Origin of the sequence: Streptomyces sp. NBC_00344 (genome assembly GCF_036088315.1) — a bacterium.
GTDB lineage: Bacteria > Actinomycetota > Actinomycetes > Streptomycetales > Streptomycetaceae > Streptomyces.
This window is the reverse complement of sequence record NZ_CP107996.1, coordinates 1,198,137-1,254,311: the sequence shown is the minus strand read 5'-3', so window position 1 is coordinate 1,254,311 and position 56,175 is coordinate 1,198,137. Positions and strand designations below refer to the sequence as shown.

The following is a 56,175-nucleotide window of genomic DNA, read 5'->3' as shown; positions in this document are numbered from 1 at the left end:
CTTCCCTGGACGTGCGCATCATCCGTGACCAGAACGAGTTGATGAGCTTTCAGCGGCAGGGGTTCGCCAGCGCGGACCGGTACGAGGCCGAGGAATTCATCGCGGGCCGCCAGTTCCACATCGACAGCGTCGTCAACAACGGTGTGCCGGTCGCCGCCTCCGTCTCGCGGTATCTGGACTCGCACGAATCGTTTCCGTTGAATGGCCAGGTACGGTCGCACACCCTCGACGACGGCCCGGACCTCGAACTCTTGCTGGAGTTCAACCGCGCGGTACTCGGGTGCATCACCTGGTTCAGTGGCGCCTCACACCTCGAAGTGTTCCTCGATGACCGAGGCAGGCCGGTGTTCTGCGAGTTGGGCGGCCGCCCCGGCGGCGCCGGGATAGACACCACATTTCGGTATCGTCATGGCGTCTCGCTGCTGTGGGCCAGCATCCTGCCGCAGGTCGGACAGGCTGTCCCGGACAGCGGTACCCAGGCGCGTATGGACCAGCCGGCGACCGGTTGGTCCATGATCTACCCGCCGGAGCTGGGGCGCTTTCGTGGGTTCGACACGCTTCCGCAGGCCGAGTGGCTGCTTCAGCTCACGGCGCCCTACCGTCCGGGTGAACTCGTCAGGCGACCCAGGCAGGCAAAGGACGCGATCGCGGTCGCGTCCGTCTGCGGCAGGGATTCACACGAAGTCGTCGGCCGGCTCGCCGAGGTCAAGAGCGAGATCATCGTGTCCATCACCCCGGAGTGACCGGTACCGAAAGCGGCCGGGGCGGCGACAGCCACACAGACTCCTCGGCGGTGTGAAGGTGCGCGTCGTCACGGACCGACCGGGAGCCTCCTGCGCATCTCCGGGTCCGTGATCCCCGATCAGCATCCCACCGAGGGGAATGACGGCTCTCCACACCGATGACGGCGGCAGCAGGAGGAAGGGCCGAGGCAGTTTTCCCGCTTCCTGTGGAGTCGCTGCCCAACAGGCCCTTACGCTCAATGACCAGCCGGCAGGAGAAGGGGGAGATCCGCCATCGCCGGATGGCTCATGGTTTCCGCTCAGTTCCGCACGACAACAGGTACCAGTTGGTCACCGTCTCCGATCAGGCGTGTGGTCGCTGTGCGAGCACCCCCTGTCGCCCTTTCGGTGCTCGACCACCATGTCCCACTGACCCACCCGCGGCCTGCTAGGCCTGTCCGGGTTCGCCGCACCGCCCACCTGCCGAGCGGGTGCCGTCCCGATTGAAGGACGCGTTTCCCTGTCCGGAACTCAGCATGCTGCCTCTGAGCCCGGTGAGCTCGGCGATCGAGCTCGAACCCGAGCTGCACGACGGCCCGGTCGTCTCCCGCCTGTTCGACCGACCGGACAAGGGCGGCCTCGCGACGTTGCCCCTCGATTTCCTTTGGCTGGTCCTGACCACCTGGCGCCGGCACGAACGACTGACGCCGGCTTGGAGCCCCTTCGCCAGGTGTCCCCGATCTAGGAGCGAGATCCATGCACCCTCCCTCTCCCCCCGCACTCTTCTGGCTGCGCTCGGAACGCGACTGCACCGCAGTCGCGACGGCCGACGGTGCGCGTGTAGCGGGCCTGACCGCGGCGGCGGCGGACCTCGGTCTCGACTTGCGCACGGCCACGGTTGACGACGTGGTCGTGACCCAGGTGGGAGAGGCCGCCATCGTGCATGTGCGGGGCGAGCGCGTGGACCCGCGCGACACCTTCTTCCACACCGACTCGCTCGGCAGTCCCGCACAGGCACCCGACTCCTGGCGTGTGCTGAGCACCATCGGGATTCTTGAAGCTGCCGGGTTCATGGTCACCGTGCCTGCCGTTCACTCGATCACCTGGGCCGACGCGATCGTGCCGCTCCTTCGGTTCGACCTCGGCGAGGTGCGCACTCTGCCATCGGTGCGGCTGTGCACCCGCGAGATCGAGGTCCATCGCGACCGGCTGCGCGTCGCCGACTGGGGGCTGGAGTTCCCGGTGGCGGTGCGCCCGGCGGTCCGCCGGCCCGGCGACCGGGTCTTCATCGCGGAGAGCGAACGCAGGCTGACCACCCTCCTTCAGTTGGTGGGTGCATCCGAACTGACCGTCCTCGTACAGCCATGGCTCGGCGAGCACGTCGTCGAGCACATCGTGGTGTGTGTCGATGGAGAGCCGACCGGTCTGGAAGGGGCGCTCGCCGAGCGGCTGTCCCGCCCCGCGAGTGCGGTCGCGACCGCACTCGGGCTCGCCTACGTCCGGGTCGGTTTCGTCCAGGATGGCGATCAGTTCTGGCTGTCACACGTGGTCTGCGCGGGCTTTTCACCTGACCTCGACGCCGATGCCGTCCGAGTCCAGCTTGTCGCCTACCGCGAAGCGTTCTATCGGTTCCGTGCCGCGGGCGACGCGGTTTCGGCACCTGGAGGAGAGGCGTGACAACAATGCGTGACAGCGATTCGGTCCGGTACCGGACCAGTGCCGGCGAAGGGGTCGTCTGCCGGGATGCGGGCGGCCCCGAGGAGCACGTACGCGGTGAACACCTGGATCCCACCAGGTCGTTCATCCACTCACGGCGCACGTCGTCGCCGGACCGGATCGGCGCCCGGCGGCATCTGACGACCTGTGTCCCGCTCGAAGCGGCGGGAGCGGACACCGGCGGCTGCGAACCCGAACCGCCATCGGCCCGGCGCCGGTTCGGCTCCGGTCGCAGGCAGTTTGACTGCCTCGCCGCGTCCTCCCGGGGCGGGGAGGCGGGCCGTGACCGCTGACCTCGTCACGATGTTCTGGATTCGCTCGGAGCGCGAGAGCAAGTCACCGAATCCCTTTGACGCCGAGATCAACTCACGGTACGACGCCGCCGCGCGTGCGGCCGGCGTGCAGCTGTCCCGGGTCAGCGTCGACGACGTCGTCGTGGGCACCACGGAGGGGGGCGCCTCGGTCCGCGTGCGCGGCGAGCTCGTTGCACGGGACACGGCCTTCTTCCACACGAAGCTGGTCACCTGGCCCGTCGACCGGTTCGACTACTGGCGGCACCTGACGACCTACTCCGCCCTGTCGGCGGCCGGGTTCTTCACCACGGTCCCCGTCGGACTCAGCCTGATCAACAACGAAAAGCTGCTCACCGCGCTGCAGCGCTTCGGCAGTGCGGTGCCGCAGCTGCCGACGGTCCGCCTGAGTACCCGCGGGCACGGCCCGGACCATCTCGACTGGTGTACCGCCGCGATGCGCGCGAGTGACATCGCATTCCCGGTGGTCGTCAAACCCTCCAGCTGGGGCGGCGGGAACAGCGTGTTCGTCGCCTCCACCGCCGGGGAACTCGACACCGTGCTCACCTGGGCGGCCGCGGCTGAGATGACGGTTGTGGTTCAGCCGTGGCTGGGACGGGACGTGGTCGACTACCGCGTGTTCTACGTCGACGGTGAGCCGTACCGCGTGCTGACGCGTAAACCGCGCGGTGACGCACTCGCGGGCAACGTGGGCCAAGGCGGCGTGGCGGGGTGGACTGCCATGCCCGATGAGCTGGTGGAACCGGCCCGGGCGGTGGCCGGCGACATCGGGCTGCCGTACCTCTGCATCGACTTCCTCTGTGCCGACGGGCAATGGTGGTTCTCCGAGATCGAAGTGGACGGCGGCACCACCCAGGGTGACCACCACATGACCGAGGTGCGCTTCGGCTCCTACCGCTCCCGCTTCGACACGTTTGTCCGCGATCTCCGATCGGGAGGCGCACGGTAGGGGCGCGGACCTCCCGTGGCCGGCCGTGTCGAGTCGGGGGAGGAACACAGGGGAGTGTTCAGGACCTGCCCGGACCACACCTTCGACCACAAGCACCTCGACGAAGTCCCCGGCCTTCTCCAACCTGACGGTGACATTGGGTAGTTGGGCAGTCAGATGAGTGAAGCCCCTGGCGGACGGTTTTCGACCAGGAGAACCGCCTCCACCAGGGGCTTCGCCGGCGCAACAGCCGCACCTGCGCCCAACTCGCCGCCGGATTAGGCATCGGGACCACCACCGCTTACCGGGACGTCCGGCCGCGCAGCTCGTCCCCAACGGGAAGATCATCGATGCGGGTCACCCCGGGGAGCCTTCCGGTCGAGGAATTCGAGGACGAGCGGGCCGGCCAGGTCGCGGCGCTCCTCGAAGTAGGCGTGACGGGCGTCCTGGATCAGCTCCAGCCGGGAGCCCGGGATGCGGGCTGCCAGCAGCGGTGCGTTGGCGGTGGGATTGAGCAGGTCGTCGGTGCCGTGCAGCACAAGAGTCGGGGCGACGATGCCGGGCAGCGCGTCCCACACGTCGTGCCCGTCGCTCGCGCCCAGGTGCCCGCGCCGGGCATGCGCCGGCATGCTCCGGTCGCCGAGCGTGTGGTACGGACCCGGGTGCGTCGCGAGCCAGTCCGGCGTGTACATCAGCTCGAGCAGAGCCTGTCGCGCCTCGACCGGACTGGGCCGTATCAGGGATCTGCGGACGTCGACACTGCGTTCGATGCCGTGCCGGCCGCCGGCCGAGGTGCAGCCGAGTACCAGGGCACGCACTCGGCGGGAGTGACGGACGGCCAGACACTGGGCGACCCGCCCGCCCATGGACGTGCCGTACACGTCCGCCCGGTCCACGGCCAGTTCGTCGAGGACCGCGATCACGTCGTCGGCGAACCGCCCGGTGGAGTAGGGCAGGTGAGGCTTGTCGCTCTCGCCCGTGCCGCGGTAGTCGATCGTGATGGTGCTCCGGGAGCCGGCGAAGTCGTCGCGGACGCCGTCCCACCAGTGGTGGTCGTTCGCCTGGCCGGCGAGCAACACGAGCGGGGGACCGTCGCCGCGGACCTGGTAGGCGATGCGGACTCCGTCCGAGGCCTTGGCGTGCGGCACGGTGATTCCCTTCGGAGGTGACATGGCGAGCGGCCGCCGCGCGTCGGCCGGCCGCCCGAGACCACGGTAGGCGGCGTGATCACCTCAGCACGCCGGGGTGACGCCTTGTGGGGCCGGAACAGGACTCGATGCATGCAACGGCCGGGGGTGAACGCGACCGCCCGGTGGCCGAGCGGATCGCCACAGGGGGGCCTTCGTCTGCGGCGGCCACGACCCGCTGCGTCCGGCGGAGGGGCGGCGGAGCCCGGTTCCCGCCGGAGCTGAGTAGGCTCGCCCGTATGGACGAGTCCTACTGCGAGACCCCATCCACGTCCGCGCCCGCCCCGGGCGGCCCGCCGTACGCCGAGTGCGTGCTGTGCCGCAAGCCGACCGAGTACCCGGAATCCACCCGCGGAGCGACGCTCTGCCCGGTCTGCGAATGGCAGGAGGCCGGCCGCACCGCCTGTTCCGGCTAGATCCTGTGCGCTCCTCCGGCCTCCCCGTCTGCCGTACGGCGACAGGCAGCCGGGGCCGGTAAGGGTTTGAATGGGGGCATGCCCGGCCGGCAGCACAGGAATGAGTCTCAATGAGCGGCAACGGGTCACCCCGGTGGATGCCCGCAGCCAAGAGCCCAGCGGAGCTGCTGCTCGGCGCTGACGGCACGGTGCTGAGCTGCACACGCTCCGCGCTCGAACTGCTGGACACCACGGCGGAGGAAGTCTGCGGCCGGAAATTCGGCGGCATGTTCAAGGATTCCGACGACTGGGCCCTCTTCACGTCCGGATCCATGGGGGGCCACCAGCGCTACGGACGGACGACGCTGCTGCGCCCCGGCGGCGGCGTCCTGGACACCCTGGTGGGGGTTTCGCCGCTCATGTCGCGCACCCCGGCGGACAACCGTCTGCTGGTCAGACTGACGCCGCTGCAGTCCGCGGACGCGCCGGAGCCCCGGCCCGCCGTGCTGCCGCCCGCCATGGCGGATCCGCGCGCCCAGGAACGCATGGTGCTCATCAACGAGGCCGCGTCACGGATCGGTGCCTCACTCGACATCACCCGTAACGCCCAGGAACTCGTCGACATCCTGGTCCCGGCGCTCGCGGACCTGGCGGCGGTGGACATCACCGAAGCGGTACTGGTCGGGGACGAACCAGGGGACTTCTCGGTGGACGTACCGATGCGCCGGGTGGCGGTCGCCTCCGCGGAAGGACCCTGGCCCGACGAGATCCACTCACTCGGTGACACCTTCCGCGTCACGAGCATCACCAGGGGCCAGCTGCTCAAAGGCCCCGCGGGCTTCCTGCCCGATCTCACCGACGTCCGGGCGGTCCTGGCCGGCAACGAGGAGATGTCCCGGCTGACCCTGCCGGATGCTGCGACCTCGCTGCTGTTCGCTCCGGTCCGTGCCCGCGGCCTGGTGCTGGGCGCGGTCGGCCTGTGGCGAACGGGGGAGCGGGTTCCGTTCGGCCAGGCAGACGCCGTACTCGCCGAGGAGATCAGCTCCCGCGCCGCGCTCAGCATCGACAACGCGCGGCGCTACACCAAGGAGCGGCGCACCGCCGAGGCGCTCCAGCGGAGCCTGCTGCCGCGCCCCGCCGTGACCAGCACCGCTGCCGAGACCTCCGGCATCTACGTGCCCGCGAGTACTCCGGCGGGCATCGGCGGCTGCTGGTACGACGTGATCGAGCTGTCGTCGACCCAGGTGGCCTTCGTGGTGGGTACGGTTCCGGGGCACGGCCTCAATGCGACCGCGGCGATGGGACGGCTGCGCTCGGCGGTGGAGACGCTGGCCGACCTGGACCCCGCGCCCGACGAGCTGCTGAGCCATCTCAACGATCTGGTCACACGCTTCGGACTCGGCGAGAAGCCCGGTGAATCCGGTCTGCCGGACGATGCGGGGGCACTGCGCGGAGCCTCCTGTGTCTATGCGACCTACGACCCCGTCACCCGCCTCTGTCTGGTGGCCTGTGCGGGGCATCCGGCCCCGATCCTTGCCCGCACCGGACAGCAGACCGCCGAGGTCGTCCAGGTGACACGCGGGCCGGCGCTGGGAACGGGCGGCGAGCCGTTCGAGGTCACCACCCTCGAACTGGCGCCCGGGGACGTGCTGGCCTTCCACAGCGGCTCGCTCACCAAGGATCCGCGCCGCGCCGAGGAGCGGCTGGAGACCCTGCGGGTGGGGACGCGCTCGGCGGCCGCCGACGGGCAGCCGCTCGCCGCCGCGGGACAGCGGATCCTCTCCCGGCTGCTCGAAAGGCCGCCCGACCACGACATCGCGCTGCTGCTGACCAGGACACGGGAGCTTCCCGCGACACGGACCGCTGCCTGGCAACTGGCGGCCGATCCGCAGGAGGCGGCCCGGGCGCGCTCCCTGGTAGCCGATCAGCTCGGCGACTGGGACCTGGACGACCTGGTCTTCGCTTCCGAGCTCATCGTCAGCGAGCTGGTCACCAATGCGATCCGCTACACCGGAGCCCCGATCGGACTGCGTCTGATCAAGGACCAGCGGCTCATCTGCGAGGTGTCGGACCCCAGTCAGACCCAGCCGCACCTGCGACGCGCCAGGCTCACCGACGAGGGCGGCCGGGGACTTTTCCTCATCGCCCAGCTGACGCACCGCTGGGGGAGCCGGTACACCGCATCCGGAAAGACGATCTGGACGGAACAGCTGCTGGAGGGTGGGTGAGGCGGCCGCCGGCGAACCGGACGACCACCCCTGCCCACCGTGATGCCGGGCACCCCGCCGAACGGCCGCGGGCGCCCCGCCGAGCGGCCGCGGGCACCGGATCACGGACCGCACCACCGGCAGGGCTGTCCGGTGGTGTTACTCGATCGCGTGGTGTCCCTCGATGCTTGGGAGCGCTCCCACAGTCCAGGGGCGTGAACCTGTCAAGAGTCCGGGCCGGACCGGGTTCGCCGCGCCGGGGGGCGCCGGACCGTCGCGGGGCGCTGTGCGGGGTCAGTCCCCCTCCAGCAGGTGCCTGCGGCACGCCGAAACATCGAAGTCCGCTTCCGGGTACTGCGGGTCCAGTGCCGTCAGGTGCTCGAGGAGCAGTGTGCTGATCGCCCAGTTCCGGTACCACTTGCGGTCGGAAGGCACCACGTACCAGGGCGCCGTGCGCGTCGAACAGCGCTCCAGTGCCAGCTCGTAAGCCTCCTGGTAGGCGGGCCACAGCGCCCGTTCCTCGATGTCGCCGGTGTTGAACTTCCAGTGCTTGTGCGGGTTGTCGAGCCGTTTGAGCAGCCGCCGCCGCTGTTGCTCGTGGCTGATGTGCAGAAAGATCTTCACGACGGTCGTGCCGTCATCGGCCAGGATCTGTTCGAAGCAGTTGATCTGTGCGTACCGGCGGTCGACCACACTGCGCGGCGCCAGCTCGCGCACCCGAGCGATCAGCACGTCCTCGTAGTGCGAGCGGTCGAAGATCCCGATCTCGCCCGGCTTCGGCAGTGCCCGGGTGATCCGCCAGAGGAACGGCTGGCCGCGCTCCTCCTCGGTGGGTGCCTTGAAGGACCGGATCCGGCAGCCGGCCGGGTTGAGGGCGCCGATGACATGCTTGACGACCCCGCCCTTGCCGCTGGTGTCCATGCCCTGGAGCACCAGCAGCAGGCGTCTGCGGTCTCCGCCCGCGCTCGCCGCGTACAACCGCTCCTGGAGATCTGCCAGGTGTTCGCCCATCCGGGCGATGTCCGCCAGGCCGTCCTTCTTGTTCCGCGGGCCCGCCGGGGCGCCCGCGGGGTCGCAGGAGGCGAGGTCGACATCGCTGCCCGGGGGGATACGCAACAACTCTCGCAGGCCCGGCGGCTGGGCCTGCTTCTTCTGCGTGCCCTTCGCGGCCACTGCGCACCCCTTCCGGCGGAATCCCCCGGCCTCCTCGATCCTGCACCGGATCCGCGGGGGCCGCGAGCGCTGGGCGGGTCAGCCCAGTGTGGCGGTCAGGGTGATCTTCGTACCCGAAAGGGCCTGGCTGACCGGGCAGTTGGCCTTGGCGTCCTCGGCGGCCGCGGTGAAACCGTCCGCGTCGAGCCCGGGAACTTCGCCCGCCACCGTGAGGTGGATACCGGTGATGCCCTCACCCGGCTGGAAGGTGACCTCGGCCTGGGTCGTCAGGCGGGTCGGCGGATTGCCCGCACCGTTCAGACCGTTGGAGAGCGCCATCGAGAAGCAGCTGGAGTGGGCGGCCGCGATGAGCTCCTCCGGGCTGGTTCTACCGTTGGCCTGTTCGGCACGGGAGGCCCAGGTGACCGGGAATTCGCCGATGCCCGAGGTGTCGAAGGTGATGGTGCCCGAGCCCTTGAAGAGCTCGCCTTCCCAGACCGTATGAGCGACACGCGTGGTGGCCATGATGATCCCTTCTGGTGACGTGCCCCCAACCTACTGGGCCACCAGCCCCTTGGCGTCGCGTGCCAGCGCCGTGAGACGGGAGATCGCCCGGAAATACTTCTTCCGGTATCCGCCGTTCAGCATCTCGTCACTGAACAGCCGGTCGAAGGGGAGCCCGGAGGCGAGGACCGGGACCTCGCGGTCGTAGAGCCGGTCGGCGAGCACCACCAGACGCAGCGCCGTCGACTGGTCGGCCACCGGCTGCACTTCGGTGAGGCAGACCGCGTCGAGGTCTTCGGTGAGCGCGCCGTACCTGCTGGGGTGGATCCGGGCGAGGTGGTCCAGGAGCGCGGGGAAGGCGTCGAGGGAGGCGTTCCGCGTCGCGTACGCCGCCTTGGTCACCTGCTCGTCGTCGTAGGGAGCGGGGGCCTCGGGCAGGCCGCGGTGACGGTAGTCGTCGCCGTCGATGCGCAGCGGACGGAAGTGCGCCGACAGGCCCTGGATCTCGCGCAGGAAGTCGGCCGCGGCGAACCGGCCCTCGCCCAGCTTGCCGGGCAGGGTGTTGGAGGTGGCGGCCAGTGCCACACCCGCTTCGACCAGCCGGGTGAGCAGGGAGGAGACGAGGACCGTGTCCCCGGGGTCGTCCAGTTCGAACTCGTCGATGCACAGGAGCCGATGGCAGCTGAGCGTCTGCACGGTCTGCTGGAAACCGAGAGCACCGACCAGGTTGGTGAGCTCGACGAAGGTGCCGAAGGCCTTCTGCTCGGGCGCGGCCGGGGTGGCGTGCCACAGGGAGGCGAGCAGGTGGGTCTTGCCGACACCGTATCCGCCGTCGAGGTAGACCCCACGCGGACCGGTGGGCTGCGCGGGCTTGCGGCCGCCGAACCAGCGCTTGCGGCCGGTGCCGGTGGCCGTGGCCCCGCCGAGTCCGGCGGCGAACGCACTGAGGACGTCCACCGCCTCGGTCTGGCTCGGCCGGCCGGGGTCCGGCTCGTACGTATCGAAGCGGACCGAGTCGAACCGCGGCGGCGGCACCATCTCGGCGACCAGGCGGTCGACGGGAACGCGCGGCTCACGGGCGCACAGGGACTGGGGAACCACTTCGGCTATGGGCGACGACACAGTTCCCCAGCTTAAACGCCATGCCACACTGCCTGACATGCGACGCCTGCTCCCTGTGACCGACCAGACAGTCCCCGTGCCCGCCGAGGCGGGCCCACGCGAGTGGAGTCTGGACGAACTGGCCGACGCCTACGCGTACCCCACGGCGCCGGGCGGAGGCGGCCCCTGGCTGCGGGCCAACATGGTCTCGTCGCTCGACGGGGCCGCGCAGCACGAAGGGCGTTCCCAGCCGATCTCCACCGAGACGGACATGCGCATCTTCGGCACTCTGCGAGGACTCGCCGACGTGGTCGTGGCCGGAGCGGAAACCGTACGTCTGGAGGGCTACCGCCCGGCCCGCGCCCGGGAGGCCTTCGCGGCGCGCAGAGCGGCCGCGGGGCAGGGCCCGGCGCCGGCGATCGCGGTGGTGAGCGCCAGTCTGGACCTGGACTTCTCGCTGCCGCTGTTCACCGCTCCGCTGGTACCGACCCTGGTGGTGACGGGGGCCGGCGCGCCGCAGGACCGGGTCAGTGCCGCGCGGCAGGCCGGGGCCGAGATCGTGATCGCGGGGGACGGGGCGGGGGTGGACCCGGCCAGGGCGGTTCAGGAGCTGGCCGAGCGGGGGTTCCGGCGGCTGCTGACCGAGGGCGGGCCGCGGATGCTCGGTCAGTTCGTGGCGGCCGGGGTACTCGACGAACTGTGTCTGACACTTTCCCCGGTACTCACATCGGGCGATGCTCAACGGATCGTGGGCGGCCCGGGGCTCGCCGTGCCGGAACGCTTCGCACTGGCCTCACTGCTGGAGGAGGCCGGGTTCCTTTTTGCCCGATACGTTCGGAACTGACACGAACGGAATCTTCTGTTCCGCTTTCCGCTCACTGGGCACACTTATATTCGCAGACCCCGTGCGGGCACGGGGAAGGATGGTTTCGGCAGAAGGGCTCAACGTGGTGTTCACGAGCGTACTGATGATCGAGAAGCCTCTGACCTCCGAGGACGTGGATTTCGTCACCACGCTGCACGGGGACGACGCCGTCTCCTTCTTCGTGCTCATGCAGCCCCGCGGCGACCAGGCCGATGTCCTGCTGCGGGCCATCGACGACGTGGCGCTGGGTGAGCTGGACGAGGTGCCGCGCGAGGGCACCGTCCCGGAGGGCGCGGCGGCGAGGCTGCCTGCCGAGGCGGCACTGAAGCAGTCGCTGGAAGCGCTGCGGGCCGCGGGCAGCGCGGCGACCGGCCAGGTCGTGGAGAAGCATCCCCTCGACGCCCTGAAGACCGTCGTGGGTGAGGAAGGGGCGGACGAAGTGATCGTGATGACCGCGCCGCACTACGTCGAGGAGTTCTTCCACCGGGACTGGGCATCGCGGGCCCGTCACAAGGTCGGCGTACCGGTGCTCAAGCTCTTCGCACACAGCGAATAGGCTGGGCCTCTCTTTTCGTACAGCTTGGGGAGACATCCGTATGGCACCCGGTAGGCCGACCGCCATGGACCGACCGCACTTCATCGGCATCGGCGGCGCCGGGATGTCGGGCATCGCGAAGATCCTCGCCCAGCGCGGCGCCGAGGTGGCGGGCAGCGACAGCCGTGAGTCCCCGACAGCCGAGGCGCTGCGGGCTCTCGGGGCCACCGTGCACATCGGCCACGCGGCCGGGCATCTGGCGGATGACGCCAGCTGCGTGGTGGTCTCCAGCGCGATCCGCGAGGACAATCCGGAGCTGGCCCGGGCCGCGGAGCTGTCCATCCCGGTGGTGCACCGTTCGGACGCGCTGGCCTCGCTGATGCACGGTCTGCGCTCCATCGCCGTGGCCGGCACGCACGGCAAGACGACCACCACTTCGATGCTGGCCGTGGCACTGACGGAGCTGGGCCTCGACCCGTCGTACGCGATCGGCGGCGACCTGGCCGGGCCGGGGACCAACGCCCGGCACGGCCGGGGCGACATCTTCGTCGCCGAGGCCGACGAGAGCGACCGCAGCTTCCAGAAGTACGACCCCGAGGTCGCCATCGTCCTCAACGTCGAGCTCGATCACCACGCGAACTACGCCTCGATGGACGAGATCTACGACTCCTTCGAGACCTTCGTCGGCAAGGTGGTGCCCGGCGGCACGCTGGTGATCGCCGCCGACCAGGCCGGCGCGGCCGAGCTCACCGCACGGGTGCGTGACCTCTCCGCGCTGAAGGTCGTGACCTACGGTGAGTCCGCCGACGCCGACGTACGCGTGCACAAGGTCACCCCGCGCGGTCTGTCCAGCGAGGTGACCGTTGTCCTCAACGGCAAGTACCTCACTTTCACGGTGTCCGTCCCCGGCCGGCACTACGCCCACAACGCTGTCGCCGCACTGGCGGCCGGTGTGGCCCTCGGCGTACCGGCCCACAATCTTGCGTCGGCGCTCGGCAAGTACACCGGGGTCAAGCGCCGCCTCCAGCTCAAGGGCGAAGCCGCGGGGGTCCAGGTCATCGACTCCTACGCCCACCATCCGACCGAGATGACCGCCGACCTCGAGGCCATGCGGGGCGCGGTCGGCGATGCCCGGATCCTGGTCGTCTTCCAGCCCCACCTCTTCTCCCGCACCCAGGAGCTCGGCAGCGAGATGGGCCAGGCTCTGGGGCTCGCCGACGGTTCGGTGGTGCTGGACATCTATCCGGCCCGCGAGGACCCGATCCCCGGCGTCACCAGCGAACTGATCATCGAAGCGGCCCGGGCGGCCGGCGCCGATGTCACCGCCGTGCACGACAGGACGCGGGTACCCGGGGTCGTCGCGGGAATGGCCAAGCCCGGCGATCTCGTTCTCACCATGGGAGCGGGCGACGTCACCGACCTCGGCCCGCAGATCCTGGAACACCTGTCGAGCTGAGGGAGCGCCATGTCGTACGACATCGAGAAGCCGGACGAGCAGTGGCGGGCGGAGCTGTCCGACGCGGAGTACGCCGTGCTGCGCCAGGCCGGCACCGAGCCCGCGTTCGTCGGCGAGTACACCGACACCAAGACCACCGGCGTCTACTCGTGCCGGGCCTGTAACGCGGAGCTCTTCCGCTCGGACACGAAGTTCGAGTCGCACTGCGGCTGGCCGTCCTTCTACGACCCGAAGGACACCGAAGCGGTCGAGCTCATCGAGGACCGCTCGCACGGGATGCGGCGGGTCGAGGTGCGCTGTGCGAAGTGCGGCTCGCACCTCGGGCACGTCTTCGAGGGCGAGGGCTACGCGACACCGACCGATCAGCGGTACTGCATCAACTCCATCTCACTGAAGCTGACGCCGGAAGGCCCCGCCTCCTGAGCACGGGCGCCCCTGCGACGGATACCGGCGGGTAGGCCCGTGCCCGCCGGGCGGCCGGACGCCCGGCGCGACAGTCGTCCCGGGACGCAGACGGGCGGTCACAACCGGGTGGCCGGCCAGGTCGTGTGCTGAGCGGCCCGTCTCGGGACAGGCCGCGCGGGCCTTCCCGCGGAAATGGCCCAGTCACACGGCGGCTCATTGGCCTGCACGCGGGAGCCGGCACCTGCGTACCGTCAACGCCATGCCGAACATGCTGCCGCCCTCGAGGCCCCAACGCACGCTCGCCGTGGCCCAGTTGAGCAACTCCCTGGGCGACGGCGCGTACTACGTCACCTCGGCCCTCTACTTCACTCACGTGGTCGGCCTCGCCCCCGCCAGGATCGGCCTCGGCCTCACCGTGGCCTGGGCGGTCGGCTCGGTCGTCGGGGTGCCGCTCGGCCGGATCGCGGACCGCCGGGGCCCGCGAGGAACGGCGGTGCTGCTCGCCCTCGCGACCGGCGCCGCGGTCGCGTCTTTCCTGGTCGTACGGGACTTCCTGCCGTTCCTCGTGGCCGCCTGCCTCTATGCCACCGCGCAGTCGGGTCTGGCCGCCGCCCGGCAGGCGCTGCTCGCCGGTCTGGTCGCGGAGGAGGAGCGCACCGCCGTGCTCGCTCACCTGCAGTCGACACTCAACGCGGGCCTTGCCGTGGGCGCCGCGCTCGGTGGGCTCGCCCTGTCCGCCGGCTCCAGGCCCGCCTACCTCGGTGTCTTCGCGATCGACGCTCTGAGCTTTCTGCTCTGCGCGCTCGTCCTGCTGCGGGTGCCTGCCGTCGCACCGGCGCCGGCCGTCCGGGGCGCGAGGCTCGAAGTCCTGCGGGACCGGCCGTACGCCGTCATCACCCTGCTCAACACCGTGCTGCTCCTGCGGATGCCACTGCTCAGCCTCGGCCTGCCTCTGTGGATCACCGAGTGCACCGACGCACCGGAGTGGCTGGTCTCCGCGCTCTTCATGCTCAACACCGGGGCCGTCATGCTCTTCCAGGTCCGTACGGCCCGTTCCGTCACCGGGCTCGCCACCGCCGCCCGGGCCATCCGCCGGTCCGGCGCGTTCGCGCTCACGGCCTGCGGGGTCTTCGCCCTTTCGGCCGGGAGCCCGCCACGGGTCGCGGTCACCGCCCTGGTCGGGGGCTCGGTCCTCCTGGCCGCCGCCGAGATGCTGCAGTCCGCCGGTTCCTGGCAACTTGGCTTCGGTCTGGCGCCTGCCGGGCGTATCGGCGAGTACCAGGGCTTCTTCGGCAGCGGCGTCACCGTCGCCCGCACGCTCGGGCCGCTGTTGCTCACCGCCCTGCTGGTCGGTATGGGCGCGCTGGGCTGGCTGCTGCTCGGCGGGCTGTTCCTGGTGGCGTCGTACGCCCTGGGGCCGGTGGCGCGGTGGGCGGCGGGGACCCGCCAGGAGCCGGCCCCCGTATCCGTCGTGTGACCCACCGGCGTGTGACGGCCGGTGGAGCGGAGCCTGCTGAGGCTGGGGCAGGCGTCGGCCAGGAGGGTCATGGGTGCGTGTGCTTGTCTGAATCCCTGAGCCGCTGGGTGCCGGATCGGCCCCGATGGCCACGCCGGTGTGCGCACGCGGAGAATCGCAGGTATGAGTGCGACGGAGACCTCGACCGCAGCCGCCGGGCCCATGCCCGGGCTGCGCGAGCGCAAGAAGGTGAAGACCCGGCAGAACATCCGGCGTGCCGCATACCGCCTGTTCGCCGAGCAGGGCTATCCGGCGACTACCGTCGAGCGGATAGCTGAAGCGGCCGACGTGTCCCCGAGTACGTTCTTCCGGTATTTCCCCACGAAGGAGGACGTGGTCATCCATGACGAGTACGAAGCGATGCTCGTCGCGGCGCTCGGGGGCAGGCCCAGCGACGAACCGGTCGTGGATGCCATCCGGCACACTCTGACCGAATCGCTGGCGCGGCTCCTCGAGACGGACCGGGACGAGTTGCTGTTCAGGATGCGTCTCGGCTTCACCGTGCCGGCCGTCCGGGCTCGTTGCTCGGACGAGCGACAGCGCAGCCAGGACGCGATCGCCGCCGTGATCGTCGAACGCACCGGGCGTGCGGCGGACGACCTCGCGGCGCACTGTGCCGCCGCGGCGATCATCGCGGTGTTCACCGCCGTGCTGCGGCACTGGGTCGAGCGTGGCGGTGTGCAGGACGTCGTGGGGCTCTGTGACGGCCAACTCGCCCTTTTCGCCTGTGGGTTGCGGCTCTGAGGAGAGATCGCCCCGAGGGGCGGAGGCGGGCCGGTACCGCATGGTCCGGTCGTGACGGCCGAGTCCGCCGGCGATCGGGGAGCCGGCCGCGGCTGTTCCCCGGAGCGGCCGTCGTCCGGCGGCTACCGACGGGCCACGATCATGCTCGAATGATGCACGGAAGGTGCTCGTAACTGCAATAAGAAAGGACTTTACGAGCACCTCTTGTCATTTTCGAGGTCGCGGTGCAGGATCAAGGCACCTCGCAGACCTCGAGCCCCGGATCGGTCCCGTTCCGTGGGTTCAGCAGGTCTGCATCCCCTGATCCCCCTCTATGCGGAGGTGACCGTGTCGGCCGCCGTGCCCACCTCGCCCCGTCCGGTCACACCGCGGTCAGAAGCTCCCGGCGATACGACGGCCTCCCGGGCCGCGGTCACCACGGGACGCCCCCCGGGGCGAAAGCCCTTGCGTCAGCGCTTCCGGCGTGACCGCACGCTTCTTCTGCTGTGCGTTCCGGGCATCCTCTACTTCGCGGTGTTCTTCTACCTGCCGCTGGCAGGGAACGTGGTCGCCTTCCAGGACTACCAGCCATTCCTCGGCTTCAAGGGCAGTCCGTTCGTCGGCCTCAGGAACTTCACCGACCTGCTGGCCCAGCCGGACTTCTGGATCGCGGTGCGCAACACGCTGGAGATCACCGTGCTCCAGCTCGTTCTCTACTTCCCGGCGCCCGTCGCCCTCGCGCTGCTCCTCAACTCCCTGGTGGGCGAAACGATCCGGCGCTTCGTCCAGACCGTCGTCTACCTGCCCCACTTCCTCTCGTGGGTCGTTGTGGTGGCGATGTTCCAGCAGGTCTTCGGCGGCACCGGAACGGTCACCAGCCTGCTCCAGAACCACGGGCTCGCGGTCGGCAACATCATGAGCAATCCGGACACCTTCAAGGTGCTCGTCACCTCGGAGATGATCTGGAAGGACTGCGGTTACGGCGCCATCATCTTCCTCGCCGCGATGGCGTCCATCGACATGACGCAGTACGAGTCGGCCGCGATGGATGGCGCGGGAGCCGTGCGCCGCATGTGGCATGTGACCCTGCCCGGCATCCGGCCGGTGATCATCATGATGCTCATCCTGCGGCTGGGGGACATTCTCTCGGTCGGCTTCGAGCAGATGCTGCTGCAACGCGACGCGGTCGGAGCGGACGCCTCCGAAGTCCTCGACACCTATGTCTACTACCACGGCGTCATCGACGGCGACTGGGGCATGAGCACGGCCGCCGGCCTGATGAAGGGCGTGATCGGTCTCGGACTGATCATCGCAGCCAACAAACTGGCCCATCGCTTCGGTGAGCAGGGGGTCTACCGATGACCGCATCGATCGCCCCACGCCGCGAGAACATGCTCGCCCGTATGCGGTCCGGAGGGCAGCGGCCGCCCTGGATGGAGCGACCCGGCTGGTTCGGTCAGGGCGCGAAGGCCCTGGCGCTCACCCTGATCGTCATCATGGTGACCTATCCCTTCCTGCTGGCACTCGGTACCAGCCTGGCCGGCCAGAGGGAACTCGAGGCACGCGGCGGGTACGTCCTCATACCGCACCACCCGACGTTCCAGGCCTACAACGTGCTGCTGCAGGGCGGTGTGGTGACCCGGGCGGTGCTGGTCAGCATCGCCGTCACGGCCATCGGCACCGCGCTCAGTCTGCTCTGCACGGTCACGCTCGCCTACGGACTCTCGCGGTCCGGCATGATGTTCGGCAAGACGCTGCTGATGCTGGTGCTCGGCACCTTCCTCTTCGCTCCGGGCATCATCCCCACCTATCTCGTGGTCCAGCAGCTCGGCCTGCTGGACAGCTATGCGTCGCTGATCCTTCCGGTACTGCTCAACGTCTTCAACGTGATCGTGGTCCGGGCGTTCTTCCAGGGCATCCCCAGCGAGCTGTACGAAGCCGCCCGGCTCGACGGCGCGGGTGAACTCACCATTCTGTGGCGCCTGGTGCTGCCGCTCTCCAAGGCCGTGATCGCCGTTGCGGGTCTCTTCTACGCGGTCAGCTACTGGAACAGCTTCTTCAACGCCCTGCTGTTCCTGAACGATTCGAGCAAGTACCCGCTCCAGGTCGTTCTCCGCTCGTACGTCGTCCAGGGCGAGACCATCAACGCCCATGCCCTCGGCGTGAACGTGCTGCCGCCGTCGATCTCGCTCCAGATGGCCGTACTGATCATCGCTCTCGTACCGATCCTGTGCGTGTACCCGTTCCTGCAGAAGCACTTCGCCAAGGGCGTCCTGACCGGCGCCGTCAAAGGCTGAAATCCGTCCGATCCTGCTCCCCGGGAGAACCATGTCTTCCCAGCACATCAACAGGCGTACGTTCATCGGCGCCGCCGGCGTTGTCGGGCTCACTGCCACCGGAGTGACGGCTCTCAGCGGCTGTTCCACCGGAACTGCCACAACCGGCAAGGGGGCGGAGGCGTTCAGCAAGGTCGAACTGCCGGCCTTCGTTCCCGCCGACGTGGCGGCACCGGACCTCGCGGGCAGCGCTGAGGGGCTGGACGCGGCCTACCTCCGCTACCCGAAGAACCTGACCAGGTCCGTGGCCGCACCACCCGGGGACGGTTCGGTGATCACCGCGCTGACGGAGACGTTCACCACACCCGCCCCCGCCATGGGGAGGAACACCTACTGGAAGGAGCTCAACAAGCGGTTGGGCTCGGAATTCAAGATGAACATCGTCGTCGAGACGACCGACGACAGCTACTCGTCCAAGTTCAACGCGGCAGTGGCCGGTGGCGAGATCCCCGACCTGGTATGGATTCCACCGAACCAGGGACTGCGCAGGATTCCCGATCTGCTCGAGGCGAAGTTCCAGGATCTCACCCCGCACCTCGGCGGCGATGCGGTCAAGAAGTACCCGAATCTCGCGAACCTCCCTGAATTCGCCTGGAAGACCGCCGTCATCAACGGCAAGATATTCGGCGTTCCGGTGGCCTACGGCCGCATGGGGCAGGTCTACGTCATCAACGAGGACTTCTGGAAGCCGGTCGGAGGCGCTTCCTTCACGAGTGCCGAGGACTTCCTGGCCAAGGGAAAGGAGCTGCTCGACGTCAAGCGCAAGAAATATGTGCTGGAACCCGCCTACGTGAACCATGTGGGTATGTACGCCCAGTGGTTCGGCGCCCCTTCCGGATGGGCGGAGCGGAACGGCAAGCTGGTCCACCAGTTCGAGACCGACGAATTCCGGGAGGCGCTGGAGTTCGGCGTCAAGGTGAGCAGGGCAGGTCTGTTCTGGCCCGACCCCAATCTCACCACTACACGCGAGAAGATGGCACAGGGGGCGCTGGGTGCCTATGTCCAGTCCTTCCCCTCGTTTCTGGTGGATGTGAAGACCTACCGCTTCCCCTTCGGGATCATCCCCCCGTTCGCCGCCAGGAAGGGCGCAACCCCGCACTTCTACTTCGGACTTGGATCCGTCGGATTCACCGCGGTCAACAAGGAGGCGGACAAGAAGCGGCTCGAGATGCTGCTGCGGGTCCTCGACTACCTCGCCGCACCCTTCGGCACACAGGAGCGGCTGTTCCTGGACAACGGAGTCGAGGGGACGCATTTCCGCCGGACGGCGAAGGGGGACGTCGAGCTCACCGACAAGGGGAACGCGGAGGCCGTGACCACCGCTATGCCGGTGTCGTTCCTGGCCAACGCCCCTGAGTACCTCTACCTGCCGGGCCAGCCGGACCTGACGCGCCGCATCCACGACTGGCAGAAGAAGCTCATCGCCATGGCCGTGATCAATCCGACCGTCGGCCACTACTCCGACACCAACGCCGGACGTGGCGCATCTCTGACGATGGAGGTGAACGACGGGATCAAGGACATCGTCGCCGGCCGCAAGTCTCTTTCCGACTTCGACGGGATGGTGCGCACCTGGCGCTCCGGCGGCGGGGACAGGATCCGTGCCGAGTTCGAGGAATCCATCGCGAAGACCGGCAAGTGAGCGTCCCTCCGAATTCACTGCAAGGAGCATCATGCAAGACCTCCGTATCGGAGTGATCGGCCTCGGCCTGCGCGCCAACCTCGCGGACGCCGCGCACCGGCCCGGCGCCGGCTCGGTCGTGGCGGCCGTCGCCGACACCGATCCGGCCGTACGGGCCACGGTGCCCGAGCGGTACGCGGGCGCGATCGCGGTAACGGACCACCGGCGGCTGCTCGACGACGCCTCTATCGATGCGGTCATCGTGGCCACCCCCGACGACACCCACGAGGCCGTCGCCTGCGACGCGCTGCGGGCAGGGAAGCCGGTGTACGTCGAGAAGCCCCTCGGCATCACCGTCGCGCAGTGCGACACCATCCTGCGCACCGCCCACGAGAGCGGCACCCGGCTGTACGTCGGTCACAACATGCGGCACATGGGCGTGGTGCGGCTGATGCGCGACCTCATCGTCCGCGGCGACATCGGTGAGCCGAAGACCGTGTGGGTACGGCACTTCGTGTCGTACGGCGGCGACTACTACTTCAAGGACTGGCACGCCGACCGCCGCCGCACCACGGGGCTGCTCCTCCAGAAGGCCGCTCACGACATCGACGTCGTGCACTGGCTGGCCGGCGGTTACACGTCGCGGGTGAACGCCATGGGCGAGCTCATGATGTACGGCGACCTGCCCCGCAGGGCGCCGGGAACGCCGCGCCCGGACGGCTGGCTGCGGGAATTCGACTGGCCTCCGTCGGCGCGCAGGGACCTGAACCACGTGGTGGACGTCGAGGACGTCTCCATGATGAACATGCGGCTCGACAACGGAGTGCTCGCCGCATACCAGCAGTGCCACTTCAGCCCCGACTACTTCCGCAACTACACGGTGATCGGGACCGAGGGGCGGCTGGAGAACTTCGGGGACCGGCCGGGCGACGAGGTCAGGGTCTGGAACACCGGGCCCTCCGGCTACCGTTCGGACGCCGACGCCGTGCACCGCGTACCGGACTCGAAGGGCTCGCACGGCGGGGCGGACCAGCGGATCGTCGCGGAGTTCTGCCGCTTCGCCAGACAGGGCGGTGCTACCGACACCTCCCCCGTGGCGGCCAGGATGAGTGTGGCCGCCGGTGTCATGGCGACCCGGTCGCTGCGCGAGAGCGGTGTGCCGTACGACGTGCCGCCGCTCGACCCGGTCCTGGTCGACTACTTCGCCTCCGGCCAGCGGCGTGACGGGGCACTCACACCGCGATGACCTCGATGCCGGCGTCGGTGAAGAGAGCGGTCATGTCCTCACCGATGCCGGTGTCCGTGACCAGGATGTCGACCTGGTCCGTGGTGCAGATCCTGGCGAAGGCGCGCGTGCCGAGCTTGCTGGAGTCCGCGGCGACGACCACCCGCTCGGCGCGTTCGCACAGCAGCCGGTTGATGCCCGCCTCGTCCTCATGGTGGGCTGCCGCCCCATGGGCCACGTCGAATGCGTTCACACCGAGGACAGCGGTGTCCATGGTGATCTGGCCGAGGACGCCGTCCGCCAGGGGGCCGGTGAGCTCGTACGACTGGGGACGGGCCACTCCGCCGGTGATCACGATTTTGAACTGCGGCCGGATGGCCAGCTCGTTGGCGATGTTCAGCGCATTGGTCACGATCGTGAGGGCAGGGGTGCCCGACGCCAGGTCGGGACGGACGGCAAGGGCTCGGGCGACCTCCGTCGTGGTGGTTCCGCCGGTCAGGCCGACCGCCTCGCCGGTCGTGATCAGCCCGGCGACGGCCTGGGCGATGCGCTGCTTCTCGGAGGCGTGCCGGGCCGTCTTGTAGCGGAGCGGCAGCTCGTAACTGACGCCGTGTACGACGGCGCCGCCCCGGGTGCGCACGAGCATCTGCTGCTGTGCGAGCTGGTCGAAGTCGCGGCGGATGGTGGCGGCGGAGACATCGAGTGCCGCCGCGGCTTCCTCGACGTCGAGGCGGCCCTGCTCGACGAGCAGTTCCAGAAGGTCCTTCCAGCGTGCGTCGCGGGACTGGGACATCTCTCGCACTCTCCTCTTCGGCCGAACGTTGTGACCTTAACCCAGAAATGTCTGAATGCTTGATTGTGCTTGAAAGAACGCAGTATCTTGCAGAAATAAGCATTTACTTGAGGAGTGGAATCGAGCATGAGCCATGTCCAGAACGAGCTGACCAGTCAGCCCGAGTGCTGGGAACGCGCAGCCGGTCTGGCCGCACGTCAGTCGGCGGCCCTGCCGTCGCCGGGGGAGCGGGTGGCCGTCGTCGGCTGCGGGACCTCGTGGTTCATGGCCCAGGCCGTGGCTGCCCTGCGTGAGGGAGCGGGGCTCGGTGAGACGGATGCCTTCGCGGCGTCGGAGTTCCCCTTCGGACGGGACTACGACCGGGTGATCGCGCTGAGCCGGTCGGGAACCACGACCGAGGTGCTCGAACTCCTCTCCGCGGTACGGGGGAAGGCACGTACGACTGCCATCACCGGCGACCCCAGGACACCCGTCATGGACGCCGCCGACGACGTCGTGGTGCTCGACTTCGCCGATGAACAGTCCGTCGTGCAGACCCGGTTCGCCACCACCGCCCTCACCCTGCTGCGCGCCCACCTCGGCCTGCACACCGATGCCGTGGTGGCGGACGCGCGGACGGCGCTCGCCGGGCCGCTGCCCGAAGGGCTGGTCGACTGCTCGCAGTTCACCTTCCTGGGCCGCGGCTGGAGCGTCGGTCTCGCGCAGGAGGCCGCGCTGAAGATGCGTGAGGCATCGCTGTCCTGGACCGAGGCATATCCGGCCATGGAGTACCGGCACGGCCCGATCAGCATCACGACCCGTGGCACGGCCACCTGGATGTTCGGCGAGTCGCCCGACGGTCTTCGGAAGCAGGTCGAGGCCACCGGCGGTATGTGGGTGGCCGGCGGCCTCGACCCGCTCGCCGAACTCGTGCGGGCGCAGCGCCTCGCGGTCGCCATCGCGGCGGCCCGTGGCCTGGACCCGGACGCGCCGCGCCACCTCACCCGCTCCGTCATCCTCGACGAGGGCTGAGCGATGCCCCTTGCCGAGAGCGGAGCGCTGGTTGCCGACGCCGCCGCCCGGGGCGGCGCGGTGGCCGCGTTCAACATCATCACCCTGGAGCACGCGGAGGCCGTGATCGCGGGAGCCGAGGCTGCCGGTGCCCCGGTCATCCTGCAGATCAGCGAGAACGCGGTGAAGTACCGCCACGGCCAGCTGCTCCCGCTGGCCCGCGCCGCCGCGGAGGCGGCGCGTCTCGCCGGCGTGCCGGTCGGACTGCACCTGGACCATGTGAAGAGCGATGCCCTGCTGTGGCAGGCGGCCGACGCCGGGTTCAGTTCGGTGATGTACGACGCGTCGCATCTGCCCTATGCGCAGAATCTGGCAGCCACCCGGAAGGCGGCCGACTGGGCGCACACCCGGGGGTTGTGGATCGAGGCGGAGTTGGGCGAGGTGGGCGGCAAGAACGGTGCGGCGCCGCTGGACGCGCATGCCCCCGGTGCCCGTACCGGGCCGGAAGAGGCGCGTGCGTTCGTGGCCGATTCCGGGGTGGACGCGCTGGCCGTCGCGATAGGCAGCTCGCACGCCATGACCTCCCGGACCGCCGTTCTCGACCATCAACTGCTCGGCCGGCTGCGGGCGGGTCTGGACATCCCGCTGGTGCTGCACGGTTCATCGGGTGTGCCGGATGCCGAGCTGTCGGCGGCCGTCGGCGGCGGCATCGCCAAGGTCAACATCGGCACAGCGCTGAACATCGCCATGACCGGAGCGATCCGGGAGGTGCTGACCGCCCAGCCGGAGGCGGTCGACTCCCGGAAGTATCTCGAGGCCGGGCGTCTGGCGATGGCCGCCACGGCCGGCGAACTGATCGCGTTGCTCGGATCCGCCGCGGCCGCGTAGATCCGCGGCGAGCGGTGGGCGGGGCGCGCCGGCCGTCCCGGCGGGGGGAGCTGTTTCCGGCGCGGTGTGGGCGGCCGGGCCAGGTCCGGGAAGCAGCGCCGGCCGCAGGGCGGCCGGGACTTCTCGAACACCCACAGGGCGCTCCGACAGCCCTGGCGGGTGCACGATGAGCTCAGGCGAGGCCTGCCACGGCCCACTTGGCCTCCTGGGACAGCATGCCCAGGCTGCGCTGCGCCGGCTTCCCCATCCCCGACCGGAGATCCGTGCCGGCGCTGAGTGACTCACGGGCGATGCGGGTGAGCTTCGACCTGGCCGCCGCGAGGGCGAGTTCGAAGTGCTCGGCGGCGATCAGCCGGCCGAGCCCGAGGCGGCGCCACGGCCGGCCCGTGGCATCCGCGTCCAGCATGCCGGGGATCTGCCCCAGGGTCTGCCAGGCGGTCTGCAGATCTCCCGTCAGCCGTTGCAGCTCGGCGAGTTTCCGCCAGGCCGAAGCCCGGTCCCAGGGTGTCTCCTGCAGACAGGCGTGTCCGTACTGGGCGCGCGCTGCCTGGAAGTGGTCGCCCAGCGCCTCGAGTTCGAGACTCAGCACCCGCAGGGGCCCGGCGTGCGGGCCTGTGGTGTCGAGGGTCCTCAGCAGTGCCACCCGGGCATGCTCGGTACGCCCCTGCCGTCTGGCGAGGCGAATCCAGGTCAGCGCCGGTTCGCGCGCGGGGTCCGCACCGAACAGCGCCTCGTCCGTCGCACGCGCCCATCCGGCGAGCCGCTCGGGTTCTTCCGTGATCCCGGAGAGTCCCCAACCCCACCCTCCGGCGGACTTCGACGCACCGATCTCACGCAGCAGCGGGAGGTCGTCGGCGCTGCCGTGCAGCCCGACCAGAACAACGGCCAGCCGCAGTTCCTCGCCCGCTGCCGGTTCCGCAGCCTCGCACGCCAGCAGACGGCGGAGCAGGGGAAGATCACCTTGCTGCCGGTCGAACTGCGCCGCGCGCAGTACGGTCGCACGCCGGGCGCCCTCCCCGGCGACCGCGTCGGGACTCGAAGGGTCCGCACGCAGACGAGCCAGATCCGCCCGGCCCGGCGCCAGTACCGTCTCCCGCAGCGGCGCCCGGGGGTGCGGGTCGAGCAGCGAGTGGGCCAGCCCCTCGGCCGAGTCGAGCAACACATGATCCGGCTCGGTCCGCAGCAGTGCGGAGTGCATCCGGCTGATCAGCTCGACGGGGGAGCGGTCCGGGAAACCGAGAGCGGCACGCAACCGCGCCCGATCGGTGTCGAGTTCGGGTACGTCCGCCCGTCTCTCCTGCTCCACGCCGGCTGTTTCGGCCAGCAGCCGTCGCTCTCCTGACGCGGGGGAGAGGTGCAGCAGATCGTGCCAGCACGGCAGCCCGACCAGCAGTTCGAGCGCCTCGTCCGGACTGTCGCCGATCACCCCGGCCCGGCCCTCGCGGTCGGCGTACAGCACGGCGCCTCCACCGCACACGAAGTACGTGCCGCCGGTGTCGTCCCCGGCTATCGGCTCCAGCGGGGCACCGGACGCCAGCCGTACCGCCCCGCCGTGTCCGGCGCGGCGGAGGTCGAAACCGAAGGAACGGGCCGCCAGTCCGGCGAGGGCGGGCTGCGCCGCGAGCAGACCGAACGCACGTCCGTGAACCGTCATAGAGGAAACGTAACAGCCATGTCCGACATACCTCTCACGCCGGTTGCAGCAGATCCCAGCGGTTGCCGTAGAGGTCCTCGAAGACGGCGACCGAGCCGTACGGCTCGTGGCGCGGCTCCTCGAGGAAGCGGACGCCGGCGCTCACCATCCTGGCGTGATCACGGGTGAAGTCATCGGTGTGCAGAAAGAAGCCGACCCGGCCGCCGGTCTGGCCGCCGACCGCGGTGCGCTCCGCATCGTTCTTCGCCCGGGCCAGCAGCAGGCCGGGCCCGGCCTGTCTGCCGGGCGGTGCTACCACCACCCAGCGACTGCCGTCGCCCCGGTCGGTGTCCTCGACCAGGGCGAAGCCGAGCGAACCGGAGTAGAAGGTGATCGCCTCGTCGTAGTCACGGACGAGCAGGGTGATCAGTGCGATGCGGGACATGACCCAGAGGTTATACGTATCACGGCCCGGATCCGGCACAGCCGGGCGGACAGACACGACCACCGCTCGCGGGCCGCCGGGAGCAGAGTCGGGCCGATGGTGTCGCATACCGGCAACGGGCCCGGCAGGATGGGGCCATGTCTCTCGAACCCGCCCCGTTCACCGCTGACGACTACCGGGCCCGGATGGCCCGCGCCGCGCAGAGCGCCGCCGACGCCGGACTGGACGGAGTGCTGGTCGCGCCAGGGCCCGACATGGTCCACCTCACCGGGTACCGGCCGACCGCCGCCACCGAGCGGCTGACCCTGCTGGTCGTCGCAGCGGACCGCGACCCGGTGCTCGTGGTACCCGCGTTGGAGGCAGCCGACGCCGAGCATGCCGCAGGGGCACCCGCGCTCACCCTGCTGGACTGGACCGACGGCACGGATCCCTACGGGATCACCGCCCCGCTGCTCGGCGTCGGCCGCCGCTTCGCGGTCAGCGACAACACCTGGGCACTGCATCTCCTGGGCCTGCAGAGAGCCCGCCCCGACAGCATGTACACCGCGCTGACCGAAGCGCTGCCGATGCTGCGCGCGGTGAAGGACCCGGCCGAGCTGGCCCGGCTCGAGGCGGCGGGTGCGGCGGCCGACGCGGTGTACGAGGAGATTCTCAAGGTCCGCTTCGCCGGCCGCAGGGAGTCGGATGTGGCGGGTGATCTGGCCGCGCTGCTGCTGGAGTCAGGTCACTCCCAGGTGGATTTCACGGTCGTCGGATCGGGCCCCAACGGAGCCAATCCGCACCATGAGGCGGGTGAACGGGTCATCGCCCCCCACGACATGGTGGTTCTCGACTTCGGTGGCCTCAAGCACGGCTACGGCTCCGACACCTCCCGTACCGTGCACGTCGGCGAGCCGGACGCCGACGAGCAGCGTGTGCACGACGTCGTACGGGAGGCCCAGCAGGCCGGGTGCGAAGCCGTGCGGCCCGGTGCGGCGTGCCAGGACGTCGACCGGGCGGCGCGGGCGGTCATCACCGATGCCGGTTACGGCGAGCAGTTCATCCACCGCACCGGCCACGGTATCGGCGTCACCACCCATGAACCGCCGTACATGATCGAGGGCGAGGAACGGCCCCTGGTCCCCGGGATGTGCTTCTCCGTCGAGCCGGGGATCTATCTGCCCGGCCGTTTCGGTGTCCGGATCGAGGACATCGTCACGGTCACCGCGAACGGTGGCCGGCGGCTGAACACCACCTCACGCGAGCTGGCGGTCGTCGAGTAGCGAAGGGGGCACACTCACGAGTCGGCCAGTACGACACAGGACTCGGGCGGCAACAGCAGCAGACCGTCGTCCCCCGGCGGGCGGACCGCGTCCCAGGCGGCCAGAATCCGGCTGCCGCGTCCGTTCAGCGGGATCTCCGCCGAGCTCTTGCCGAGATTGACCGCGATCCGCAGATCACCCCTGCGGAACGCCAGCCAGCGAGCCTCCTCGTCGTAGGCCACCTTGACCGCGGCGAGGTCCTCGTCGACGAGGTCGGACTGGGTGCGCCGCAGTGCGAGCAGTTCCCGGTACCAGCCGAGCAGCCTCGCGTGCGGGCCCTGTTCCGGCTCGGTCCAGTCCAGGCAGGAACGCTCCCGGGTCGCCGGGGACTGCGGATCAGGGATGTCCGCCTCCGACCACCCGTGCTGCCCGAACTCACGTCGCCTGCCGTCCCGTACGGCCTGGGCGAGCTCCGGGTCCGTGTGATCGGTGAAGAACTGCCAGGGGGTCCGCGCGCCCCACTCCTCACCCATGAAAAGCATCGGGGTGAAGGGACTCGTCAGCACCAGCGCTGCGGCACAGGCCAGCAGCCCGGGAGCCAGGTCTTCCGAGAGCCGGTCGCCGAGCGCACGGTTGCCGACCTGGTCGTGGGTCTGCGCGTAGCCGAGGAACCGGTGCGCCGGCGTCGCAGTACGGTGCACCTGACGGCCGTGCGTCCGGCCCCGGAAGCTGGAGTACGTACCGTCGTGGAAGAACACCCGGGTGAGCGTCTTGGCGAGCGAGCGGAGCGGCGCCTTCGCGAAGTCGGCGTAGTACCCCTGGGATTCACCGGTCAACGCGGTATGCAGGGCGTGGTGGAAGTCGTCGTTCCACTGGGCGTGCAGCCCGAGCCCGCCCGACGTGCGCGGGGTCGTGGTGCGCGGATCGCCGAGATCGGACTCGGCGATCAGGAACAGCGGCCTGCCCAGCTCCACGGCCAGTGCGTCGGTGGCAGCGGACAGTTCCTCCAGGAAGGTCAGCGCCCGGGTGTCGGCCAGCGCGTGGACGGCGTCTAGGCGCAGTCCGTCGAGCCGGTAGTCGCGCAGCCAGGCCAGCGCACTCCCGAGCAGATACGCGCGGACCTCGTCGGAGCCGGGTGCGTCGAGGTTGACGGCCGAGCCCCAGGGCGTCTGATGGGTGTCCGTGAAATACGGTCCGTAGGCGGGGAGATAATTCCCGGAAGGACCCAGGTGGTTGTGCACCACATCGAGCACCACGCCGATGCCGTGCGCATGGGCGGCGTCGACGAAGCGCTTCAGCCCCTCGGGCCCGCCGTACGGCTCGTGCACGGCCCACAGCGACACCCCCTCGTACCCCCAGCCGTGCCGGCCGGGAAACGGACAGACCGGCATCAGCTCGATGTGGGTGACGCCGAGAGCCGCGAGATGGTCCAGCCGTCCCGCGGCCGCGTCGAAGGTGCCCTCCGTGGTGTACGTGCCGATGTGGAGTTCGTAGATGACCGCGCCGGGCAGCGCCCGCCCCTGCCACTCGGTGCGCCATTCGTAGGCGTCGTGGCCGACGACCGCGCTGAGCCCGTCGGGCCCGGACGGCTGCCGGCGGGAGCGCGGGTCGGGCAGCACGGGCCCGCCGTCGAGCGAGAAGCCGTAGTGGTTCCCTTCGGCGGCGTCCGTGCCGACCGTCCACCAGCCCTCCCGTGACGGGTCGCGCTCCATGCCGAGCACCCTGTCCGCCACATGCAGCGTGACCAGGTTCTTCTCCGGCGCCCATACCTCGAACAGCACGCGGTCCCCCTCGTGATGGCCCTTTTGACGGTCCGTCCGGTCTCATCTTGGCAAGACCGGGGGCTGGAGCGAGCGAACTCCGGCCATTAGGGTCGCGAGCCATGACCTTGCCGCCGCTGCCCGGATCGCTGCCCGCCTTCCCGCCCGGCTTTCTCTGGGGTGCCTCGGCATCCGCATTCCAGACCGAGGGAGCTGCGGGAACCGACGGCAAGGGGCCTTCCGGCTGGGACGAGTTCGCCGGGCGGCCCGGACGGATCAAGGACGGCAGCGACGGCTCGCTCGGCACCGGCTTCTACGACAGATACCGCGAGGATGTCGCGTTGCTCGCCGCTCTGGGCGCCGGGGCCTTCCGGTTCTCCGTCAGCTGGCCGCGCGTCGTTCCCGGCGGGACCGGGCCGGTCAACCCGGCCGGTCTCGACTTCTACGACCGGCTGGTCGACGAACTGTGCGCGCACGGCATCACCCCCGTGCCGACGCTCTACCACTGGGACACCCCGCTGCCCCTGGAGCAGGCGGGCGGCTGGCTGAACCGGGACACCGCCCACCGGTTCGCCGAATACGCGAGCACGGTCGCCGGGCGGCTCGCCGACCGGGTCCCGATGTGGATCACCATCAACGAGCCCGCAGAGGTGACCCTCCTCGGCTATGCGCTGGGCGAGCACGCCCCCGGCAGGAAGCTGCTCTTCGACGCCCTGCCCGCCGCTCATCACCAGCTGCTCGCCCACGGTCTGGCCGTCGCTGCGCTGCGGGCGGCCGGCGCGGCGGACATCGGGATCGCCGTCTCGCACACCCCCGTCCTGGCAGCCTCCGACAGCGAGCAGGACCGGTTCGGCGCCGAGCTGTACGACACGATCTCCAACTGGCTGTTCGCCGACCCGCTGCTCACCGGCGCCTACCCGGACGAGAACTTCGCCGCCCTGATGCCCGGCCCGGTCGCCGACGACCTGGACATCATCTCGGCCCCGCTCGACTGGTACGGGGTGAACTACTACAACCCCACCCTCGTCGGCGCCCCCGCGCCTCAGGCCCTCGACTCCTTCTCCGGGTTCGAGATGCCGGGTGAACTGCCCTTCGGCATACGGAAGATCGAGGGCTACGAGACGACTGATTTCGGCTGGCCGGTGGTACCCGACGGGCTGCGGGACATGCTCGTCGGGCTCAAGAGGCGCTACGGGGACCGGCTGCCGCCGCTCTGCATCACGGAGAACGGGTGCAGCTACGACGGCATCGAGGACGCCCGCAGAATCACGTTCCTGGACGGCCATCTGCGGTCCCTGCACGCGGCGATGGCCGAAGGGCTGGATGTCCGCGGCTACTTCACCTGGTCGCTCACCGACAACTTCGAGTGGATCGAGGGCTACGCACAGCGTTTCGGCCTGGTCCATGTCGACTACCCGACCATGCGGCGCACCCCCAAGGACTCGTACCACTGGTACCGGGAAGTGATCCGCGCCCAGAGGGATCTCAGGCGTCCCCTGCCAGGGTGACCGCCCGCACCCGGCCGGAGCACCCGGTCCGTCCGAACGCGATTGCGGCGGTCGGGCCTGCTCCCGGGCCGTGTGATGTCCGCGGACCGTAACAATCGCCGTCCGGGCTGGTCACACGACTGGCGGAAAGGAGGGCCCATCTGGACACCTCTGCCCGCCCGGCCCGACAATCACCTGTGTGACGTCCTCTTCCGAGTCCCCCGCGTACGAGCCCCACACGGCTTCCGCCCGGCTTTCCGACGCCGAGCGCGACCGTGTCCTCGGCGTACTCAGGGAGGGTGCCGCGCAGGGCAGACTGTCGCCCGACACCTTCATGCGGCGGATGGAACTGGCGCTGGCGGCCCGCAGGTCCGACGAACTGGTCGTCCTCACGGCGGACCTGGGGAGCACGCGCGGCTGGTCACAGCGGCTCTTCGGCGCGGTCGGCCGGATGTCCGCCTTCTCGGAGCGGCTGCGCGGGGCCTGGACATCGGAGAGGCTGCCGAAACTGCTGCTGCCGGCCCCCGGACCGTATCCGCTGCGTATCGGCCGCGATCCGGTCAACGGACTGCGGCTGAACCACGAGACGGTCTCCCGCATCCACGCCGAACTCGGGGTGCAGGCCGGGGTGTGGGTGCTGCGCGACCTCGGATCGACCAACGGCACCACGGTGAACGGCCGCCGGGTGACGGGAGCGGTGGTGGTCCGGGACGGGGACTCGGTGAGCTTCGGACGGATGGGCTTCCGCTTGTCGTCCGGCTGAGCGTGCTGCCCGGCCGGCATCGGGATGAACGGGCGACCCGGGGCGGCGGCCGGCGTGGGTGTCGCCGTATGCCGTACGCGACACGGTCGGCGGGGACTGGGTGGCGCTGCGGGCCGATCCGGCCCGGCGTCGGGGGCCGGCGGCCTTTTCCGTGTCGAGCTGACCGGCCCGGCCGCGGCCTTCGCCGGACGTCCGCAGCCGGCGTTGCGCCGTCACCCGGACGGCCCTGCGCCGGCTGCGGGCCCGGGCCTTCGGTGGTCGGCTGGGAGCACCAGCGCCGCACGGCGGCGTACCGAGACACGGGCGGTGACACGATGGCCGCTGACCCGGCCGCGGGGATACAGACCGGCGTTCCGGATCTTCCCCATGTTCTGGGCCTGGGCAGCGATCCGTACCACTTCTACCGCACCCTGCGCGAGTACCGCCCATTGGCCTACGACCCCCATCTGGGCGCCTACCTGGTGAGCCGGTACACCGATGTCGCCGCGGCGCTCGCCGACGTCAGGCTCGCCCGCCCGCGCTCCACCGACTGCTGCGAGCCGGGTGACAGCCGGTGTGCGTCCCCTCTCGCGGGTGCGCCCCGAGCGGTCCGTGAGTCCATGACGCTCGTCTTCGGGCAGATCGTGGAAAGAACCGCCTTCGTCCTGGCCAGCAGGCTTGCCAGGCGGCGCGAGGCCGATCTGGTGGCCGAGTTCTGCAGCTGGCTGCCCGCCGGAGTGGTCGCTACCGCCGCCGGTCTGCCCTATGACGCGATCGCCCGCGTCGACCGTGCCACCCTGCACGCGCGCGTCGGACCGGTCCGGGAACGGGAGGGGGAGGGCACCGCCTGGCTGGCCGGGCTGCTCGCCGACCGGGTCGGCGTCACCGAGAGGGCGCTCGCCTCGCTCGTCGCGAGCCTTCTCGACCATCCCGATCAGCTGGCCGCGGTACGCGCGGACCCGGCACTGATCCCGCGTGCCTGGCAGGAGTCGCTGCGCCGCAATCCGCCGGTCCATGTCCTGGTCCGCAGGGCGGTGCAGGACATGGAGCTGGCCGGCGGGACCGTGCCCGCCGGCGCCGCCGTGGCCTGCCTGATCGGGTCTGCCGGCCGGGACCCGGCACGCTTCGCGGGCCCCGACCGCTTCGATCTGTTCCGTGCCGACCCCGGACAGCTCACCTTCGGCCCGCCGGGTTGCCCGGTGGCGCGGCTTGCCGCACTTCAGGCGCAGTACGGGCTGCGGGCCTTGTTCGACGCCATGCCCGGGATGCGCTGGGCCGAAGGCTTCAGGCCGGTCGAGACCGGGGTGCTCACCCGCGCGCCCCGGTCTCTGCTGGTGCGGCCCGCTTGAGCAGCGCGACCGGCCGCCCGGCGAAGAGATCCCGCACGGCCACCGTGCCCGTGAACTCCCGCTCCGGATGCAGCAGATCGCTCCACACACCGGCCGGCAGCGGCAGCGCGGTGTCCCGCCACCCGCCCGCGTCCGCCAGCCGCAGCGACAGTCTGGTGACCGCCGTGACGACCTCTCCCGAGCGGCAGAACGCCAGGCAGTGGTCGCCGGCCGGTCCTTCGGCGGTCAGTGGCGCATAGCTGCCCGACTCTCCGAAGACCTCGGGATACTCGCGGCGCAGCAGCAGCGCCGTCCGAGTCATCGCGCACTTCTCCGCCGAGAGATCCGGGCGGTCGGCCGTGTCGGACGGGCCGGGAGGGCCCACCGGGCGCATCGGCCGGCGATTGTCGGGATCCATCAGCGCGAGGTAGACATCCTCGGTTCCCTGGTAGAGGTCGGGCACCCCGGGCATCGTCAGATGGACCAGTGCGGCACCGAGCACATTCGCCCGCGCGTGCGGATCGAGCCCTCGGGAGAACCGGGCGACCGCGACATACGCGGGCCCGGCCGGTCCTGCGGCCACGAAATCGGCGACCGCCTGCTCGTACTCCGGATTCTGCTCGGTCCAGCTGGTGCGCAGACCGGCCTCCCGGACGGATTTCAGCAGGGCGGGCCCGAGCCGTTCCTGATCGGGTGCTCCGAACCCGAGGGCGGTCTGCCAGGCCGCCCAGGCCACCTGTGGGTCGGGCGCGGGCGTGGTCAGCCGGCCCAGCAGCTCCGCCCACCGTGCCGGACACTCGGTCAGAACCGCGATCCGCGCCCGGACGTCGGCGCTGCGCTTGGTGTCGTGGGTGGTGAGGACGGTTCCGCCGGCCGGCCAGTCCCGGGCACGGCGGGCGCAGAACGCATGGAACTGCGCCGGGCTCGTCGCGGGGGAGCCCGGATCACCGCCGACCTCCCCGGCCGGGATCAGCGGGGTGTACCGGTAGAAGGCGGTGTCCTCCACCGACTTGGCGCGCAGCGCCGAAGCGGTCTGCGCGAAACGGGCACAGAAGGTGGCCCTGTCCTGTCCGCCGCCCAGTCTGCCCAGCGCCAGACCCCGTACGACACCGACGGCCGACGACTCCTCGTCGACGGAGAAGGAGGCGACGGCCTGCCGCACCGTCTCCTCGTCCAGCGTGGCATCCGCCGTGCCGGGGGTCGGGCCGCCGGCGGTCACATACGGCCGGTAGACGGTGAGGCGCACCAGCAGTTCGCGCAGCGCCAGCCGCAGCGCCCACGGCGCATGGTCGCGCAGCGCGGGGTCCGCCTCGCAGATCCGCGCCGCCGTACGGACCAGGAACGCCGTCTCCGCGGCCAGCTCATGGGTGATCACCTCGTACGCCGCCCGGCGCACCGTCGCTTCCCAGTGACCGCCCCGGTCCGCCGGCAACCCGGTGAAGTCCCGGTAGCGGCGGGCCAGCTCGTCCGCGCCTGCCGGGTCGGTGAACAGTCCGTCGATCCGGTGCAGGGCTTCATAGCCGGTCGTCCCGGCGACCGGCCAGTCGGCAGGCAGCTGTTCGTCACCGGTGAGGATCTTCTCGACCACCGTCCAGCGGCCGCCGGTCGCCTCGTCCAGCCGGCCGAGGTATCCGCCCGGATCCGCGAGGCCGTCCGGGTGGTCGACGCGCAGCCCGTCGACCACGCCGTCGTGCATCAGCTCCAGGATCTTGGCATGGGTCGCGGCGAAGACCTCGGGATCCTCGACGCGCAGGCCGATCAGGTCGGAGATGGTGAAGAAACGCCGGTAGTTGAGCTCGGTACGGGCGAGCCGCCACCAGGCCAGCCGGTACCACTGCGCATCCAGCAGTGCGGGCAGCGGCAGATTCGCGGTGCCCTCGCGCAGCGGAAAGGCGTGACCGTAGTAGCGCAGCACATCTCCGTCGACGGACAGCCTTCCCAGTTCGTCGCCGATGCGGTGCCCCAGCACCGGCAGCAGCACCTTGCCGCCGCCGGCTTCCCAGTCGATGTCGAACCAGCGCGCGTACGGCGACGCGGGCCCTTCGCGGAGCACTTCCCACAGCTGCCGGTTGAAACGGGGGGCCGCCGCCATGTGGTTCGGCACGATGTCCACGACCAGGCCGAGCCCGTGTGTCCGTGCGGCCCTGGCCAGGGACCGCAGGCCCTTCTCGCCGCCGAGCTCTTCGCGTACGAGGGTGTGGTCGACCACGTCATAGCCGTGGGTGGAGCCGGGCACCGCGTCCAGGACCGGCGACAGATGGAGATGCGACACGCCGAGGGCAGCGAGATACGGCACTGCTTTCTCGGCGGCCGAGAAGGGGAACTCCGGCTGGATCTGGAGCCGGTACGTCGCAGTGGGCGTCATAAGAACCTACGTACCCCGTTTTGCGGCTCCCTGTCACCGCGCGCCCACCGACCGTCAGGCCGGCCGTTTCAGCACGGTCAGGCTCCTCCCGATCAGCGTGATCCGGTCACCGGCGTCGACTTTCGGCCCCTGCCCCGGCGGGACACCCTCCGTACGGGCCGTGTCGACGACGACCTCCCACTGCCGGCCGTGATTCACCGGTACCAGGAATTCGATCTCCTCCGCGCTCGCGTTGAACATCATCAGAAACGAGTCGTCCGCGATCCGCTCGCCGCGGGTGCCTGGCTCCGAAATGGCGTTGCCGTTGAGGAAGACGGTCAGGGCCTTGGCGTGGGCCGCCTGCCAGTCGCGCTGCACCATCTCGCCGCCTTCGGGGGTGAACCAGGCGATGTCGGAGAGCTCGTCATGGGTGCCCTCCACCGGGCGGCCGTGAAAGAAGCGCCGCCGTCTGAAGACCGGGTGTTCCCTGCGCAGGGCCACCATCGCACGGGTGAAGTCGAGCAGTGTGCCCTCGGCGCCGTCGCCGGAGGCAGGCTGTGCCGGGTCCGGCCAGGCGACCCAGGCCAGCTCGCTGTCCTGGCAGTAGGCGTTGTTGTTGCCCTGCTGGGTACGGGCGAACTCGTCGCCGTGGCTCAGCATCGGCACGCCCTGCGAGAGCAGCAGTGTGGCCATGAAGTTACGCATCTGACGGTCGCGCAGTTCCCGTACGGCCGGGTCGTCCGTCCCGCCCTCGGTCCCGCAGTTCCAGGACCGGTTGTGGCTCTCGCCGTCCCGGTTGTTCTCGCCGTTCGCCTCGTTGTGCTTGTCGTTGTAGGCGACCAGGTCATGCAGGGTGAAGCCGTCGTGGCAGGTGGTGAAGTTGATGGAGGCGAGCGGACGCCGTCCGTCGTCCTGATACAGGTCGGAGGAGCCGGTCAGCCGTCCGGCGAACTCCGCGAGGGTCCGTGGTTCGCCGCGCCACAGGTCCCGGACCGTATCGCGGTACTTGCCGTTCCACTCGGTCCACAACGGCGGGAAGTTGCCCACCTGGTAGCCGCCCTCGCCGACGTCCCAGGGCTCGGCGATCAGCTTCACCTGGGAGACCACCGGGTCCTGCTGCACGAGATCGAAGAACGAGGAGAGACGGTCCACCTCGTGGAACTGGCGGGCCAGGGTCGCCGCGAGGTCGAAGCGGAAGCCGTCGACGTGCATCTCGGTGACCCAGTACCGCAGCGAATCCATGATCATCTGGAGTACGTGCGGGGAGCGCATCAGCAGACTGTTGCCGGTGCCCGTGGTGTCCATGTAGTAGCGGGGGTCGTCGGTCAGCCGGTAGTAGGAGGTGTTGTCCAGGCCCCGGAAGGAGAGCGTGGGGCCCAGGTGGTTGCCCTCCGCCGTGTGGTTGTAGACGACATCGAGGATCACCTCGATCCCGGCCTCGTGCAGGGCCCGTACCGCCTGCTTGAACTCGAGCACCTGCTCGCCGCGGTCCCCCCAGGAGGCGTAGGAGTTGTGCGGGGCGAAGAAGCCGATGGTGTTGTATCCCCAGTAGTTGGAGAGTCCCGCGTCGGCCAGCCTGTGGTCGTTGACGAACTGGTGAACCGGCATCAGTTCCAGTGCTGTGATGCCGAGTTCGGTCAGATGTTCGATGACAGCCGGATGGGCGAGTGCCGCGTACGTTCCCCGCATCTCGTCCGGCAGGCCGGGATGAAGCATCGTCAGGCCCTTGACGTGGGCTTCGTAGAGCACCGTCTCGTGGTACGGCGTCCGCGGCAGCCGGTCGTCGCCCCAGTCGAAATACGGGTTGACGACCACCGACGTCATCGTGTGCGGCGCCGAGTCCAGGTCGTTGCGCGAGTTCGGCCGGCCGAAGTGGTAGCCGTAGACCGACTCGTCCCACTTGACCTGCCCGCTGACCGCTTTGGCGTAGGGGTCGAGAAGCAGCTTCGCGGAGTTGCAGCGCTGCCCGCTCTCCGGCGTATAGGGGCCGTGCGCCCGGAATCCGTACCGCTGACCGGGCATGATCCCGGGCAGGTAGGCGTGGCGGACGAAGGCGTCCGTCTCGCGGAGCTCCACCGCTGTCTCTGAACCGTCGTCGTGCAGAAGGCACAACTCGATTCGGTCGGCGGCCTCCGAAAAGACCGCGAAGTTGGTTCCGGCGCCGTCGTACGTGGCGCCGAGAGGGTATGTCTGTCCCGGCCAGACCTGCATGGAGAAGACTCTTCCACATTCGGCGCCCGCTCAGGCCTGTCAGCGCGTCCCGGCCGCGAACCACTATGAATCGGCTCACTCGCCGCGAAGCGGCTGCCAGAGAACAGTCGTCACGAATAGGGGAGTTGAGAAAGCAGCCTGGGCATCCGGCTGCACCGCCTCCCACGCTCGGAGTACCCTTCCTTGATCGTTGATGGGGGACCGAAAGGTGGTACGCGGGTGGGCTCGGGAGGGCTGGAGCTACCCCCAGGTGACCCAGGTCACGAAGGGGGCTCCACAGATGTCCCGCCCGGCGCGGTGTCACTCGCCCGGCCCGTGGAGATCGGGGCGGAGCTGGACTGGGGCGCGGACGCCTGGAACGAGGTGCGTACGCGCGCCCAGCGGGCCGGCCGGGCATACATCTGGCTGAACCTCGTGGAGCAGCGGCTCCGTGCGGTGGTGGCCGCTGTGCTGCGCCCGATCTACGAGCCGGTGCACGGTGACGAGTGGGTGGTCGCGGCCGCGGGACCGGCCGGTCAGGAGTGGGTGCAGCGCGCCGTGGCGGTACGGGAGGTCTCCCGCCGCAAGGGGTATCTGCTCGACCCCGCCGACGACAATGTGCTCAGCTTTCTGACGCTGCCGCAGCTGCGCGAGCTCATGGTGCAGCACTGGCCGTGCTTCGAGCCGTACTACGACGACCGGCGCGATGTGGAACTGGCCCTGGACGAGCTGGAGGTCACCCGCAACGTGGTCTCCCGCAACCGTGCGCTGTCCGAAGCGGTTCTGTCCCAGGCCGAACGTGCGTCGTCCCGGCTGCTGAACATCCTGGGTGCCGGATCGGGCGCGCCGTCCGCCGACCGCCTCCCGGTGGACGCCGTCGAGGATCTGGTGGGGGACCGCTACGCGGATGTCGTCAGCGTTCACCCGGACCGGGTCCGGCTGCAGCGCCAGATCCCGGCCGAGGACCTTTTCGGCGGCGCGCGCAGGCTCGACGCCATAGGCATAGGCCTGAACCTCCTCGTGCAGAACTTCTCCGGCCGGCGTCTGGTACGGCTGGCGGAGTCGGGCTGCCGCGTCCGGCTGCTCTTCCTGAACCCGGCGAGCAGCGCCGTCAAGCGGCGCGAACGGGAACTCGGTCTGAAGAAGGGAGAGCTGAGCCGTTCGGTGGAGATGAACATCCTGCACATGCGGCGGGTGCGCTCCCGGCTGCGGGACCCGGGCGCCTTCGAGATCCATGTCTTCGACGAGACCCCGCGCTTCATGGCGTGTCTGGTCGACGGTGACGGCGCCGACGGGCTCGCCGTGGTCCAGTCGTATCTGCGCAGGGCCCGCGGCATGGAGGCCCCGGTGCTGGTACTGCGGGGCGGCGGCCGGTCGGTGGTCCGGCACGGACAGGACACGGAACACGGTCTCTTCGAGACCTACCGGGATGAATTCGAGTCCGTGTGGACGGACTCCCGCCCGGTCTCCTGAGCCGGGCCCGCCCGACCGTGCGTGCGCGCCCCGCTCGGGGGTACAGGCACGAGCATCAGTGTCGGACGGATAACGGAACAAGGGCGGGGTCATGGAGATCTCAGGCATCATCAGTGCGATCGTGATCGGCATCGTCATCGGCGTGCTGGGGCGGCTGGTCGTCCCCGGCCGTCAGCACATCGGGATCCTCTGGACGATCGTGGTCGGTATCGTGGCCGCGTTCATCGGAGCGTTCATCGCCCATGCCGTCGGTGTCGACGACACCAAGGGCGTGGACTGGATCGAGTGGCTCATCCAGATCGGGCTCGCGGCTGTGGGTATCGCCGCGCTCGACCGCTCGAGCAGCCGTCGCTGACGGTCCGGGCCGGGGGCGGCCCTTCGATGTCAGTGGCGCGTGCGAGGGTGTTCAGCACCTGGGGGACGCACCACTGAGGAGGGCCGCATGAGCTGGCATCGGGGACCGCTGGTCGGCTTCGACCTGGAGACGACGGGCACGGATCCGCTGGAGGCGCGGATCGTGACGGCCGCGGTCGTCGGAGGCAGGGACGGCAATCCGTCACGGCAGCGGGAATGGCTGGCGAATCCGGGGATCCTCATCCCCGCACAGGCCTCTGCGATTCACGGCATCAGCAGTGAGCGGGCGGTGGCGCACGGCAGGCCGGTGCGCGACGTGGCCGACGAGATCGCAGAAACGCTGACCGGGTACTGGACGCAGGGCGTGCCCGTCGTCGCGTACAACGCGGCATTTGATCTGAGCCTGCTGACCGCGGAGCTGCGCCGTTACGGCCTGGCCTCGCTCAGCGACCGGCTGGGCGGTGCTCCGGTCGGGCCGGTCATCGACCCCCTCACCATCGACCGGGGCGTCGACCGCTACCGCAAGGGCAAGCGGACCCTGGAGGCGGCGTGCGCCGAATACGGCGTGGTGCTTGACGGCGCCCACCAGGCGACGGCCGACGCGCTGGCGGCGGTGCGGGTGGCGATCGCCATAGCCGAGCGGCATCCGCAGGTCGCTGCCCTGGACCTCGCTGAGCTGCACCTGAACCAGGTCGAGTGGTACGCGGACTGGGCGACCGGCTTTCAGGAGTTCCTGCGGAGCAAGGGAAACGCGGACGCCGCTGTTGACACGGACTGGCCTCTGCGCGGGGCGGCTTCGGCAGTCCGTTAGGAGTTCTCCCTCAGAAGGGATACCACCGCACTTCGGGGTCGCCCTCACGCAGCGAGGCCACCCTGCGGCGGAATTCGGCGAGTGCCCCGGGGTTGCTCGGGGCGTGCTGGGCCACCCAGGCGCAGCTGGCCGTCTCCCGGGCGCCGCGCAGTACGGTGCACCCCTCCCACTCCCGTACGTCCCAGCCGTAGGCGCGGGTGAACTCGTCGTAGGCCTGCGCGGGAAGCCCGTAGCGGTCCCGGGAGAGTGCCATCACGACCAGATCGTGTTCGCGGAGGTCCGACGAGAAGGTCTCGAGGTCGACCAGGACCGGCCCGCTCGGTCCGATGTGGACGTTGCGGGGCAGCGCGTCGCCATGGATCGGACCGGGTGGCAGATGCGGTGTCAGCGCGGCGGCCGCAGTGGCGAATCCGTCCCGGCGTTCGCGCAGGAATGCCGCGTCGGCCGGGTCGATCGCATCCCCTGCCAGCCGCAGCCAGCGCTCGACGCCGTCGAGCAACCGGCGCCCGGGCAGTGGAGTGTCCGGGCCGGGCAGCGCGTGAACGGCGCGGAGCAGCGCGGCGAGGTCGGCCGGCTCCGCGGGGCGCAGGGCATCGGGAAGCCGGTGCCAGAGGGTGACCGGGTGGCCGTCGATCATGCGGGGCCTCGGGTCCGCGGCGCGGACCGCGGGGACCTCGGTCTGCGCCAGCCAGAGCGCGACGGCCAGTTCGCGTTCGGCGCGTTCCAGGAGTTCCGCGTCCCGGCCGATCTTGACGACGAGACCGTCGGCCGCGAAGACCGCGTTCTCGCCCAGCGACAGTAGCGCCGCTTCCCGGGCCAGACCCGCGGCAGCCAGTACGTCCCGGGCCGTTGACTCGTCCATGTTCGTCTCCCGCTGTTGATGGAACCCGCCAAGTTTCGCATCCGTGTGCGCTGGACCAAGCGCGCAGGTGTCACCGGCACCGGTCCCGTGCAGTGGTTGCACGAGACGTCTCGTCTCGTCTACGGTTCGACGTATGACGTCACCGAAACGTGCTCATATCGCCATGTTCTCCATCGCGGCCGCAGGGCATGTGAACCCGAGTATCGAAGTGGTCAGGGAACTCGTCGCGCGGGGCCATCGCGTTACCTACGCGATTCCCGCCGCCTTCGCCGAGAAGGTCGCGGCCACTGGCGCCGAGCCGGTCGTTTATACCTCGACACTGCCCACCGACGAGGAGCCGGAGGCCTGGGGTACTGAGGTGATCGACAACATCGAGCCGTTCCTCCGCGACGCGATCCAGGTGCTGCCGCAGCTCATCGAGGCGTACGAGGGCCCGGGCGGAGCCGGAGTGCCCGATCTGATCATCCATGACATCACCTCCTATCCGGCGATCGTGCTGTCGCGCCGCTGGGACCTGCCGGTCATCTCGCTCTCACCGAACCTGGTGGCCTGGCAGGGATACGAGGAAGAGGTCGCCGAGCCGATGACGGCCGGGCTGATGGCCACCGAGCGGGGCCGGGCGTACTACGCGCGGTTCCATGACTGGCTCGAGGCCAACGGCATCACCGAACACCCGGACCCGTTCGTCGGCCGTCCCCGCCGCAGCGTCGTCCTCATTCCCCGGGCTCTGCAGCCCAGCGCGGACCGCGTCGACGAGAACGTCCACACCTTCGTCGGTGCCTGCCTGGGGGAGCGGGCGGAGCAGGGCGGCTGGCAACGGCCGGACGGGGCCGGGAAGGTGCTGCTGGTGTCGCTGGGGTCCGTCTTCACCCAACAGCCCCGGTTCTACCGCGAGTGCGTCCAGGCCTTCGGGAACCTGCCGGGCTGGCACATGGTGCTGCAGATCGGCAGGCACGTCGACGCGTCCGGCATCGGCCGCATCCCCGACAATGTCGAGGTGATGAACTGGGCGCCACAGCTGGCGATCCTCAAGCAGGCCGACGCCTTCATCACCCATGCGGGCGCGGGCGGCAGCCAGGAGGGTCTGGCCACCGCCACCCCGATGGTCGCTGTTCCCCAGGCCGTGGACCAGTTCGCCAACGCCGCCATGCTCCAGTCGCTGGGTGTCGCCCGGCAGGTACCGATGGCGGAGGCCACCGCCGGGAATCTGCGCGAGGCCGTACTGGCGGTGGCCGGTGACCCGGACGTCGCGCGCAGGCTGGCGGAGGTCCGAGCCGAGATGGCGGCGGAAGGCGGCACGGAGCGGGCAGCCGACCTCATCGAGGCCGAACTGCCCGCCCGGTGGAGCATGCCGTCCTGAGCCGGCCGCACGACGGCCGGCACGGCGCGCAACCGTCAGACGCGGACCCGATCCGGCTGGTCGTCGTCATCCCGGACCCCCGGGGCGACGGCAGCCGCCGGCCGGGCGTAGGCCGACTCGTCGTGCGTCAGGTCGGGCAGCCACCGCAGCCACTTCGGCAGATACCAGTTGCGCTCGTCCAGCAGCGCCATGATGGCCGGGAGAAGCACGCCGCGGATGATCGTCGCATCGATCAGCACGGCGGCGGCGAGGCCGACACCCATCTGCTTCATCGACTGCATCGACAGCGTCCCGAAGATCGCGAACACCGCCACCATGATGATGGCCGCGCTGGTCACCACACCCGCTGTGGTGACCACACCGTGGCGAATCGCGTCCCTGGTGTTCCTGCCCTGCAGCCTGGCCTCACGGATCCTCGACACCACGAACACGTGGTAGTCCATAGAGAGCCCGAAGAGGATGACGAACAGGAACAGCGGCAGCCAGGAGATGATCGCGCCGACACCCTCCGCCCCGACCAGCGAAGCGCCCCACCCGTGCTGGAAGACAGCCGTCAGGATGCCGTAGGCCGCGCCGACCGACAGCAGGTTGAGCAGGATCGAGGTGACGGCGACGGTCAGTGACCTGAAGCAGAGCAGCATCAGAATGAAGGCGAACGCCACCACGAAGATGAAGACCGGGACCACCGCGCCGACGATCTGGTCGTTGAAGTCCTTCGACCCCGCGACATTGCCGGTGACCGGTGCCTGTACACCGTCGACCTTGCCGAAGGTGGCGGGACGGACCGTGTCCCGCAGCAACTGCAGGCTTTTCTCCGCCTTCTTCTGGTCCGAACCGCCCACCAGCGGTACGTCGATCACGGCGACGTTCTGGTTGCGGTGCAGGACGACATCCACCGGGCCCTGCGACGCGCCCGAACTGACCGCCTGCGCACGGAAGCCGGCGATCGCCGCGCGCACCGGAGCGGCGTTGATGTCGTCGGCCCTGACGACGACCTGCGCCGGGTCCGCGCCGCCGGGGAAGGCCGCGTTGACCCTCTCGTAGGTACGCACGATGGGCAGTTTGTCGCCGAACTCCTGGTCCAGTGTGAGGTTCTGGGTGTGCATGCCGACGGCGGGCAGCGCGATGGCGGCAAGTGCTCCCGCCGCGATCGCGATGGCGGTCTTCGGCCGCCGCAGCACACCGCCGAGGACGGCGCGCCAGATACGGCTCTCACCCGACGCGTTGGTCCTGCCGCGCTTGAGGCGGCTGAGGAAGGGCACCCGGCCCTTCTCGACGCGGTCGCCCAACAGGGAGAGCAGCGCGGGCAGCACGGTCACCGAGCCCACCATCGCCACTGCGACGACCATCAGCGACGCGAGGCCCATCGCCTTGAACTCGGCGATACCGGTGAGGAGCATCCCGGCCATCGCCACACAGACCGTCACTCCTGAGACGACGATGGCGCGTCCCGATGTCGCGGCCGCGATCCGCATCGCGGTCGCCGCGTCCCGTCCGGCGGCCCGCTCCTCGCGCTCACGGCGCAGATAGAAGAGGCAGTAGTCGACGCCCACGGCCAGACCCACCAGCAGCATCACAGAGTTCGCCGTGTCGCTCATCGGCTGCACATGGCTGATCACGGCCATCAGCCCCATCGTCGCGATGATCGCCGTGATGGCCAGCGCGACCGGAAGCAGGGCAGCGACCAGTGCGCCGAAGGCGATCAGCAGAATGCCGAAGGCGACCGGCACCGCGGAGTACTCCGCCTTCTGGAAGTCGTCGCCGAACGCGTCGCTGAAGGTCTTGCCCATGCTCGCGCTGCCGATCTCCTCGATCCGCAGCTGCCGATGGCCGTGCTGGACCTGTTCGACGGCCTCGATGACCGGAGCGATCCGGTCCGGCGCGGTGTCGGACTCGCCGCGCACCTTGAACTGCACGAGAGCCGAACGCCCGTCCCTGGAGATGGTCCTGGTGTCGTACGGTGAGGTGACGGACTGGACCCTGCCGGTCTCCTGGACCGCCTTGATCACGGCGGCAACCGTCTGCCGGAACTCCGGGTCGGTGGACTTCAGTGTCCCGCCGGAGTCCTGGATGAGCACCGTCTCACCGGCCGGCTCCTTCAGTCCCGCGTCATCGATGATGCGCGCGGCCTGACTCACCTCGCCGGACATCTGGTCGCTCTCCTTGACGTCCACCCGGCCCGCGGCAGAGCCGAGGCCCATCGAGAGAACAACGAAAAGTACCCAGATACCCACGGCCGCCCACCGGTGCCGGGCACTCCACCCGCCCGCCCGGGCGGCGATCCCCCGAACCCTTGTATCCCCATTCCCCATGACGGGCCTGCTCCCTCATGTGCGGTGGCGGCATCCTGCCGCCATCTCCAACTCGAAGGTATGGCCCCGCTAAACGCCTCTCGTCGTGCTGCCCGGTGAACCGGCGGGAGGTTCTGTCCTACCAGCGGAGTGGGTGTATCCCCGGGAAGAGGGAAGGCAGCCCCTTACACGTAAAGTCACGCACTCCGCCGTGCCTCCTCATGGGGCTTCCCGGCGCACGGCGGCCGGTTATGTTCCTTCCATGACGATCACGTACGCGGTCCTCCTGCGCGGTATCAACGTCGGCGGCCGAAGGAAGGTGCCGATGGCAGAGCTCAGAGAACTCCTCACCGGGCTGGGCCACGGCGACGTCCGCACGTACCTCAACAGCGGCAATGCCGTCTTCAGCAGCACGGAGACCGACGAGGAGGGGCTGGCGTCGGGCATCGAGGAGGCGATCGAGAGCCACTTCGGCTTCGGGGTCCCGTGCCTGGTGCGCGGCGGGCCGTATCTGCGGGCCGTGGCCGACGCATGTCCCTTCCCCACAGCCGAACTGGAGGCGAAGCAACTGCATGTCACCTACTACTCGGGCCGGGTCGACCCCGAACGCTTCGCCGCCATCGACCCGGAGGCCCGTCTCCCCGAGGAGTTCCGCCTCGGGGACCGGGCGCTCTACCTGTACGCTCCGGATGGTCTCGGCCGGTCCAGGCTCGCGGAGGAGCTGGCCAGGCCCGCGCTCAACAAGGGCATCATCGGCACCTCGCGCAACTGGAACACGGTCGTCAAACTCGTGGAGATGACCGGCGCCGCGGATCCGGCCACCGGCTGAGCGTCACCACCGCGCTCCCGGCTGGGCCAGCACGGAGGGTGCCCGGTGGGCTCGGGCCGACCAGCGCCCTTCCGTCCGGGTGATCCGCACCGGATGGTCGAAGCACGAGCTGACACGGTCTGTGGTGAGCACCTCGTCGGCGGGCCCGGAATCAAGACACTGTCCGTCGCGCAGCAGCATCGCATGCGTCGTCGAAGCGGGTAGCTCCTCCAGATGGTGGGTGACCAGGACCGTCGCCAGTTCCGGATGCTCACCCCGCAGCGTGTCCAGGCTGCTCAGCAGCTGTTCGCGGGCCGCCAGATCCAGGCCGGTGGCCGGCTCGTCCAGCAGCAGGAGCCGAGGGCTGGGCATCAGCGCACGGGCGATGAGGGTACGGCCGCGCTCGCCCTGCGAGAGCGTCGGCCACCGGGATGCGACCTTGTCCCCGTGCATGCCCAGCATCGCGAGCAGCCGCTCGGCCCGTGCGGTCTGTTCCGCCGTGGGGGACCGGCGCGGCACCAGCTCGATGGAGTTGGTCAGCCCGGTCAGTACGACATCACGCGCCCGCAACGGCGAATGCAGCGGATGGCGGGGGTTGACGTGCCCGAGCCGGGCACGGAGTTGACGCAGATCGACCCGGCCGAGCGTGTCCCCGAGGATCTCCACCGTTCCCCGGGTCGGATGGCCCACCGCCCCGAGCAGGCCGAGCAGCGTGGACTTGCCCGCGCCGTTCGAGCCCAGCAGTGCCCAGTGCTCTCCGCTGTGCACGGTCATCGACACGGATGCGAGCAGCAGTCTGCCGTCCCTCACGAGATCGACGTCCTTCGCCCGGATCACCACATCGCTCACAGGTCGTTCAGCTCCTTCATGTCGTCGTCCGACAGCCTGAGCCGCACCGCGTCCAGGTTCTCCTCGAGATGTCCGGCCGAGCCGGTGCCCGGTGCCGGCACCAGAACGGGGGAGCGATGCAGCAGCCAGGCCAGCGCCAGTTGCCCTCCGGTGGCGCCGTGCCGGTCGGCCACGGCGGTGAGCGGCGACCAGGACTCTGCCGCCAGGGCGCCGTTGGCCAGCGGAAACCAGGGCAGAAAGGCGAGACCGTGTTCTTCGCACAGCGTCAGTACGTCGTCCGAGAGACGGTCGATGAGGTTGAAGCGGTTCTGCACGGAGGCGATCCCGGTCAGGGAGAGTGCCCGCTCCAGCTGTTCGGCGGTGATGGTGTCCAGGCCGATGTACCGGATCTTACCCTCCCGCCTCAGCGCATCGAGGGCGCCCAGCTGCTCGTCCATCGGCACCCGCGGGTCGAGCCGGTGCAGCTGGTACAGGTCGATGGTGTCCACCCGCAGCCGGCGCAGACTCGCTTCGCACATCGCCCGCAACTGCTCGGGGCGGCCCGCGATGTGCCAGGCATCCGCCCCGGTACGTACGACTCCGCCCTTGGTCGCGATCACCAGATCGGCCGGGTAGGGGTGGAGAGCATCGGCAATCAGTTCCTCCGCGATATCGGGCCCGTAGTTGTCGGCGGTGTCGATGAGCGTGACACCACGCTCCACGGCCCGCCGCAGTACACCCACGGCCTCGCCCCGCTCACCGCGCGGCCCCCAGTACCCGGCGCCGGTCAGCTGCGCGGTACCGAATCCGATACGCCGCACCGGGAGTGAGCCGCCGAGCAGAAACGTGTCGTTGATCATGGCCGGACGCTATCGGAATGTGTAAAGGTCATCCGTATGCGCTACATCATCATCGGGGCGGGTGCGGTAGGCGGTGCCATCGGCGGCCGACTGGCGGAGAGCGGCAACGATGTGGTCCTGGTGGCCCGCGGTGCGCACTACCGGGCGCTGCGGGAGGGCGGACTTCGGCTGGTGACCCCGCAGGGGGCCCGTACGCATCATCTGCCGGTGGCCGACCGGCCGGGGGCCGTTGACCTGCGCGCCGATGACGTCCTCGTCCTCGCCGTGAAGACGCAGGACAGCGTCGCCGCACTCGACGCCTGGGCGCCGCGACCGGTGGCCGGAACCGGCGCGACGGCAGGCGAGGTGCTTCCGCTCGTCTGCGCGCAGAACGGTGTCGAGGGCGAACGGCTCGCGCTGCGGCGCTTCCGCCGGGTGTACGGCATGTGCGTCTGGCTGCCCGCGCTCTTCCTGGAACCGGGCGTGGTCGCGGCCGACTGCGCACCGCTCACCGGGATACTGCACATCGGCCTCTTCCCCTCGGGCACGGACGAAACGGCCCACCGCATCTCCCGGGATCTGGAGAAGGCGCCCTTCGAAGCGCCGGTCGTAGCGGACGTGATGCGCTGGAAGTACGCCAAGCTCCTGTCCAACCTCGGCAACTCCATCCAGGCCGTCTGCGGATCCGCCGGCAGTGCGGAGCACGCGGAACTGGTCGCCAGGGTGGTCGCGGAGGGCCGGGCGGTCCTCGCCGCAGCCGGTATCGAGACCGCCGGCGACAGGGAGCAGCAGGACGCACGGGGGCACAAGGCCGACACTCAGCCCCTCGAGGGGCACCCGCGTCGCGGCGGTTCCTCCTGGCAAAGCCTGAGCAGAGGTACCGGCACGATCGAGGCCGACTACCTCAACGGCGAGATGGTGCTCCTGGGGCGGTTGCACGGGGTACCGACGCCGGTGAACGCCACGCTGCAGAGGGTGGCCGACACCTTCGCAAGAGAGCGGAGGGGCGCTGGTTCGATGCCGGTCGGCGAACTGGTCGCGCTGGTGGACGCGAACGCGGCGCAGTGACGGCACCCGCCGGCCGGCGCGCCGGGAATGGCCCACCGGATCGGTCGCCCAATGGACCAGAGGGCAGTGCCACTTGTTCACTAGCCTCGCCGTATGACAACCATCGACTTCTACTTCGACCCCGCCTGCCCCTTCGCCTGGATCACCTCGCGCTGGATCCTGGAGGTCGAAAGACACCGGGACATCGATGTCCGGTTCCGGGTGATGAGCCTCTACCTCCACAACGAGGGCAATGAACTCCCCGACTGGTACCGCGAGCTGGTCGACAAGTCGATCGGCCCGGTCCGGGTGGTGGCCGCGGCAGCACAGCAGCACGGCGAAGACGTGGTGCGCGGTCTCTACGGCGCGCTGGGCAGCCGGATCCACGAAGCGAAGAACGAGGATTTCGCGGAGGTGATCGCGGAGTCGCTCGCCGAGACCGGCCTGCCCGCGGGGCTCGCGGCCGCCGCGGACTCCACCGCGTACGACGAGGCGGTGCGCCGCAGTCACGACGCGGGCAGGGACCCGGCGGCGGGCGCCTATGTCGGGACCCCGACGCTGCACATCGACGGAGCCGTCTACTTCGGTCCGGTCCTTCGTTCCATTCCGCGCGGCGAGGACGCGGCCACGCTCTTCGACAGCTTCCGGGTGATCGCCGGGAATCCCGGCTTCTTCGAGCTGAAGCGCACCCGCACGGGCAGTCTCGACTTCGGCTGACTGTCGCATTTCTTCAAGACCGCCCCGGGCGGCAGCCCTTAGCGTGCGATGCATGAAAAACGTGTATCCACACATGATCGAATGCGCCGCCGAAGCCGCCCGTGTCGCAGGCGGGGTGACGTCGGGGCAGCTCTCCGGGCCGACCCCCTGCGGGCAGTGGGACACCAGGACCCTGGTGAACCACTGGGTCCTCTACACCTCGCACGGTCTTGAGCACCGCGCCCGGCGCCGGCCGCTCACCGGTGAACTCACCGACCGGGACTTCGCCGCGGAACCGGACTGGGCGGCGCGGTACGCGGCCCGACTGGACCGCGCGGTCGGCGCCTGGTCCGATCCGGCGGTGTGGGAGGGGGAGATCGATCTCGGCGCCGGGTCGATGCCCGCCGCCGGGATCGCCGCGATGATCACCAAGGAGATGGCCGTACACGGCTGGGACGTGGCGAAGGCCACCGGCCAGGAGATACGCGTCCCGGACGCGACGGGCACCCTGATCCTCGGTGTCGTCGAGGAGTACGCCGAGATCTACCGCCAGTACGAAGGCTTCGCGGACCCTGTCGAACTCAGCGGACCGTCAACGGACTTCGAGCGTGCGCTGGCCCTCTCGGGGCGGGATCCGCGATGGATGCCATAATGGCCGGCGCCGGCCCGCGGCCGGTGGTTCAGGCGCTCATCGCGAGGGGCAGCGCTGCCCGCGACGCGTCGTACCGGGTGAGCAGTACCCGTGCGAGTTCGGCCGACGGGCCGAGGACGCCGGCCAGCGCATCCGCGCCCGCCGCCCTGGCTCCCGCTTCGATGCGGTCGGGAAGACGGCCGGGTGCGATCACGTAGGGCGCGACCGCGACGCGCGCGACACCCGACGCCCGCAGGTCCCGCACCACGTCCTCGGTACGGGGAAGAGCCGCGGAGGCGAACGCAGGCCGCACGGCGCACCAACCGGTGTGCCGCAGCTCCCGCGCAATTTCAGCGATCACTGCGATCGCCTCCGGGTCGGTGGAGCCCGCCGAGGCCAGAACAAGCCCGGTCGAGCTTCGGTGGGACGGGGCGACCCCCGCCTCGTACAGCCGCCGCTCCAGTGCCTTCAACAGCAGTGGCGAGGGGCCGAGAACATCCGCCTGGTGAATGCGCAGCTGGCGCGGCGCGTTCCGCAGCACCGCGGGGATGTCCGATTTCGCATGGAAGGCGCGATTCAGCAGGAGCGGAAGGGCCACCACGTCACGTACGCCATCCGCCGCCAGCCGGTCCAGCACCTGCGGGACCGACGGGGCGTTGAACTCCAGGAAGCCCGTCTCCACCCGCACCTCGGGCCGCAGCGACCGCACACGCCGGACGAGCGCGTGAACGGTCGCCGCGTGCCGTGGGTCGCGGCTGCCGTGGGCGATGACGAGGAGCACCGGACGGTGGTGGTACATGGCGCGGATCAGCTTCTGACCAGGAGACCGCGGCTGCGCAGCACCCGCCGCTCCAGCGGGCTGAAGATGAGCAGGTCGATGGCGATACCGACGATCAGGATCAGGAATATGGCGAGGAAGACCATCGACATGCTGCTGGTCTCCCGGCCCTGCTCCAGCAACTGACCGAGACCCACACCGAGATCGGGAGACGACGCGATGATCTCGGCCGCCATCAGCGAACGCCAGGAGAACGCCCAGCCCTGCTTGAGCCCTGCCAGATAGCCGGGCAGCGAGGCGGGCAGCACCACATGCCAGGTGCCCCTGAGTCCGGTCGCGCCGAGGGTCCGGCCGGCCCGCAGATAGAGCGGCGGGACCTGGTCGACCCCGGAGACCAGCCCGTTGGCGATCGAGGGGACGGCGCCCAGCAGGATCACCGCGTACATCATCCTGTCGTCGAGCCCCAGCCAGATCACGGCCGGCGGCACCCAGGCAACGGACGGCAGCGACTGCAGACCGGAGAGAACCGGGCCTATCGCCGCCCGTACGAATCTGACCCGCGCCACCAGCAGGCCGAGCGGCGTACCGATGGCCAGCGCCAGCAGGAAGCCGAGCAGACCGCGCGAGACGCTGGTCCAGATGTAGCCCAGCAGGGTGCCCTGCGCCCAGGCGTCGCTCACCTCGCCCCACACCTGGGAGGGTGACGGCAGTTTGTAGTCGTCGGTGACGTTCGCCCAGATCAGGATCTGCCAGACGACCAGCACCAGCAGCACCGCGGTCACCGGCGGCAGTACCTTGCGTACCAGCACCTCGCGCACCGGCACGCGGTCGATCCGCACGGTGTCCAGGGCGTCCAGGCCCGCTTCGAGGCCGGCCAGGTCGTCGTTCCTGACGTCAGTGTTGGCCATGGCGGCGGATCTCCCCACGCAGTTGTTCGGTGATCTCCACGGAGAGTTCGGCCACCGCGGTGTCCTCGATCCGGCGCGGATGCGGGATGTCCACCGTCCACTCGTGGGCCACCCGGCCGGGACGTGAGGAGAGCAGCACCACGCGCTCGGCGAGCCGCACCGCCTCACGGACGTTGTGCGTCACGAAGAGGACGGAGACGTCGGTCTCGCTCCAGATACGGGTCAGTTCGTCGTGCAGCACGTCGCGGGTGATGGCGTCGAGCGCCGCGAAGGGCTCGTCCATCAGCAGCAGCCTGCTGTCCTGGGCCAGCGCGCGCGCCAGCGCCACCCGCTGCCGCATACCGCCGGACAGCTCGTGCACCCGCTTCGGGTAGGCGCCGTCGAGTCGTACGAGACCGAGCAGCCGCTCCGCCTCGTCACGGCGGTCGGCCTTGGGCAGACCCCGCAGCCGCAGCGCGAGTTCGATGTTCTTGCCGGCGGTCAGCCAGGGGAACAGAGCGTGTTCCTGGAACATCAGAGCCGGCCGGCCGCCCGGGGTCTCGATCGACCCCGTGGTCGGCCGGTCCAGCCCGGCCACCAGGTTGAGCAGGGTCGACTTGCCGCATCCCGACGCCCCCAGGAGTGTGACGAACTCGCCGGGCGCGACATCGAGGGTGATGTCGTCCAGGACGAGCTGCTGGCCTGCGGGTCCGCCGAAGGACTTCGAGACATGCTCGATACGGGCCGCATGCGTCACCGCGGTGCGGTCGTCGGCCTTGGCGAGTGTGGTTGCCACGGTCGTCACCTCCTGGGAACAGAACGGGGGATGCGGGTTATTTGACGCCGAGGCCGGCGTCGGAGACCGCGGGCTGCCCCGCGGCCTTGAGGATCTTGTTCAGCGGCCGCAGGTCGTAGATTCCCTTGAGGTCGGTCTTCTCCAGCAGGCCGGCCTTGACCGCGTGGGCGGCCTCGGTGTTGAGGGTCGCCGCCAGCGGATCGTCGGTCGTCCGGATGGACTTCCACGCCGGGTCGATGACGTTGGCGGGCAGCGCCTTGCCCGAGAGCTTCTTCAGAGCGTTGTTGGCGACCGTCTTCGCCTTGTCCGGATTCGCCTTGATCCACGCGTTGGTCTTCACCGACCCGCGAAGCACCGCCTCGACGACGTCCGGGTGCTCCGTGAGGAACTTCTGCGACACCACGATGTTCGTGATCACGAACTTCTTGTCGGGCCACAGGGAGCTCTCGTCGAGCAGCACCTTGCCGCCCTGGGCGACCAGCTTGGACGCGGTCGGCTCGGGCACCCACGCCCCGTCGATGGAACCGGACTTGTACGCGTCCGGAGTCACCTTGTTGTCCGTACGGACGACGGAGACATCGCCCTTGCCGCTGTTGGCGTCGACCTTCCAGCCCTTGTCGGAGATCCAGTTGAGGAACGCGACGTCCTGGGTGTTGCCGAGCTGCGGGGTCGCGATCTTCTTGCCCTTGAGGTCGTTCACCGACTTGATCTTCTTGGGGTTGACGACCAGCTTCACACCGCCCGAAGCGGAGCCGCCGATGATGCGCAGGCTCTTGCCCTGGGACTGGGTGTACCCGTTGATGGCCGGCGACGGGCCGAGCCAGCCGATGTCGATCGAACCGGACGTGAGCGCCTCGATCTCGGACGGGCCCGCGCTGAAGGTCGATGTCTTCAGCTGTGTGCCGCCCAGTTCCTTCTGGAACAGACCCTGCTGGTCCCCGACCAGAGCGGTGGCATGGGTGAGGTTCGGGAAGTAGCCGATCTTCACGCTGTCGGCGGAGAGCTTCTTGGCGCCGGGGGCGATCTTGGCCTTCCCCGAGTCGTCCTTGGCGGCGTCGGACCCGTAACCGCAGGCGGTGAGCGCCACGGCAAGCAGCGGCAGTGCGGCGGCGGCGGCGATGCCGCGGCGGAGCAGTGGATTGGCAGGCACGGGAGGTCTTCCTCTCGTTGGCCCGGGGCAGGCGTCGCTCAGGACGTGTCCGGGCAGTCGGCAGGTCTTCGGCGGTACGGGTACGGCGGTCGGTGCGTCCGGGCGCGCAGGCAGTGCGCGTACGTCATGACGCACATCGCGCGACCCCGCCCTGACCGCTGCCGAGAGCGCCGCTGCCGACGCGGCCGCCCTCTTTCGCGAAGGTGGCGTAGATGTTGCGGAAGGACATGGCTAGAAGTCCCATCCCTCGTCGTCCTGCACGGCAACCGCTTCGGCCACGGCCTCGGCGGTGACGGCGAACGCGTCGCCTGCCATGCCGGCGGCCAGCGTGGTGCCGTCGGCCGGGTCGATCAGCAGGAAGGAACCGGTGCGCCGGGAGTCGGCATACGCGTCGAGCGCGAGCGGCTCCGCGGTACGGATGACGACCCGGCCGATGTCGTTGGCGACCAGTTGTCCCGGCTCGGGGTGCTGGGAGAGGTCGTCGAGGGTCAGCCGCGAGGGAATCTCCTTGACGATCGCCTTGACCGTGCGGGTGGTGTGCTTGAGCAGCACCCGCTGGCCCACCACGAGGGCCGAGTCGGCCACATGGCAGACGGTCGCCAGGACATCCTGGGTCGGTGCCGGAGCATCCGCGCTCGGTGCGATCAGGTCACCGCGCGAGATGTCCAGATCGTCGGTCAGCCGTACGGTCACCGACTGCGGGGCCCAGGCGATGTCCGCGCTCTTCCCGAGCACGTCGATACCGGCGATCGTCGAGGTACGGCCGGAGGGCAGCACCGTGACGGCCTCGCCGACGCGCAGCGCGCCCGATGCGATCTGGCCGGCGTAGCCACGGTAGTCGGGGTGTTCGGTGGTCTGCGGGCGGATCACGTACTGGACGGGGAATCGCGCCTTGCAGTCGCTCAGGTCATGGGTGGAGGGAACCGTCTCCAGATGCTCCAGGACGGTCGGGCCGCCGTACCAGTCCATATGGCTGGACGGCTTCACCACGTTGTCACCCGCAAGCGCGGAGATCGGGATCGCGGTGATCTCCGGAACGCCCAGGGAGGCCGCGTACGCCGTGAACTCCTCGGCGATCGCGGCGAAGACGGGCTCCGCGTAGTCGACGAGGTCCATCTTGTTGACGGCGAGCACCACATGCGGGACCCGCAGCAGAGCGGCGACCGCGGCGTGCCTGCGGGTCTGCTCGACGACACCGTTGCGGGCGTCGACGAGGACGACGGCCAGCTCGGCGGTCGAGGCACCGGTGACCATGTTCCGGGTGTACTGCACATGCCCGGGGGTGTCGGCGAGGATGAACCGGCGGCGGGGCGTGGCGAAGTAGCGGTAGGCCACGTCGATGGTGATGCCCTGCTCACGCTCGGCGCGCAGCCCGTCCGTCAGCAACGCCAGGTCAGGTGCCTCCTGGCCGCGGCCGAGTGACGCCTGTTCGACGGCCTCGAGCTGATCGGTGAAGATCGACTTGGAGTCGTGCAGCAGACGTCCCACAAGGGTGGACTTGCCGTCGTCGACGGAGCCCGCGGTGGCGAAGCGCAGCAGGGTGGTGGCCGACAACTGCTCGGCCAGCTCTTCGGTGTGCCTGGTCATTTAGAAGTACCCCTCGCGCTTGCGGTCTTCCATCGCGGCCTCGGACATCTTGTCGTCGGCACGTGTCGCTCCCCGCTCGGTCAGCCGGGAGGCGGCGATCTCGGTGATCACGGCTTCCAGCGTGGTGGCATCGGAGTCGACGGCACCGGTGCAGGACATGTCGCCGACGGTGCGGTAGCGCACCTGACGGGTCTCGACCGTCTCGCTGTCCTTCGGGCCGCCCCACTCGCCGGCGGTCAGCCACATACCGGAGCGCTTGAAGACCTCGCGCTCATGGGCGAAGTAGATCTCCGGCAGCTCGATCTGCTCACGCTCGATGTACTGCCAGACATCCAGCTCGGTCCAGTTGGAGAGCGGGAAGACCCGGACGTGTTCACCGGGCGCGTGGCGGCCGTTGTAGAGCTGCCACAGCTCGGGACGCTGACGGCGCGGGTCCCACTGCGAGAACTCGTCCCGCAGCGAGAACACCCGCTCCTTCGCGCGGGCCTTCTCCTCGTCGCGGCGTCCGCCGCCGAAGACCGCGTCGAAGCGCTCGGCCTGGATCTTCTCCGTCAGCGGGAGGGTCTGCAACGGATTGCGGAGCCCGTCGGGACGCTCACGAAGCGCGCCGGAGTCGATGTAGTCCTGGACGGATGCGACATGCAGCCGCAGCCCGTGTTCGGCGACCAGACGGTCGCGGATGTCGAGCACCTCGGGGAAGTTGTGTCCGGTGTCGACATGCAGCAGTGAGAAGGGCACGGCGGCAGGTGCGAACGCCTTCAGCGCCAGGTGCAGCATCAGGATCGAGTCCTTGCCGCCGGAGAAGAGGATCACCGGCCGCTCGAACTCGCCCGCGACCTCACGGAAGATATGGACGGCCTCCGACTCCAGCGCGTCCAGATGACTGAGCGCGTAGGGGCTGTCGGTGCCTTCGGTGACAGTGGCAGCGGTCGTCATCGGGCCAGGCCCCTCTCGGTGAGCAGTGCATACAGCGCGGCTGCGGACTCCCGCACGGTCTGCCGGTGCGACTCGATGCGCAGGTCCGGTGTCTCCGGAGCCTCGTACGGGTCGTCGACCCCGGTCAGCCCGGAGATCTCGCCCGCCGCCTGCTTGGCGTACAGGCCCTTCACATCACGCTCCGAGCACACCTCCACCGGGGTGGCGACGTGCACCTCCAGATACGCGGTGCCCGCACCCTGGTGGCGCTTGCGGACGGCCTCGCGGCTGTCCGCGTACGGGGCGATGACCGGCACCAGCGCCTTCACGCCGTTGGACGCCAGGAGCTCGGCGACGAAGCCGATTCGCTGGACGTTGGTGTGCCGGTCCTCGCGGGTGAAGCCGAGGCCTGCGGAAAGGAACTCGCGGATCTCGTCGCCGTCGAGCACCTCCACCCGGTGGCCCTGTCCGCGGAGCCGGTCCGCGAGTTCGTGGGCGATGGTGGTCTTGCCCGCGCTCGGCAGACCGGTGAGCCAGATGGTGGCTCCCTGGTCCGTCGTCATCTCGTTCTCCTGAATCTCGGTCATCAGCCGTGCAGCCCGCACTCGGTCTTGTTCCGGCCCGCCCAGCGGCCGGCCCGGGCGTCCTCGCCCTCCTCGACCCGACGGGTGCAGGGCGCGCAGCCGATCGAGGGGTAACCGTCCATCAGCAGCGGGTTGGTGAGGACGCCGTGCTCGGTGACGTAGGCGTCGACGTCGTCCTGCGTCCAGCGGGCGATGGGTGAGATCTTGACCTTCCGGCGCTTTTCGTCCCAGCCGACGACCGGGGTGTTCGCCCGGGTCGGCGACTCGTCACGGCGCAGGCCGGTGGCCCACGCCCGGTAGTTCTTGAGACCGTCCTCGAGCGGCTTCACCTTGCGCAGCGCACAGCACAGGTCGGGGTCGCGGTCGTGCAGCTTCGGACCGTACTCGGCGTCCTGCTCCGCGACGGTCTGCCAGGGAAGCAGGGTGATGACGTTGACGTCCATCACGGCTGCCACGGCGTCCCGGGTACCGATCGTCTCGGGAAAGTGGTAGCCGGTGTCCAGGAAGACCACATCCACGCCGGGGTTGACACGCGACGCGAGGTGGGCGACAACCGCGTCCTCCATGGAGGAGGTCACGCAGAAGCCCTCGCCGAAGGTGTCGGCGGCCCACTTGAGGATCTCGAGGGGGGACGCCTCTTCCAGCTCCCGGCCGGCACGCTCCGCGAGAGCCCTCGGATCGTCGGTCTCCAGAGTGTTCGTCATATCCCGTCTCCTTCAACATCCTTGGCGG

52 protein-coding genes and 1 pseudogene (2 of these 53 running past the window's edge) are annotated in these 56,175 nt (G+C 69.7%); 30 read left to right on the top strand and 23 right to left on the bottom strand.

All coding sequences use genetic code 11. The features are described 5' to 3' along the window. From OHS16_RS05745 to OHS16_RS05730, 4 genes are all read left to right on the top strand, one after another. Positions 1-743: the 3' portion of an ATP-grasp domain-containing protein gene (locus OHS16_RS05745; RefSeq protein ID WP_328536079.1), read on the top strand. 475 nt of this gene lie to the left of the window's left edge; only the last 743 of its 1,218 coding nucleotides appear in the window; its start codon lies beyond the left edge, outside the window; its stop codon occupies positions 741-743. Positions 744-1,478: 735 nt separating this feature from the next. Continuing rightward, a complete protein-coding gene (locus OHS16_RS05740; RefSeq protein WP_328536078.1) occupies positions 1,479-2,399 on the top strand; it encodes a hypothetical protein in 921 nt (306 codons plus the stop codon). Continuing rightward, positions 2,396-2,731 (top strand): hypothetical protein, encoded by a 336-nt coding sequence (locus OHS16_RS05735; protein ID WP_328536077.1) that lies wholly within the window; start codon positions 2,396-2,398, stop codon positions 2,729-2,731. Before OHS16_RS05740 ends, OHS16_RS05735 begins: the two co-directional genes overlap by 4 nt. Next, entirely contained in the window at positions 2,721-3,698 is a 978-nt protein-coding gene (locus OHS16_RS05730; protein ID WP_328536076.1) for an ATP-grasp domain-containing protein, read from the top strand. The genes OHS16_RS05735 and OHS16_RS05730 overlap by 11 nt, the downstream gene beginning before the upstream one ends. Before the next feature lie 323 nt (positions 3,699-4,021). On the opposite strand, the gene OHS16_RS05725 is transcribed toward OHS16_RS05730, so the two are convergent. Further along, entirely contained in the window at positions 4,022-4,825 is an 804-nt protein-coding gene (locus OHS16_RS05725; RefSeq protein ID WP_328536075.1) for an alpha/beta fold hydrolase, read from the bottom strand. A gap of 278 nt (positions 4,826-5,103) precedes the next feature. Here OHS16_RS05725 and OHS16_RS05720 point away from each other — a divergent pair, with 278 nt between their 5' ends. Together OHS16_RS05720 and OHS16_RS05715 are read left to right on the top strand one after the other, a co-directional pair. Beyond that, positions 5,104-5,280, top strand: coding sequence for a hypothetical protein (locus tag OHS16_RS05720; RefSeq protein WP_328536074.1), 177 nt, complete (start codon positions 5,104-5,106; stop codon positions 5,278-5,280). Positions 5,281-5,390: 110 nt separating this feature from the next. Then, positions 5,391-7,487 carry an ATP-binding SpoIIE family protein phosphatase gene (locus OHS16_RS05715; RefSeq protein ID WP_328536073.1) on the top strand — a complete coding sequence of 699 codons (2,097 nt, stop codon included), beginning with the start codon at positions 5,391-5,393 and terminating at the stop codon, positions 7,485-7,487. Between the two features lie 273 nt (positions 7,488-7,760). Here OHS16_RS05715 and OHS16_RS05710 read toward each other — a convergent pair whose 3' ends face one another. From OHS16_RS05710 to zapE, 3 genes are all read right to left on the bottom strand, one after another. After that, positions 7,761-8,639: a PPK2 family polyphosphate kinase gene (locus OHS16_RS05710; RefSeq protein ID WP_328536072.1), complete on the bottom strand. Its 879-nt coding sequence runs from the start codon at positions 8,637-8,639 to the stop codon at positions 7,761-7,763. Between the two features lie 78 nt (positions 8,640-8,717). Further along, on the bottom strand, positions 8,718-9,143 hold the full coding sequence (locus tag OHS16_RS05705; RefSeq protein WP_328536071.1) for an OsmC family protein: 426 nt from the start codon (positions 9,141-9,143) through the stop codon (positions 8,718-8,720). 30 nt (positions 9,144-9,173) lie between these two features. Further along, on the bottom strand, positions 9,174-10,283 hold the full coding sequence (gene zapE / locus OHS16_RS05700) for a cell division protein ZapE (RefSeq protein WP_328536070.1): 1,110 nt from the start codon (positions 10,281-10,283) through the stop codon (positions 9,174-9,176). Here zapE and OHS16_RS05695 point away from each other — a divergent pair. From OHS16_RS05695 to OHS16_RS05650, 10 genes are all read left to right on the top strand, one after another. Beyond that, the gene (locus OHS16_RS05695; protein WP_328536069.1) at positions 10,282-11,067 is read left to right on the top strand and encodes a pyrimidine reductase family protein; all 786 of its coding nucleotides are present in this window, start codon (positions 10,282-10,284) and stop codon (positions 11,065-11,067) included. The two genes, zapE and OHS16_RS05695, sit on opposite strands and share 2 nt — an antisense overlap. A gap of 106 nt (positions 11,068-11,173) precedes the next feature. After that, positions 11,174-11,644 (top strand): indole-3-glycerol phosphate synthase, encoded by a 471-nt coding sequence (locus OHS16_RS05690; protein WP_328540727.1) that lies wholly within the window; start codon positions 11,174-11,176, stop codon positions 11,642-11,644. Positions 11,645-11,684: 40 nt separating this feature from the next. Beyond that, positions 11,685-13,079 (top strand): UDP-N-acetylmuramate--L-alanine ligase, encoded by a 1,395-nt coding sequence (gene murC, locus OHS16_RS05685; protein WP_328536068.1) that lies wholly within the window; start codon positions 11,685-11,687, stop codon positions 13,077-13,079. 9 nt (positions 13,080-13,088) lie between these two features. Continuing rightward, positions 13,089-13,502, top strand: a complete 414-nt coding sequence (msrB, locus tag OHS16_RS05680; RefSeq protein WP_328536067.1) for a peptide-methionine (R)-S-oxide reductase MsrB — start codon at positions 13,089-13,091, stop codon at positions 13,500-13,502. Between the two features lie 241 nt (positions 13,503-13,743). After that, on the top strand, positions 13,744-14,961 hold the full coding sequence (locus OHS16_RS05675) for an MFS transporter (RefSeq protein ID WP_328536066.1): 1,218 nt from the start codon (positions 13,744-13,746) through the stop codon (positions 14,959-14,961). 162 nt (positions 14,962-15,123) lie between these two features. Then, the gene (locus OHS16_RS05670; RefSeq protein ID WP_328536065.1) at positions 15,124-15,744 is read left to right on the top strand and encodes an acyl-CoA-like ligand-binding transcription factor; all 621 of its coding nucleotides are present in this window, start codon (positions 15,124-15,126) and stop codon (positions 15,742-15,744) included. Positions 15,745-16,083: 339 nt separating this feature from the next. Beyond that, complete coding sequence (locus OHS16_RS05665) at positions 16,084-17,085, top strand: ABC transporter permease (protein ID WP_443042745.1); 1,002 nt, start codon at positions 16,084-16,086, stop codon at positions 17,083-17,085. Next, on the top strand, positions 17,082-18,020 hold the full coding sequence (locus OHS16_RS05660; protein ID WP_443042564.1) for a carbohydrate ABC transporter permease: 939 nt from the start codon (positions 17,082-17,084) through the stop codon (positions 18,018-18,020). Before OHS16_RS05665 ends, OHS16_RS05660 begins: the two co-directional genes overlap by 4 nt. Before the next feature lie 31 nt (positions 18,021-18,051). Continuing rightward, entirely contained in the window at positions 18,052-19,701 is a 1,650-nt protein-coding gene (locus tag OHS16_RS05655; protein WP_328536063.1) for an extracellular solute-binding protein, read from the top strand. Positions 19,702-19,732: 31 nt separating this feature from the next. Next, the gene (locus tag OHS16_RS05650) at positions 19,733-20,926 is read left to right on the top strand and encodes a Gfo/Idh/MocA family protein (RefSeq protein WP_328536062.1); all 1,194 of its coding nucleotides are present in this window, start codon (positions 19,733-19,735) and stop codon (positions 20,924-20,926) included. On the opposite strand, the gene OHS16_RS05645 is transcribed toward OHS16_RS05650, so the two are convergent. Then, positions 20,913-21,698 (bottom strand): DeoR/GlpR family DNA-binding transcription regulator, encoded by a 786-nt coding sequence (locus OHS16_RS05645; protein ID WP_328536061.1) that lies wholly within the window; start codon positions 21,696-21,698, stop codon positions 20,913-20,915. The genes OHS16_RS05650 and OHS16_RS05645 overlap by 14 nt on opposite strands. A 126-nt stretch (positions 21,699-21,824) precedes the next feature. Between OHS16_RS05645 and OHS16_RS05640 the strand changes: the two genes are divergently transcribed. After that, entirely contained in the window at positions 21,825-22,709 is an 885-nt protein-coding gene (locus OHS16_RS05640) for an SIS domain-containing protein (protein ID WP_328536060.1), read from the top strand. Between the two features lie 3 nt (positions 22,710-22,712). After that, entirely contained in the window at positions 22,713-23,576 is an 864-nt protein-coding gene (locus OHS16_RS05635) for a class II fructose-bisphosphate aldolase (RefSeq protein ID WP_328536059.1), read from the top strand. Between the two features lie 172 nt (positions 23,577-23,748). Here OHS16_RS05635 and OHS16_RS05630 read toward each other — a convergent pair whose 3' ends face one another. Together OHS16_RS05630 and OHS16_RS05625 are read right to left on the bottom strand one after the other, a co-directional pair. Next, on the bottom strand, positions 23,749-25,230 hold the full coding sequence (locus OHS16_RS05630) for a hypothetical protein (RefSeq protein ID WP_328536058.1): 1,482 nt from the start codon (positions 25,228-25,230) through the stop codon (positions 23,749-23,751). A gap of 34 nt (positions 25,231-25,264) precedes the next feature. Next, positions 25,265-25,654, bottom strand: coding sequence for a VOC family protein (locus OHS16_RS05625; protein WP_328536057.1), 390 nt, complete (start codon positions 25,652-25,654; stop codon positions 25,265-25,267). 137 nt (positions 25,655-25,791) lie between these two features. On the opposite strand from OHS16_RS05625, the gene OHS16_RS05620 reads away from it, so the two are divergent. Next, on the top strand, positions 25,792-26,916 hold the full coding sequence (locus tag OHS16_RS05620; protein WP_328536056.1) for an aminopeptidase P family protein: 1,125 nt from the start codon (positions 25,792-25,794) through the stop codon (positions 26,914-26,916). A gap of 14 nt (positions 26,917-26,930) precedes the next feature. On the opposite strand, the gene treZ is transcribed toward OHS16_RS05620, so the two are convergent. Further along, positions 26,931-28,676 carry a malto-oligosyltrehalose trehalohydrolase gene (gene treZ, locus OHS16_RS05615; RefSeq protein WP_328536055.1) on the bottom strand — a complete coding sequence of 582 codons (1,746 nt, stop codon included), beginning with the start codon at positions 28,674-28,676 and terminating at the stop codon, positions 26,931-26,933. 101 nt (positions 28,677-28,777) lie between these two features. Here treZ and OHS16_RS05610 point away from each other — a divergent pair, with 101 nt between their 5' ends. The 3 genes from OHS16_RS05610 to OHS16_RS05600 all read left to right on the top strand — a co-directional run bounded on the left by OHS16_RS05610 (position 28,778) and on the right by OHS16_RS05600 (position 32,233). Continuing rightward, positions 28,778-30,163, top strand: coding sequence for a GH1 family beta-glucosidase (locus OHS16_RS05610; RefSeq protein ID WP_328536054.1), 1,386 nt, complete (start codon positions 28,778-28,780; stop codon positions 30,161-30,163). A gap of 178 nt (positions 30,164-30,341) precedes the next feature. Beyond that, positions 30,342-30,905: a DUF1707 and FHA domain-containing protein gene (locus OHS16_RS05605; protein ID WP_328536053.1), complete on the top strand. Its 564-nt coding sequence runs from the start codon at positions 30,342-30,344 to the stop codon at positions 30,903-30,905. Between the two features lie 314 nt (positions 30,906-31,219). Next, complete coding sequence (locus OHS16_RS05600) at positions 31,220-32,233, top strand: cytochrome P450 (RefSeq protein ID WP_328536052.1); 1,014 nt, start codon at positions 31,220-31,222, stop codon at positions 32,231-32,233. Here the strand turns inward: OHS16_RS05600 and treY are convergent. Then, positions 32,193-34,577: a malto-oligosyltrehalose synthase gene (treY, locus tag OHS16_RS05595; RefSeq protein ID WP_328536051.1), complete on the bottom strand. Its 2,385-nt coding sequence runs from the start codon at positions 34,575-34,577 to the stop codon at positions 32,193-32,195. The two genes, OHS16_RS05600 and treY, sit on opposite strands and share 41 nt — an antisense overlap. A gap of 54 nt (positions 34,578-34,631) precedes the next feature. Next, complete coding sequence (gene glgX, locus OHS16_RS05590; RefSeq protein WP_328536050.1) at positions 34,632-36,767, bottom strand: glycogen debranching protein GlgX; 2,136 nt, start codon at positions 36,765-36,767, stop codon at positions 34,632-34,634. A 219-nt stretch (positions 36,768-36,986) separates the two neighbouring features. Here glgX and OHS16_RS05585 point away from each other — a divergent pair, with 219 nt between their 5' ends. The 3 genes from OHS16_RS05585 to OHS16_RS05575 all read left to right on the top strand — a co-directional run bounded on the left by OHS16_RS05585 (position 36,987) and on the right by OHS16_RS05575 (position 39,384). Further along, positions 36,987-38,219, top strand: a complete 1,233-nt coding sequence (locus OHS16_RS05585; RefSeq protein ID WP_328536049.1) for an SAV2148 family HEPN domain-containing protein — start codon at positions 36,987-36,989, stop codon at positions 38,217-38,219. 91 nt (positions 38,220-38,310) lie between these two features. Further along, positions 38,311-38,574 (top strand): GlsB/YeaQ/YmgE family stress response membrane protein, encoded by a 264-nt coding sequence (locus OHS16_RS05580; RefSeq protein WP_328536048.1) that lies wholly within the window; start codon positions 38,311-38,313, stop codon positions 38,572-38,574. 87 nt (positions 38,575-38,661) lie between these two features. Beyond that, complete coding sequence (locus OHS16_RS05575) at positions 38,662-39,384, top strand: 3'-5' exonuclease (RefSeq protein ID WP_328536047.1); 723 nt, start codon at positions 38,662-38,664, stop codon at positions 39,382-39,384. A 10-nt stretch (positions 39,385-39,394) separates the two neighbouring features. On the opposite strand, the gene OHS16_RS05570 is transcribed toward OHS16_RS05575, so the two are convergent. After that, positions 39,395-40,246, bottom strand: a complete 852-nt coding sequence (locus tag OHS16_RS05570) for a phosphotransferase enzyme family protein (protein WP_328536046.1) — start codon at positions 40,244-40,246, stop codon at positions 39,395-39,397. A gap of 87 nt (positions 40,247-40,333) precedes the next feature. Here OHS16_RS05570 and mgt point away from each other — a divergent pair. After that, positions 40,334-41,606: pseudogene (gene mgt, locus OHS16_RS05565) on the top strand (macrolide-inactivating glycosyltransferase). A gap of 35 nt (positions 41,607-41,641) precedes the next feature. Here the strand turns inward: mgt and OHS16_RS05560 are convergent. Beyond that, positions 41,642-43,918, bottom strand: a complete 2,277-nt coding sequence (locus tag OHS16_RS05560; RefSeq protein WP_328536044.1) for an MMPL family transporter — start codon at positions 43,916-43,918, stop codon at positions 41,642-41,644. A 241-nt stretch (positions 43,919-44,159) separates the two neighbouring features. Here OHS16_RS05560 and OHS16_RS05555 point away from each other — a divergent pair, with 241 nt between their 5' ends. Next, on the top strand, positions 44,160-44,726 hold the full coding sequence (locus OHS16_RS05555; protein ID WP_328536043.1) for a DUF1697 domain-containing protein: 567 nt from the start codon (positions 44,160-44,162) through the stop codon (positions 44,724-44,726). 3 nt (positions 44,727-44,729) lie between these two features. Here the strand turns inward: OHS16_RS05555 and OHS16_RS05550 are convergent, their stop codons facing one another. After that, positions 44,730-45,554: an ABC transporter ATP-binding protein gene (locus tag OHS16_RS05550; RefSeq protein WP_328536042.1), complete on the bottom strand. Its 825-nt coding sequence runs from the start codon at positions 45,552-45,554 to the stop codon at positions 44,730-44,732. Then, entirely contained in the window at positions 45,551-46,393 is an 843-nt protein-coding gene (locus OHS16_RS05545) for an aldo/keto reductase (RefSeq protein WP_328536041.1), read from the bottom strand. Before OHS16_RS05545 ends, OHS16_RS05550 begins: the two co-directional genes overlap by 4 nt. A gap of 36 nt (positions 46,394-46,429) precedes the next feature. Between OHS16_RS05545 and OHS16_RS05540 the strand changes: the two genes are divergently transcribed. From OHS16_RS05540 to OHS16_RS05530, 3 genes are all read left to right on the top strand, one after another. Beyond that, the gene (locus OHS16_RS05540; RefSeq protein WP_328536040.1) at positions 46,430-47,440 is read left to right on the top strand and encodes a ketopantoate reductase family protein; all 1,011 of its coding nucleotides are present in this window, start codon (positions 46,430-46,432) and stop codon (positions 47,438-47,440) included. Between the two features lie 93 nt (positions 47,441-47,533). Next, positions 47,534-48,136: a mycothiol-dependent nitroreductase Rv2466c family protein gene (locus OHS16_RS05535; protein ID WP_328536039.1), complete on the top strand. Its 603-nt coding sequence runs from the start codon at positions 47,534-47,536 to the stop codon at positions 48,134-48,136. A gap of 52 nt (positions 48,137-48,188) precedes the next feature. Next, positions 48,189-48,767: a TIGR03086 family metal-binding protein gene (locus OHS16_RS05530; RefSeq protein WP_328536038.1), complete on the top strand. Its 579-nt coding sequence runs from the start codon at positions 48,189-48,191 to the stop codon at positions 48,765-48,767. Positions 48,768-48,795: 28 nt separating this feature from the next. Here OHS16_RS05530 and OHS16_RS05525 read toward each other — a convergent pair whose 3' ends face one another. From OHS16_RS05525 to OHS16_RS05485, 9 genes are all read right to left on the bottom strand, one after another. Then, positions 48,796-49,545, bottom strand: coding sequence for a sirohydrochlorin chelatase (locus tag OHS16_RS05525; protein ID WP_328536037.1), 750 nt, complete (start codon positions 49,543-49,545; stop codon positions 48,796-48,798). Between the two features lie 8 nt (positions 49,546-49,553). Next, entirely contained in the window at positions 49,554-50,432 is an 879-nt protein-coding gene (locus tag OHS16_RS05520) for an ABC transporter permease (protein ID WP_328536036.1), read from the bottom strand. Beyond that, positions 50,419-51,207: an ABC transporter ATP-binding protein gene (locus tag OHS16_RS05515; RefSeq protein ID WP_328536035.1), complete on the bottom strand. Its 789-nt coding sequence runs from the start codon at positions 51,205-51,207 to the stop codon at positions 50,419-50,421. Before OHS16_RS05515 ends, OHS16_RS05520 begins: the two co-directional genes overlap by 14 nt. A 37-nt stretch (positions 51,208-51,244) precedes the next feature. After that, a complete protein-coding gene (locus tag OHS16_RS05510; protein WP_328536034.1) occupies positions 51,245-52,357 on the bottom strand; it encodes an aliphatic sulfonate ABC transporter substrate-binding protein in 1,113 nt (370 codons plus the stop codon). Positions 52,358-52,588: 231 nt separating this feature from the next. Then, the gene (locus tag OHS16_RS05505; RefSeq protein WP_328536033.1) at positions 52,589-53,944 is read right to left on the bottom strand and encodes a sulfate adenylyltransferase subunit 1; all 1,356 of its coding nucleotides are present in this window, start codon (positions 53,942-53,944) and stop codon (positions 52,589-52,591) included. Continuing rightward, positions 53,945-54,880 carry a sulfate adenylyltransferase subunit CysD gene (cysD, locus tag OHS16_RS05500; protein ID WP_328536032.1) on the bottom strand — a complete coding sequence of 312 codons (936 nt, stop codon included), beginning with the start codon at positions 54,878-54,880 and terminating at the stop codon, positions 53,945-53,947. After that, complete coding sequence (cysC, locus tag OHS16_RS05495) at positions 54,877-55,446, bottom strand: adenylyl-sulfate kinase (protein ID WP_328536031.1); 570 nt, start codon at positions 55,444-55,446, stop codon at positions 54,877-54,879. The genes cysD and cysC overlap by 4 nt, the downstream gene beginning before the upstream one ends. Further along, positions 55,446-56,147: a phosphoadenylyl-sulfate reductase gene (locus tag OHS16_RS05490; RefSeq protein WP_328536030.1), complete on the bottom strand. Its 702-nt coding sequence runs from the start codon at positions 56,145-56,147 to the stop codon at positions 55,446-55,448. The genes cysC and OHS16_RS05490 overlap by 1 nt, the downstream gene beginning before the upstream one ends. Next, positions 56,144-56,175, bottom strand: partial view of a hypothetical protein gene (locus OHS16_RS05485; protein ID WP_328536029.1) — the 3' portion only. 157 nt of this gene lie beyond the right edge of the window; 32 of the gene's 189 nt are visible here — the last part of the coding sequence; the start codon falls outside the window, past its right edge; the stop codon is at positions 56,144-56,146. The genes OHS16_RS05490 and OHS16_RS05485 overlap by 4 nt, the downstream gene beginning before the upstream one ends.

What these genes read in the sequence shown, in the direction of transcription:
- OHS16_RS05740 (WP_328536078.1), top strand. Translation starts at nt 1,479, where the DNA reads ATGCACCCTCCCTCTCCCCCCGCACTCTTCTGGCTGCGCTCGGAACGC.
- OHS16_RS05720 (WP_328536074.1), top strand. Translation starts at nt 5,104, where the DNA reads ATGGACGAGTCCTACTGCGAGACCCCATCCACGTCCGCGCCCGCCCCG.
- OHS16_RS05715 (WP_328536073.1), top strand. Translation starts at nt 5,391, where the DNA reads ATGAGCGGCAACGGGTCACCCCGGTGGATGCCCGCAGCCAAGAGCCCA.
- OHS16_RS05705 (WP_328536071.1), bottom strand. Translation starts at nt 9,143, where the DNA reads ATGGCCACCACGCGTGTCGCTCATACGGTCTGGGAAGGCGAGCTCTTC.
- OHS16_RS05695 (WP_328536069.1), top strand. Translation starts at nt 10,282, where the DNA reads ATGCGACGCCTGCTCCCTGTGACCGACCAGACAGTCCCCGTGCCCGCC.
- zapE (WP_328536070.1), bottom strand. Translation starts at nt 10,283, where the DNA reads ATGTCAGGCAGTGTGGCATGGCGTTTAAGCTGGGGAACTGTGTCGTCG.
- murC (WP_328536068.1), top strand. Translation starts at nt 11,685, where the DNA reads ATGGCACCCGGTAGGCCGACCGCCATGGACCGACCGCACTTCATCGGC.
- msrB (WP_328536067.1), top strand. Translation starts at nt 13,089, where the DNA reads ATGTCGTACGACATCGAGAAGCCGGACGAGCAGTGGCGGGCGGAGCTG.
- OHS16_RS05675 (WP_328536066.1), top strand. Translation starts at nt 13,744, where the DNA reads ATGCCGAACATGCTGCCGCCCTCGAGGCCCCAACGCACGCTCGCCGTG.
- OHS16_RS05670 (WP_328536065.1), top strand. Translation starts at nt 15,124, where the DNA reads ATGAGTGCGACGGAGACCTCGACCGCAGCCGCCGGGCCCATGCCCGGG.
- OHS16_RS05660 (WP_443042564.1), top strand. Translation starts at nt 17,082, where the DNA reads ATGACCGCATCGATCGCCCCACGCCGCGAGAACATGCTCGCCCGTATG.
- OHS16_RS05655 (WP_328536063.1), top strand. Translation starts at nt 18,052, where the DNA reads ATGTCTTCCCAGCACATCAACAGGCGTACGTTCATCGGCGCCGCCGGC.
- OHS16_RS05650 (WP_328536062.1), top strand. Translation starts at nt 19,733, where the DNA reads ATGCAAGACCTCCGTATCGGAGTGATCGGCCTCGGCCTGCGCGCCAAC.
- OHS16_RS05645 (WP_328536061.1), bottom strand. Translation starts at nt 21,698, where the DNA reads ATGTCCCAGTCCCGCGACGCACGCTGGAAGGACCTTCTGGAACTGCTC.
- OHS16_RS05640 (WP_328536060.1), top strand. Translation starts at nt 21,825, where the DNA reads ATGAGCCATGTCCAGAACGAGCTGACCAGTCAGCCCGAGTGCTGGGAA.
- OHS16_RS05635 (WP_328536059.1), top strand. Translation starts at nt 22,713, where the DNA reads ATGCCCCTTGCCGAGAGCGGAGCGCTGGTTGCCGACGCCGCCGCCCGG.
- OHS16_RS05630 (WP_328536058.1), bottom strand. Translation starts at nt 25,230, where the DNA reads ATGACGGTTCACGGACGTGCGTTCGGTCTGCTCGCGGCGCAGCCCGCC.
- OHS16_RS05625 (WP_328536057.1), bottom strand. Translation starts at nt 25,654, where the DNA reads ATGTCCCGCATCGCACTGATCACCCTGCTCGTCCGTGACTACGACGAG.
- OHS16_RS05620 (WP_328536056.1), top strand. Translation starts at nt 25,792, where the DNA reads ATGTCTCTCGAACCCGCCCCGTTCACCGCTGACGACTACCGGGCCCGG.
- OHS16_RS05610 (WP_328536054.1), top strand. Translation starts at nt 28,778, where the DNA reads ATGACCTTGCCGCCGCTGCCCGGATCGCTGCCCGCCTTCCCGCCCGGC.
- OHS16_RS05600 (WP_328536052.1), top strand. Translation starts at nt 31,220, where the DNA reads ATGGCCGCTGACCCGGCCGCGGGGATACAGACCGGCGTTCCGGATCTT.
- treY (WP_328536051.1), bottom strand. Translation starts at nt 34,577, where the DNA reads ATGACGCCCACTGCGACGTACCGGCTCCAGATCCAGCCGGAGTTCCCC.
- glgX (WP_328536050.1), bottom strand. Translation starts at nt 36,767, where the DNA reads ATGCAGGTCTGGCCGGGACAGACATACCCTCTCGGCGCCACGTACGAC.
- OHS16_RS05580 (WP_328536048.1), top strand. Translation starts at nt 38,311, where the DNA reads ATGGAGATCTCAGGCATCATCAGTGCGATCGTGATCGGCATCGTCATC.
- OHS16_RS05575 (WP_328536047.1), top strand. Translation starts at nt 38,662, where the DNA reads ATGAGCTGGCATCGGGGACCGCTGGTCGGCTTCGACCTGGAGACGACG.
- OHS16_RS05570 (WP_328536046.1), bottom strand. Translation starts at nt 40,246, where the DNA reads ATGGACGAGTCAACGGCCCGGGACGTACTGGCTGCCGCGGGTCTGGCC.
- OHS16_RS05560 (WP_328536044.1), bottom strand. Translation starts at nt 43,918, where the DNA reads ATGGGGAATGGGGATACAAGGGTTCGGGGGATCGCCGCCCGGGCGGGC.
- OHS16_RS05555 (WP_328536043.1), top strand. Translation starts at nt 44,160, where the DNA reads ATGACGATCACGTACGCGGTCCTCCTGCGCGGTATCAACGTCGGCGGC.
- OHS16_RS05545 (WP_328536041.1), bottom strand. Translation starts at nt 46,393, where the DNA reads ATGATCAACGACACGTTTCTGCTCGGCGGCTCACTCCCGGTGCGGCGT.
- OHS16_RS05540 (WP_328536040.1), top strand. Translation starts at nt 46,430, where the DNA reads ATGCGCTACATCATCATCGGGGCGGGTGCGGTAGGCGGTGCCATCGGC.
- OHS16_RS05535 (WP_328536039.1), top strand. Translation starts at nt 47,534, where the DNA reads ATGACAACCATCGACTTCTACTTCGACCCCGCCTGCCCCTTCGCCTGG.
- OHS16_RS05530 (WP_328536038.1), top strand. Translation starts at nt 48,189, where the DNA reads ATGAAAAACGTGTATCCACACATGATCGAATGCGCCGCCGAAGCCGCC.
- OHS16_RS05525 (WP_328536037.1), bottom strand. Translation starts at nt 49,545, where the DNA reads ATGTACCACCACCGTCCGGTGCTCCTCGTCATCGCCCACGGCAGCCGC.
- OHS16_RS05520 (WP_328536036.1), bottom strand. Translation starts at nt 50,432, where the DNA reads ATGGCCAACACTGACGTCAGGAACGACGACCTGGCCGGCCTCGAAGCG.
- OHS16_RS05505 (WP_328536033.1), bottom strand. Translation starts at nt 53,944, where the DNA reads ATGACCAGGCACACCGAAGAGCTGGCCGAGCAGTTGTCGGCCACCACC.
- cysD (WP_328536032.1), bottom strand. Translation starts at nt 54,880, where the DNA reads ATGACGACCGCTGCCACTGTCACCGAAGGCACCGACAGCCCCTACGCG.
- cysC (WP_328536031.1), bottom strand. Translation starts at nt 55,446, where the DNA reads ATGACCGAGATTCAGGAGAACGAGATGACGACGGACCAGGGAGCCACC.
- OHS16_RS05490 (WP_328536030.1), bottom strand. Translation starts at nt 56,147, where the DNA reads ATGACGAACACTCTGGAGACCGACGATCCGAGGGCTCTCGCGGAGCGT.